Origin of the sequence: Vreelandella nanhaiensis (assembly GCF_003990185.1) — a bacterium.
In the GTDB taxonomy this organism is placed as follows: domain Bacteria; phylum Pseudomonadota; class Gammaproteobacteria; order Pseudomonadales; family Halomonadaceae; genus Vreelandella; species Vreelandella nanhaiensis.
The window spans coordinates 57,672-115,342 of sequence record NZ_RZHF01000009.1 but is presented as its reverse complement, the minus strand read 5'-3'; the positions used below and the strand labels follow the sequence as shown (position 1 = coordinate 115,342).

General features: G+C 53.8%; 55 protein-coding genes (2 of these 55 cut by a window edge). 36 read left to right on the top strand and 19 right to left on the bottom strand.

Translation table 11 applies throughout. The features are described 5' to 3' along the window. The 3 genes from ELY38_RS08325 to ELY38_RS08315 form a co-directional block, all read right to left on the bottom strand. Positions 1-1,292: the 5' portion of a bifunctional diguanylate cyclase/phosphodiesterase gene (locus tag ELY38_RS08325; protein ID WP_127061313.1), read on the bottom strand. The gene continues 607 nt to the left of window position 1, outside the view; only the first 1,292 of its 1,899 coding nucleotides appear in the window; its start codon is at positions 1,290-1,292; its stop codon lies beyond the left edge, outside the window. A gap of 14 nt (positions 1,293-1,306) precedes the next feature. Next, positions 1,307-2,011 (bottom strand): transglutaminase-like cysteine peptidase, encoded by a 705-nt coding sequence (locus tag ELY38_RS08320; RefSeq protein WP_127061311.1) that lies wholly within the window; start codon positions 2,009-2,011, stop codon positions 1,307-1,309. A gap of 80 nt (positions 2,012-2,091) precedes the next feature. Continuing rightward, positions 2,092-2,763, bottom strand: a complete 672-nt coding sequence (locus ELY38_RS08315) for an arylesterase (protein ID WP_127061310.1) — start codon at positions 2,761-2,763, stop codon at positions 2,092-2,094. Here ELY38_RS08315 and ELY38_RS08310 point away from each other — a divergent pair. The 3 genes from ELY38_RS08310 (at position 2,762) to glyA (ending at position 7,589) form a co-directional block, all read left to right on the top strand. Next, on the top strand, positions 2,762-3,586 hold the full coding sequence (locus ELY38_RS08310; protein ID WP_127061308.1) for an ABC transporter ATP-binding protein: 825 nt from the start codon (positions 2,762-2,764) through the stop codon (positions 3,584-3,586). The two genes, ELY38_RS08315 and ELY38_RS08310, sit on opposite strands and share 2 nt — an antisense overlap. Then, positions 3,583-6,150, top strand: a complete 2,568-nt coding sequence (locus ELY38_RS08305) for an ABC transporter permease (RefSeq protein WP_127061306.1) — start codon at positions 3,583-3,585, stop codon at positions 6,148-6,150. The genes ELY38_RS08310 and ELY38_RS08305 overlap by 4 nt, the downstream gene beginning before the upstream one ends. 173 nt (positions 6,151-6,323) lie before the next feature. Continuing rightward, on the top strand, positions 6,324-7,589 hold the full coding sequence (gene glyA, locus ELY38_RS08300; protein WP_127061305.1) for a serine hydroxymethyltransferase: 1,266 nt from the start codon (positions 6,324-6,326) through the stop codon (positions 7,587-7,589). Between the two features lie 139 nt (positions 7,590-7,728). Here the strand turns inward: glyA and ELY38_RS08295 are convergent, their stop codons facing one another. Genes ELY38_RS08295 through ELY38_RS08285 form a run of 3 tightly spaced genes read right to left on the bottom strand, consistent with a single transcriptional unit; the run spans position 7,729 to position 9,867 of the window. Beyond that, complete coding sequence (locus ELY38_RS08295; protein ID WP_127061303.1) at positions 7,729-8,547, bottom strand: glycosyltransferase family 32 protein; 819 nt, start codon at positions 8,545-8,547, stop codon at positions 7,729-7,731. A 56-nt stretch (positions 8,548-8,603) separates the two neighbouring features. Then, positions 8,604-9,194: a FlgO family outer membrane protein gene (locus ELY38_RS08290; RefSeq protein ID WP_127061301.1), complete on the bottom strand. Its 591-nt coding sequence runs from the start codon at positions 9,192-9,194 to the stop codon at positions 8,604-8,606. A gap of 4 nt (positions 9,195-9,198) precedes the next feature. Then, positions 9,199-9,867, bottom strand: coding sequence for a hypothetical protein (locus ELY38_RS08285; protein ID WP_246009097.1), 669 nt, complete (start codon positions 9,865-9,867; stop codon positions 9,199-9,201). Positions 9,868-10,043: 176 nt separating this feature from the next. On the opposite strand from ELY38_RS08285, the gene ELY38_RS08280 reads away from it, so the two are divergent. The 3 genes from ELY38_RS08280 (at position 10,044) to ELY38_RS08270 (ending at position 13,621) form a co-directional block, all read left to right on the top strand. Continuing rightward, a complete protein-coding gene (locus tag ELY38_RS08280) occupies positions 10,044-11,078 on the top strand; it encodes an OmpA family protein (protein ID WP_127061298.1) in 1,035 nt (344 codons plus the stop codon). 386 nt (positions 11,079-11,464) lie between these two features. Continuing rightward, on the top strand, positions 11,465-12,382 hold the full coding sequence (locus tag ELY38_RS08275) for an HAD-IIB family hydrolase (protein ID WP_127061296.1): 918 nt from the start codon (positions 11,465-11,467) through the stop codon (positions 12,380-12,382). Between the two features lie 18 nt (positions 12,383-12,400). Beyond that, positions 12,401-13,621, top strand: coding sequence for a glycosyltransferase family protein (locus ELY38_RS08270; protein WP_127061295.1), 1,221 nt, complete (start codon positions 12,401-12,403; stop codon positions 13,619-13,621). A 125-nt stretch (positions 13,622-13,746) separates the two neighbouring features. On the opposite strand, the gene ELY38_RS08265 is transcribed toward ELY38_RS08270, so the two are convergent. The 3 genes from ELY38_RS08265 to ELY38_RS08255 form a co-directional block, all read right to left on the bottom strand. After that, a complete protein-coding gene (locus tag ELY38_RS08265; RefSeq protein WP_127061293.1) occupies positions 13,747-15,348 on the bottom strand; it encodes a methyl-accepting chemotaxis protein in 1,602 nt (533 codons plus the stop codon). Between the two features lie 175 nt (positions 15,349-15,523). Beyond that, the gene (dsbG, locus tag ELY38_RS08260) at positions 15,524-16,303 is read right to left on the bottom strand and encodes a thiol:disulfide interchange protein DsbG (RefSeq protein ID WP_127061292.1); all 780 of its coding nucleotides are present in this window, start codon (positions 16,301-16,303) and stop codon (positions 15,524-15,526) included. Positions 16,304-16,429: 126 nt separating this feature from the next. After that, positions 16,430-18,193, bottom strand: coding sequence for a sugar phosphorylase (locus ELY38_RS08255; RefSeq protein ID WP_127061290.1), 1,764 nt, complete (start codon positions 18,191-18,193; stop codon positions 16,430-16,432). Between the two features lie 228 nt (positions 18,194-18,421). Here ELY38_RS08255 and nrdR point away from each other — a divergent pair, with 228 nt between their 5' ends. The 11 genes from nrdR to ELY38_RS08200 all read left to right on the top strand — a co-directional run bounded on the left by nrdR (position 18,422) and on the right by ELY38_RS08200 (position 31,003). Then, positions 18,422-18,922 carry a transcriptional regulator NrdR gene (gene nrdR, locus ELY38_RS08250; RefSeq protein ID WP_127061288.1) on the top strand — a complete coding sequence of 167 codons (501 nt, stop codon included), beginning with the start codon at positions 18,422-18,424 and terminating at the stop codon, positions 18,920-18,922. Next, positions 18,912-20,072 (top strand): bifunctional diaminohydroxyphosphoribosylaminopyrimidine deaminase/5-amino-6-(5-phosphoribosylamino)uracil reductase RibD, encoded by a 1,161-nt coding sequence (ribD, locus tag ELY38_RS08245; RefSeq protein ID WP_127061287.1) that lies wholly within the window; start codon positions 18,912-18,914, stop codon positions 20,070-20,072. The genes nrdR and ribD overlap by 11 nt, the downstream gene beginning before the upstream one ends. Before the next feature lie 181 nt (positions 20,073-20,253). Further along, positions 20,254-21,420, top strand: a complete 1,167-nt coding sequence (ribBA, locus tag ELY38_RS08240) for a bifunctional 3,4-dihydroxy-2-butanone-4-phosphate synthase/GTP cyclohydrolase II (RefSeq protein WP_127061285.1) — start codon at positions 20,254-20,256, stop codon at positions 21,418-21,420. Between the two features lie 4 nt (positions 21,421-21,424). Continuing rightward, positions 21,425-21,913 carry a 6,7-dimethyl-8-ribityllumazine synthase gene (gene ribH / locus ELY38_RS08235; RefSeq protein WP_127061284.1) on the top strand — a complete coding sequence of 163 codons (489 nt, stop codon included), beginning with the start codon at positions 21,425-21,427 and terminating at the stop codon, positions 21,911-21,913. Further along, complete coding sequence (nusB, locus tag ELY38_RS08230; protein WP_127061282.1) at positions 21,910-22,413, top strand: transcription antitermination factor NusB; 504 nt, start codon at positions 21,910-21,912, stop codon at positions 22,411-22,413. Before ribH ends, nusB begins: the two co-directional genes overlap by 4 nt. A gap of 36 nt (positions 22,414-22,449) precedes the next feature. Further along, positions 22,450-23,427: a thiamine-phosphate kinase gene (thiL, locus tag ELY38_RS08225; RefSeq protein WP_127061280.1), complete on the top strand. Its 978-nt coding sequence runs from the start codon at positions 22,450-22,452 to the stop codon at positions 23,425-23,427. Beyond that, positions 23,424-23,897 (top strand): phosphatidylglycerophosphatase A family protein, encoded by a 474-nt coding sequence (locus tag ELY38_RS08220; RefSeq protein ID WP_127061279.1) that lies wholly within the window; start codon positions 23,424-23,426, stop codon positions 23,895-23,897. Before thiL ends, ELY38_RS08220 begins: the two co-directional genes overlap by 4 nt. Positions 23,898-24,005: 108 nt before the next feature. After that, positions 24,006-25,262: a DUF945 family protein gene (locus ELY38_RS08215; RefSeq protein ID WP_127061277.1), complete on the top strand. Its 1,257-nt coding sequence runs from the start codon at positions 24,006-24,008 to the stop codon at positions 25,260-25,262. 93 nt (positions 25,263-25,355) lie between these two features. Beyond that, the gene (lon, locus tag ELY38_RS08210) at positions 25,356-27,818 is read left to right on the top strand and encodes an endopeptidase La (RefSeq protein WP_127061275.1); all 2,463 of its coding nucleotides are present in this window, start codon (positions 25,356-25,358) and stop codon (positions 27,816-27,818) included. Between the two features lie 266 nt (positions 27,819-28,084). Next, positions 28,085-29,929 (top strand): dihydroxy-acid dehydratase, encoded by a 1,845-nt coding sequence (gene ilvD / locus ELY38_RS08205; RefSeq protein WP_127061327.1) that lies wholly within the window; start codon positions 28,085-28,087, stop codon positions 29,927-29,929. 18 nt (positions 29,930-29,947) lie between these two features. Continuing rightward, positions 29,948-31,003 (top strand): oxidoreductase, encoded by a 1,056-nt coding sequence (locus ELY38_RS08200; RefSeq protein WP_127061274.1) that lies wholly within the window; start codon positions 29,948-29,950, stop codon positions 31,001-31,003. A gap of 2 nt (positions 31,004-31,005) precedes the next feature. Here ELY38_RS08200 and ELY38_RS19030 read toward each other — a convergent pair whose 3' ends face one another. Together ELY38_RS19030 and nudE are read right to left on the bottom strand one after the other, a co-directional pair. Further along, complete coding sequence (locus tag ELY38_RS19030; RefSeq protein WP_185858941.1) at positions 31,006-31,164, bottom strand: hypothetical protein; 159 nt, start codon at positions 31,162-31,164, stop codon at positions 31,006-31,008. After that, positions 31,161-31,760 (bottom strand): ADP compounds hydrolase NudE, encoded by a 600-nt coding sequence (gene nudE / locus ELY38_RS08195; RefSeq protein ID WP_127061273.1) that lies wholly within the window; start codon positions 31,758-31,760, stop codon positions 31,161-31,163. The genes ELY38_RS19030 and nudE overlap by 4 nt, the downstream gene beginning before the upstream one ends. Positions 31,761-31,832: 72 nt before the next feature. Here nudE and yrfG point away from each other — a divergent pair, with 72 nt between their 5' ends. From yrfG to ELY38_RS08100, 19 genes are all read left to right on the top strand, one after another. Then, positions 31,833-32,513, top strand: coding sequence for a GMP/IMP nucleotidase (gene yrfG, locus ELY38_RS08190; RefSeq protein ID WP_127061271.1), 681 nt, complete (start codon positions 31,833-31,835; stop codon positions 32,511-32,513). Then, a complete protein-coding gene (gene hslR, locus ELY38_RS08185) occupies positions 32,510-32,899 on the top strand; it encodes a ribosome-associated heat shock protein Hsp15 (protein WP_127061270.1) in 390 nt (129 codons plus the stop codon). Before yrfG ends, hslR begins: the two co-directional genes overlap by 4 nt. 111 nt (positions 32,900-33,010) lie before the next feature. Continuing rightward, on the top strand, positions 33,011-33,886 hold the full coding sequence (gene hslO, locus ELY38_RS08180; RefSeq protein WP_127061268.1) for an Hsp33 family molecular chaperone HslO: 876 nt from the start codon (positions 33,011-33,013) through the stop codon (positions 33,884-33,886). A gap of 309 nt (positions 33,887-34,195) precedes the next feature. Next, positions 34,196-35,752: a phosphoenolpyruvate carboxykinase gene (locus ELY38_RS08175; protein WP_127061266.1), complete on the top strand. Its 1,557-nt coding sequence runs from the start codon at positions 34,196-34,198 to the stop codon at positions 35,750-35,752. A gap of 207 nt (positions 35,753-35,959) precedes the next feature. Continuing rightward, a complete protein-coding gene (locus ELY38_RS08170; protein WP_127061264.1) occupies positions 35,960-37,156 on the top strand; it encodes a CaiB/BaiF CoA transferase family protein in 1,197 nt (398 codons plus the stop codon). A gap of 13 nt (positions 37,157-37,169) precedes the next feature. After that, the gene (locus tag ELY38_RS08165; protein ID WP_127061263.1) at positions 37,170-37,970 is read left to right on the top strand and encodes an enoyl-CoA hydratase; all 801 of its coding nucleotides are present in this window, start codon (positions 37,170-37,172) and stop codon (positions 37,968-37,970) included. Between the two features lie 80 nt (positions 37,971-38,050). Beyond that, the gene (locus ELY38_RS08160; protein ID WP_127061261.1) at positions 38,051-39,043 is read left to right on the top strand and encodes a tripartite tricarboxylate transporter substrate binding protein; all 993 of its coding nucleotides are present in this window, start codon (positions 38,051-38,053) and stop codon (positions 39,041-39,043) included. 75 nt (positions 39,044-39,118) lie between these two features. Then, positions 39,119-39,559 carry a tripartite tricarboxylate transporter TctB family protein gene (locus tag ELY38_RS08155; RefSeq protein ID WP_185858940.1) on the top strand — a complete coding sequence of 147 codons (441 nt, stop codon included), beginning with the start codon at positions 39,119-39,121 and terminating at the stop codon, positions 39,557-39,559. 25 nt (positions 39,560-39,584) lie between these two features. Further along, positions 39,585-41,105, top strand: a complete 1,521-nt coding sequence (locus ELY38_RS08150; protein WP_127061258.1) for a tripartite tricarboxylate transporter permease — start codon at positions 39,585-39,587, stop codon at positions 41,103-41,105. Continuing rightward, positions 41,102-41,533 carry a PaaI family thioesterase gene (locus ELY38_RS08145; RefSeq protein ID WP_127061256.1) on the top strand — a complete coding sequence of 144 codons (432 nt, stop codon included), beginning with the start codon at positions 41,102-41,104 and terminating at the stop codon, positions 41,531-41,533. The genes ELY38_RS08150 and ELY38_RS08145 overlap by 4 nt, the downstream gene beginning before the upstream one ends. 4 nt (positions 41,534-41,537) lie before the next feature. After that, positions 41,538-42,302, top strand: coding sequence for a sulfite exporter TauE/SafE family protein (locus ELY38_RS08140; RefSeq protein ID WP_127061254.1), 765 nt, complete (start codon positions 41,538-41,540; stop codon positions 42,300-42,302). Between the two features lie 35 nt (positions 42,303-42,337). After that, a complete protein-coding gene (locus ELY38_RS08135; protein WP_127061252.1) occupies positions 42,338-43,036 on the top strand; it encodes a GntR family transcriptional regulator in 699 nt (232 codons plus the stop codon). A 51-nt stretch (positions 43,037-43,087) separates the two neighbouring features. Then, on the top strand, positions 43,088-44,023 hold the full coding sequence (locus ELY38_RS08130) for a dihydrodipicolinate synthase family protein (protein WP_127061250.1): 936 nt from the start codon (positions 43,088-43,090) through the stop codon (positions 44,021-44,023). Beyond that, positions 44,020-45,258: an alpha-hydroxy acid oxidase gene (locus ELY38_RS08125; RefSeq protein ID WP_127061248.1), complete on the top strand. Its 1,239-nt coding sequence runs from the start codon at positions 44,020-44,022 to the stop codon at positions 45,256-45,258. The genes ELY38_RS08130 and ELY38_RS08125 overlap by 4 nt, the downstream gene beginning before the upstream one ends. Beyond that, a complete protein-coding gene (locus ELY38_RS08120; RefSeq protein ID WP_127061246.1) occupies positions 45,255-46,400 on the top strand; it encodes a mandelate racemase/muconate lactonizing enzyme family protein in 1,146 nt (381 codons plus the stop codon). The genes ELY38_RS08125 and ELY38_RS08120 overlap by 4 nt, the downstream gene beginning before the upstream one ends. Before the next feature lie 185 nt (positions 46,401-46,585). After that, positions 46,586-48,925 carry a Tex family protein gene (locus tag ELY38_RS08115; RefSeq protein WP_127061244.1) on the top strand — a complete coding sequence of 780 codons (2,340 nt, stop codon included), beginning with the start codon at positions 46,586-46,588 and terminating at the stop codon, positions 48,923-48,925. Between the two features lie 197 nt (positions 48,926-49,122). Then, complete coding sequence (gshA, locus tag ELY38_RS08110; RefSeq protein WP_127061242.1) at positions 49,123-50,763, top strand: glutamate--cysteine ligase; 1,641 nt, start codon at positions 49,123-49,125, stop codon at positions 50,761-50,763. Beyond that, positions 50,760-51,260 carry a disulfide bond formation protein B gene (locus ELY38_RS08105; protein WP_127061240.1) on the top strand — a complete coding sequence of 167 codons (501 nt, stop codon included), beginning with the start codon at positions 50,760-50,762 and terminating at the stop codon, positions 51,258-51,260. The genes gshA and ELY38_RS08105 overlap by 4 nt, the downstream gene beginning before the upstream one ends. A gap of 46 nt (positions 51,261-51,306) precedes the next feature. Then, complete coding sequence (locus ELY38_RS08100; protein WP_127061238.1) at positions 51,307-52,158, top strand: alpha/beta hydrolase; 852 nt, start codon at positions 51,307-51,309, stop codon at positions 52,156-52,158. A 39-nt stretch (positions 52,159-52,197) separates the two neighbouring features. On the opposite strand, the gene ELY38_RS08095 is transcribed toward ELY38_RS08100, so the two are convergent. The 8 genes in view from ELY38_RS08095 to ELY38_RS08060 are tightly spaced (at most 60 nt apart) and all read right to left on the bottom strand, a layout consistent with a single transcriptional unit that may run on beyond the window. Beyond that, a complete protein-coding gene (locus tag ELY38_RS08095; RefSeq protein ID WP_127061236.1) occupies positions 52,198-52,611 on the bottom strand; it encodes a RidA family protein in 414 nt (137 codons plus the stop codon). 11 nt (positions 52,612-52,622) lie between these two features. Further along, positions 52,623-53,030, bottom strand: a complete 408-nt coding sequence (locus ELY38_RS08090; RefSeq protein ID WP_127061234.1) for an acyl-CoA thioesterase — start codon at positions 53,028-53,030, stop codon at positions 52,623-52,625. A 9-nt stretch (positions 53,031-53,039) separates the two neighbouring features. Continuing rightward, positions 53,040-53,720: an ABC transporter ATP-binding protein gene (locus tag ELY38_RS08085; RefSeq protein WP_127061232.1), complete on the bottom strand. Its 681-nt coding sequence runs from the start codon at positions 53,718-53,720 to the stop codon at positions 53,040-53,042. Further along, positions 53,713-54,465, bottom strand: coding sequence for an ABC transporter ATP-binding protein (locus ELY38_RS08080; protein WP_127061230.1), 753 nt, complete (start codon positions 54,463-54,465; stop codon positions 53,713-53,715). Before ELY38_RS08080 ends, ELY38_RS08085 begins: the two co-directional genes overlap by 8 nt. Then, positions 54,458-55,501, bottom strand: coding sequence for a branched-chain amino acid ABC transporter permease (locus ELY38_RS08075; RefSeq protein WP_222845122.1), 1,044 nt, complete (start codon positions 55,499-55,501; stop codon positions 54,458-54,460). The genes ELY38_RS08080 and ELY38_RS08075 overlap by 8 nt, the downstream gene beginning before the upstream one ends. Beyond that, a complete protein-coding gene (locus ELY38_RS08070; RefSeq protein WP_127061228.1) occupies positions 55,494-56,414 on the bottom strand; it encodes a branched-chain amino acid ABC transporter permease in 921 nt (306 codons plus the stop codon). Before ELY38_RS08070 ends, ELY38_RS08075 begins: the two co-directional genes overlap by 8 nt. Positions 56,415-56,474: 60 nt before the next feature. Beyond that, entirely contained in the window at positions 56,475-57,617 is a 1,143-nt protein-coding gene (locus tag ELY38_RS08065) for an ABC transporter substrate-binding protein (protein ID WP_127061227.1), read from the bottom strand. Positions 57,618-57,650: 33 nt separating this feature from the next. Continuing rightward, positions 57,651-57,671, bottom strand: the 3' portion of a protein-coding gene (locus ELY38_RS08060) for a benzoate-CoA ligase family protein (RefSeq protein ID WP_127061225.1). 1,644 nt of this gene lie beyond the right edge of the window; 21 of the gene's 1,665 nt are visible here — the last part of the coding sequence; its start codon lies beyond the right edge, outside the window — the gene reads right to left on this strand; its stop codon occupies positions 57,651-57,653.

Sequence of the window (57,671 nt, the reverse complement as noted above, 5' to 3'; positions counted from 1 at the left end):
AGTATCTGGTTCTGAGCATCGACCACCGGAAAGTAAGCCAGCTGCGGCCCTTTGGCAATAGCCTTGTCCAGCGCACTGCGCCAGTCGACATGGGTGCTAAACAGGGAGCGTCGCTGGTGTTGGCGAATAACAATACGGTGATGCACGCTGTCACTTTCCGCTTCGGCCAGGGCATCATCCAGTGTGGCAAGCAGAGCACCCCGCTGGTCGCTAGCAGAGTAAGGGGCTATCGCGGCAGGCAGCTCAACATCATTTGCTTGAGCAGCGGTGTGTGCCAATGCGTGCTGCAAGCTTGTCTTCAAGGTATCAAGGTCATCTGCAAGGGGGAGAAGCAGGACAAAATCGCTGCCGTTCAGGCGCCCGATCAGCGGGGCTTCGCTATGTTCACCCAGCGCAGTCAGCTCGGTGACCAGCGTGTGCAGCAGAAGATCGGTGGTTTGATGCCCTGAGCGTTCATTGAGCTTGTCCAGATTACGCACGCGAACCATCACAATTAGTCCATTGGCGCGTGCATCATCTCCTTCCAGCAGAGCATTAAAGCGGGCCATGAATACGTCGCGATTGAGTGCGCCCGTTACCCGATCGTGTTGTAATCGGCGGCGTAGTTCATCAAGTTTCTGGCTTTCGTTGCTCAGCATCTGGCGCACGTTTGCAGAGAGCAGATTCATGGCGTTGGCGAGCTGGCGAAACTCTAGCGTGCGGGGCTCACTAATGGTGGTGAAACGTTGTGCACTGATGTCCTGAGCCTGAGCCACCACGCGCATCAGCGGGCGCTTAACGCCGCGTACGATCACCATGGCAAGCCCTAGGCTAATAACGCCTGCGAGTATAAACCAGCCTGCCAGCTCTAATGTGCTGCGCCATAGCGTGCCATAGGCAAAGCTGTGCTGGCTTTCAAGTTCAAGAGTACCAAACTGCCGCCAGCCGTCTTGAATGGTCGCCACGCCGCTGGGCACGTTAAATTTAATCAGTTGGCGAAACCACGACGGCACATCGCCTTGGTAGCCACTGGCTGAACGCCCGATCAGCACATTGCCTTGCGTATCGCGCAGGGTAATCTGGCGGTAGTAGCCGGTATCAAACTGGGCTGAAATCAGAAGTTCCAGAATGACCATATCCTTGTCGAGCTGGCTCATGGAGAGCGCAAGGGCAGTGGCGTTGTCTTCATTCTTGATGCGCACTTCCTGCTCAATATAATCACGACTGGACGTAATGCTAATCGCAAGGCTGCCTATAAACGACAGCAACAGCAGCGCGATGATGGCAAGCCAGAGCTGTTTGATCAGCGACATAATGCCTATTCCTTTTAGATAAAACCCTGCGTTTTCATTCGCTCAATAACGCTGCGCCAACGTGAGAGACGGGCTAGCGGGTCGGCGCGCGACTCCGCGGAATCGCCCGCCCAAAGGCCATCACTATTAAAACTGAATAACGGGTCAAGATCGGTACGCTGCGAAGCGGGCGTAATGGATGAAACGATATTATCGAGTACTAGCGGTTCGGCATCAGGCGTTGAGTAGTAACCCAGCACCATATGCGCTTGGGTGATCTGGCTGCGCCCAATCCGGGCACGAACATAAATCATGCGTAGTCGTTCACCGGGAATGTTGAGCTGTTTTAGAGAGATATACTTGGCAATGGAGTAATCTTCGCAATCTCCACGGCCGTTGCCCATCGCTTCAAGCGGTGTGGCCCAGTAGTCCTCCTGGCCCCACACCACCATGTCATCAACCCAACGAATACGGCGGTTAAAAAAGTCGTTAACGTCACGCAATTGCATTTGAATATCCTGGCCGCGCAAGCGCTCCAGCATGGCGAACCACTCTTCAAGTACCGCAAGGCCTGTTTGCCCATAAGCTTGTTGCATGCTTTGGCGCAAGCGCTGAGGGTCATACGCCGCCGCGGGTGTTGGACGAATGCCTAAACCTGCGCCCACAAGCAACGCGCCAGCAGTTGCGAGAAACTGCCGCCGGGAAAGCATAAAAAGGGAAGGGGGTAAAGGCGCGGGCATGAGTCGCCATCATTACAAGATAGTGTGCTAAGACTACAAGCTGCCGCGCGGAAGTTCTACATTTGCTTAATGATGAATGACTATTGGGATGATGCCTGATAGTCACTGCCCAGCAAAGGTTCAAGTTCAGGCCATACATTATCTAAAATAATCGCCTGCGCCTCGGCGGTGGGGTGAATTCCATCGCTTTGCATGAGCTGTTCGTTAAGCGCTATGCCTTCCAATAAAAAAGGAACAAGCGGTACGTCATACTCTTCTGCCAGCGAGTAATAAACGCCGGTAAAGGCATCCCGGTAGGCTTGGCCGTAGTTGGGCGGAATATCAATTCCCAAGAGTAATACCTGAGCATCGGCTTCTTGGCTTTGCTCGATCATATCGGCCAGGTTGGCGCGCATTTGATTGGGTGCCAGCCCGCGCAGGCCATCGTTACCGCCCAGCTCAAGGAGGACGATGTTGGGCTGCTGCTTGTCTAAAATATCGCTGAAGCGCTGTAAGCCGCCGGAGGTTGTTTCGCCACTAATGCTGGCATTCACTACGTTTACCTGATCGCCCAGGCGCTCTTCTAAGAGTGTTACCCAGCCCTGTTCACGCTCGATGCCGTAGGCGGCGCTTAGGCTATCGCCCATAATGAGCAGGGTGGAGCGCTCGTTTGCGTTGATAGTTGGCGCGCTTAAGGTGACTATCAGAATCACCAGATAGCCGGTTACCATGCGGTTAAGTTTTTGCCATGTCACAGGGATGCTTTGCTTCATGCCTTACTCCTCAGATAAAACTGCACAGTCTTCTACCGCTGGTACGCCGCCACAAACGGCCAGCCAGCCCAACACGGACCGTACAGCCAATGACAAGGTTCCTTCCATACCTTCCGGTCGACCTGTGCTACATGCCGAAAGGCTAAGTAAAAAAGTGACTAACGGTGAGCGAACGCTAACAATACTACACGAACTTTCATTAAGCGTAGCAGCAGGGGAAAGCGTCGCTATCTTAGGCAAAAGCGGGGCGGGGAAGTCGACCTTGCTGGGCCTTTTAGCCGGGTTGGATACGCCGAGCGACGGCGAGCTCAGGCTATTTGGGCAACCGCTTAGCCGACTGGATGAGGACGGCCGCGCAGCATTAAGGGCTGGGCGGGTAGGCTTTGTATTCCAGAACTTTCAGTTGCTGCCAACCTTAAGTGCGTTGGAGAACGTACTACTGCCGTTGGAGCTTGTACCGAGGGTGGGTGAAAATCAAATGGCAAAAAGCTGGCTGGCAAAAGTGGGGCTGGAAGAGCGTATCAACCATCTGCCCAAGCAGCTTTCCGGCGGTGAGCAGCAGCGGGTAGCCATTGCGCGAGCCTTTGTCACTGATCCTGAATTGGTGTTTGCTGATGAACCGACGGGCAATCTGGATGCTGATACCGGCGCCCAGATTATTGATCTGTTGTTTACCTTGAATCGCGAGGCCGGCACCACGCTGATTCTGGTAACCCATGACCATGCCTTGGCACGCCGTTGCGATCGCTGCTTACAGTTGGACCAAGGCAGACTAATGCCCTTTGCTTCCTCTGATTTCAACACGGTAGGAGGAGGGCAATGAGTGATATGCCCTGGCGGCTAGCGGCCAGAAGTCTGAAACGTGATTTACGCTCTGCCGATGTGCGTGCCCTTTTTGTGGCGTTGGTGCTGGCAGTTGCGGCTTCTACCATGATTGCCTTTTTTCTCGACCGCCTTGAGCGTGGCCTTGAACGCCAGGCAGGACAAATGCTGGGCGGAGATTTAGTACTGGAGCAGCGCAGCCCTTTTTCAGACGCGTTACGCACTACGCTGGAAGAGGCCGGATTTACGCTAAGCGACCAGGTCGGTCTGGTATCGATGATTAGCCTGGGCGATCGTTTCCAGCCCGCAAGCCTTAAGGCGGTTGATGATGTGTACCCTCATTACGGCGTGTCCCGCGTCAATCTAGGCAGGGGGACTGAACAGATAGCCTCTGGCCCGTCTGTGGGGGAAGCTTGGGCAGACCCGCGTCTGGCAGAACTGATTGAGATAGAGCTGGGTGATCGTGTACAGGTTGGACAAACCGAGCTCACCATTACCGGTATTGTCGAGCGGGAAGCGGATCAATCTGGCGGCTTTGGTAATTTTAATCCTCGTCTGATGCTCAATACGGCAGATCTGGAAGCGACGGGGCTTATTCAGGATGGCTCGCGGGTCGAGTTTGAGCTATTGGCCGCAGGCCCTCCGCAAGCGCTTGACCAGGTACAGGAACTGCTCGGCGAGCTGCGCCGGGAAGGGGTAGAGGTACGCGACGTGCGTGTTGATCGCCCACAGTTGGGCAACGCATTGCAGCGGGCGGACAGCTACCTGGGGCTTGCCGGGCTTGCTGCCGTGCTGTTGGCAGGCGTGGCGGTTGCCATGTCGGCACGCCGCTATGTAGAACGCCATCTGGATACCGCTGCACTGCTACGCTGCTTTGGGGCAAGTCAGCAACAGCTTGTAATGCTATTCAGTATTCAACTGATCGGGCTTGCACTAATAGCGTCTTTCTTTGGTGCATTACTGGGACTTGTTGGTCAGGCGGTTTTGCTACGTCTGTTGGCCAGCTTTTTCCCCATGACGCTACCGCCTCCCGGCGTGACGCCCCTATGGCTTGGCATACTGACGGCCCTGGCTGTGCTAGTAGGGTTTGCAGGCCCTACGCTTTTGCGCATCAAACAGGTGAGCGCACTTAAAGTGTTGCGCCGTGAACTAGATCCTATGCCGCCTGCTGCCTGGCTGGTGGTAGCGGTAGCGGCCATCGTATTTGGCGGGCTTCTATGGCTGTATTCGGGGAGTTTGTCTCTGGCCATTGCCCTGCTGCTGGGCGGGGCCGTTCTATTAAGTGCTCTGTGGGGCGTAAGTTCACTTCTTCTTAACGCCGTGTTGCATGGAATCAAAAAAATAACCGGCGCCGGCGAGTGGGCGCAGGCGCTTCGTTTGGGCGCGCGTCAGCTAGCACGTCGCCGTCAGGCGGGCGTCGGCCAGCTATTGGCTTTTTCGGTCACTTTTTTCGCCATGGCAATGATTGTGCTGGTGCGTGGCGATCTTCTGTCAACCTGGCAGGCCCAGTTGCCTGACGACACACCCAATTACTTTGCGATCAATATTCAACCTTCGGAGCGCGATGCTTTTGAACAGGCGGTAGCACCACGTGTGGATACGCAAAGCACGCTTTACCCCATGGTACGCGGACGGATTACGGCGATAAATGATCAGGCGCCAAGAGATGCGGTGCCTGAAGGCGCCCGGGGAGACGGCTCACTGCGCCGAGAGCTTAATCTGACCTGGCAGGCTGAGCTGCCAGAAGGCAACCAGATGGTTGCCGGTGAATGGTTCTCCAGCGAAACACCGGTAAATGAACCACAAGGCTGGTTAGGCGCGGTGGATGCAACGCCGCAGGCTGAGATCGTACCTATCTCCGTGGAAGAGGGCCTGGCTAATCGATTAGGGTTATCACTCAACGATACGATGACCTTTTCGGTAGGCGGCGACGAGCTAACAACGCGTATTACCAGCCTACGCAGCCTTAATTGGGACAGCTTCAAGCCTAACTTCTTTGTGATTTTTCCCCCTGGCGTGCTTGAGCAATTTGGCCATAGTTATATCACCGCGTTTCATTTGCCTGATGAAGAGCAGGGGCTAATACGCCGACTGGTCAGTGATTTCCCCGGCGTATCGTTGCTAAACGTGGATGCGATTCTAGGCCAGGTACGCGATGTGTTGGCACAAGTGACTCGGGCAATAGAGCTTGTATTGTTACTTGTATTGCTTGCCGGTATCAGCGTGTTGTATGCCGCCCTGACAGCTAGTCAGCCGGTGCGTGCTCATGAGAGCGGCTTGCTGCGTGTCTTTGGTGCGGGCAATCGAATGATTTCCCGAATCCAAGGGGTGGAGTATGCCCTGCTGGGGTTTGTCAGTGGTGTAATGGGTGCCGTACTTGCTGAAGTGGCAACCGCCGCGCTCTACATTTACTGGTTAGACTTAACGCCTCGGCTGCACATTATGCTCTGGCTGATATTACCTCTAGGAGGCGCACTACTGATCGGCATCATTGGTCATGCGCTTTCCCGCGGACTGCGCCGCCAGGCTCCAGCGGCTAGTTTGGGTTTATTGGGCGAAGCCTAAATAAATCGCTGGGCGAAGCTGACATCTTCGGCCCAGCGGTTCCCCGCCAGCCCCATCATGAGCGGCATTCATAGGATACCTGATACGGATGCGATGAAAGTCGCGTCAGGCTGCGTTATGATAGCGGCCTGATTTCTTCCATGAATGATCCTTATCTACGAGGTTCCCCGCCAATGTTCAGCCGTGATATGACAATTGCCGGATTTGATGATGCGCTGCTTGATGCCATGCAAAAAGAAGTGGCCCGTCAAGAAGCCCACATCGAACTTATTGCTTCCGAAAACTACGCAAGCCCACGCGTAATGGAAGCCCAAGGCAGCCAGCTGACCAATAAATACGCTGAAGGCTACCCAGGCAAGCGCTACTACGGCGGCTGCGAGTTTGTCGATATTGCTGAAAACCTCGCGATTGACTATGCCAAGGAACTGTTCGGCGCAACCTACGCAAACGTCCAGCCACACTCTGGCTCTCAGGCTAACAGTGCCGTCTTCCTGGCGCTGGTCAAACCGGGTGATACCATTCTGGGCATGAGTCTGGATGCCGGCGGTCACCTGACCCACGGCGCCAAACCCAATTTCTCGGGCAAGCAGTACAACGCGATTCAATATGGGCTGAATGATCAGGGACTGATCGATTATGACCAAGTGGCTGAACTTGCTCGTGAACATAAGCCCAAGATGATTATCGCTGGCTTCTCTGCCTATTCTCAGGTCATTGATTGGGCCAGATTCCGCGAAATCGCCGATGAAGTAGGCGCTTACCTGCTGGTTGATATGGCTCACGTAGCAGGTCTGGTCGCCGCAGGCGTTTACCCCAGCCCCTTGCCTCATGCTCACGTTGTTACTTCAACGACTCATAAAACGCTGCGCGGCCCGCGTAGTGGCGTGATCCTGTCGGCTGAAAACGATGCTGATATCGAAAAGAAATTGCAGTCAGCCGTATTCCCCGGTGGCCAGGGCGGCCCTTTAATGCACGTGATCGCCGCCAAAGCAATCTGCTTTAAAGAAGCCATGGCGCCTGAGTTCAAGGCCTATCAGCAGCAGGTCGTCAAAAACGCCAAGGTAATGGCGAGCGTGTTTATGGACCGCGGCTTTGATATCGTTTCCGGCGGCACCGAAGACCACCTGTTCCTGCTCTCGTTAATCAAGCAGGGCGTGACCGGTAAAGATGCCGATGCAGCACTTGGCCGTGCACATATCACCGTCAACAAGAATGCTGTGCCTAACGACCCGCAAAGCCCGTTTGTAACGTCAGGCCTGCGTATCGGTACCCCGGCGGTCACCACGCGCGGCTTTGGCGAAGAAGAGTGCCGTCAACTGGCTGGCTGGATCTGTGACATTCTGGATGTGTTGGCCAAGGGCGAAGACACCAGCACGATTGAAGCTCAGGTGTTGGATAAAGTGGCAGAGGTTTGTGGCCGCTTCCCGGTTTATAAATAAGCGCTATACTGAATAAACGGTTCTCCGGCTATGGATAGCCGCAACGCGCGGGAGGCCCCAAAAGGACCTCCCGCGTTTTTGTTGTAAACAAATTGTATGACTATCTATTTAAGAAAAGAAAATACTAATAAAAAAGGTTTCAATACTCGATAGTTGAAGACTTAGGACCCACTACTTCGACTTTTTCCTGCTCTCTGGTCCATTTACCTGCTGGCTTGTCAATATACTGGAAATGCTCATTGGTAAAGCTGCCTTGGTTACAGGCATGGCGATAAGAGACGCTGGGAGTAAGTGTTTTATCAAGTGTCTTGTTGAAAACGCCAGGCCCTGTGATATCAAATACATTGGTTGATTCATTCGTCTCAATGTTGTCACAAACGTTACGAATAAGCTTGTCGAGATTGGGGTTATTAGGTTTGCTGGCAATAAAATAATTGCTGAAATCGCCTTGGCGCGTAACAACGTAAAGTTCATCTCGGCCTCGGCCCACGGTACTGGCAAGCGGCCAGATAGCATGGGCATCAATATCCAGATAAACACCGCCATTTAGTTGCAACACGATCAATCGCCAGAGATCCGCTTGAGCTGCTCCAATTTGCAAACGGTCATAGCAAGCAAGCACTTCGTTATCACAGTGGGCTGCAATAAACTGGCGTCGTGCATCTGTCACCATGAACCGGTATTCAAAGCGGGGCGCCATCAGCCGGTTAAACAAATAATTCAGGTAGACCGGAAGCGTGACCTTGTTGGTGAAGTTGGTCTGCCAGATAATGCGCGGAATAGTAGCTTCCCCCTTGGGGGAAAGCCACGGTGCAGCCCGCTCCGGCAAGGTAAACCGCTTGTTGGGTAAAACGGTATGAAAAACATAGCTCAACAGCTTGGTGATATTGGCAAATAGCTTAATCAATCGGCTTGTGCCAACAATAAGCGCACTTTTAAAAACAGTTGAGACGGGCATGAACATTTTCCTGACAGGCAAACATGCCGCTAAACTAAGCGGCGAAAGCAGCTAGTTTACCAGCCTCCTTGACCTTCCAGTAGGCTACGCATGTTATTGTCCAGCTTTACGCGAAAATCGGCACTGCCCAGCACCATGGCATCGCCTGAGCGTACCACCCGAGTGCTTACGTACAAATAGTCCTGCCCTTGAGCGTAGGTACCCATCAGGATAGAGCGTGCGTTATGTTGCGAGCTTAAGCGCTGCACCTGCCGGGAGAGAATCAACTCGCCTACGCTTTCTTCAATAAACATGCTGTCACGCATTTTGACTTCGCGTACCTGCATACCCTGCTGGGCAAGGGCTGACGCCATGATTTCAGAGCTGATGCGCCCAAAGGTGGAAGACTGGCTGAGGTTATCGATACTGACAAAGGTGGCGGCAATCATGGGGCTATAGCGCGTAAGATCTGGATTGCTGGCAATCATCTGTTGCGCTGCCCTATGGGCCAGCTCGGAAAGGTCAGGCTCGGGTTTTGGCTGCTTATTGTTTGAATTGCCCATGGCGCTGCAGCCCACCATGGAGATGAGTAAAAGACCAACGATGAACAGTCTGCCAATGGCTAAGCGCTTGCGCAAATGCAGTACAAAAGTTGATGTAAAAGGCATGACGTTACCAGCTATCAGTAATGGAAATAGAGGGAGTTACCGGCGCGCGGGGAACACGGTGGGGCGCATATTGGCGACGGTCGCCTGCATTGATGTAATAAATATTCGATGAAGAGTAAAGAATGTGCTCACCGTCAATAATCTGTGTGGTGATAATAACTTCTTCGTTGCCTGTATGGGTCCAGTTACCGCTAACGGCGTCAGCGGCGATGGCCGCAGGAATTAACCCAAGCGCTGGTTCTGCCCATCGGTTGATGGGAATCGTGGCAACGGCAATACCCGCCGTGAGTGCAGTAAAGGCGCCTGTAGGCGGACGAATAAAACTGCGGTCGCGGTGTGCAACCACTTCTACACCGATATGTATATTAGCGGCGTTAGGTGTCGGTACAGTGGTCAGATTGGCACCACGTGAGACGAGTTCGCTCGTCAGTAGCGTGCGAAAGCCGCGTTCAAACTCGCCGCCACTATAGAAATGCAGGTCCTGATTAACGGAGTTGGTGATATGCAAATCGCGAAAGCGGACCCGCTCGCGTTGCAAAATATTATTGGCCTCATGGCGGGCCAGCACTTCCCAGTGATGGGCGGCCTGCATGCGCTGCTGTTCTGTATAAGGATAAGTGGTGGCGATGGGGGCCTGGGAAGTGTTGGCGTAGAAACACCCACTTAGCAGCAAGCCGGTAAATCCTATACTTGCTAAGCGAAATAATTGGGTAGTAAAAAAACGGCTTAAGCAGCTATGCACCAGAGGTTCCTTATCGCGTCATAGGGTCTTTGATAGACTAGTTCAGATTTGTCATGCCTAGTAACCATCGGCCATGAGGTTGAAAACTTGAATGAGCGATAACCCGAATGCTTGAAGATCACCGCGGCGGCTCGCGCCATGATTCGCTAATGTCAGCTTATCCCTCTGATGAGAGCGGTAGCGGGTGGATGATTAGCTATATCGATATTATGACACTGCTGGTGGCGCTTTTTGTCATTATCATCGCGGCGGCTGGCGCAACGAAAGCTGAAATTTTTCAAGCATCATCAGAGCAGGCATCGTCAGAAGAAATAGTGCAAGAAGCAGGCCCTGTGTTTGAAGTGCCGCTTCCAGAGGTGATGGAAAGTGCGATGCGGCAACCGGTTCTAGAGGCGTGGCGCCGCGGCCTGGAGCCTTCCGCAGTCAGTGTGGCGCTGGGAGTGGCCGGTCTGCCCAAACAAAATCCGCTACCTGACGTGCCGCCACCCTTGCTGGCACTTGCACGCTTTGGAAGCCCGCCGCCGGTAGAGGTTGATGAGCCTTTGGCGTGGCTGCCTCCGGTGGCATTGCCTACTCCGTTAATACCTGTGAGGAATAGCGCTTCAACTACCCCGTTAGCGAACTACATGGTGTTACTCACTGACCATCCTCCGGTCAACGTGCAGGAAATATCGATAGACGCCATTAATAGCGCTGAGGCCATACAAGAAGCGTTAGTCGAGCGTGTTGAAACCTCGCCCTACTTGCCAAACCTTGAGGGTGTAGAGGTAACCCGTGTAGCGGAAGGGATCAGTTTGCGGGTACAGGACCAGCTGTTATTCCCTTCAGCAGCGGCAGAGTTAACTAGCGGCGGTTCTTCTCTGGTAGGTAGCTTGTTAGAAACCATACAGCGCTATGAAGGTGAGGTATGGGTAGAAGGCCACTCTGATAGCCAAACCATTAGTACCAATGAATTCTCTTCTAACTGGGCACTCTCGAGCGCGCGGGCAATTGCGATTGTAGAGGCGTTGGAAGCCGAAGGAGTTGCTCCAGAACGCCTGCGGGCTGTTGGCTTGGCGGCGACCCAGCCACTGGAAGATAACAGCACGCCAGAAGGCCGGGCACGTAACCGGCGGGTAGAAGTGGTCATTCATATTGAATAAAGGGCATAAAAAAAGCCCGCCGGGGGTGACGGGCCTAAAGCTTGGCTTATTGCAACTCACCGGCATCAGGTGAGGGGGTATACAAAGGTGCCGGTGAGTACAATTTCAATTTAGCTCTAGTGTAGGTTTTTCCAAGTTTTAGTAAGCAATTTTAAGTCGACTAGAAGGTTTTGACGTGTTTTTTAATCTTTCTTAATGCACACCAGGCGCACAACAATAATGCTTTGAGCCAGCTATATTTTATAGGTCAGTGGCTCTATTACAGAGCGCTTTGTATTAACTTTTGGATAATAAAATGGTTTTTTATTTTTGGCCTAAAAGCTGCTTGTGTATGGTAGTAATTTAAGACAACACCCTGAGTATCTCCAGCCAACAAGAGGCCGTGTATGTCTGAGCATATCAGTACTACATTGCTAGCCGATATACCTGACGCAGAGCGTCGGTCACGTTTGGTGCTAACCGATTTAGATGGCTCACTGCTTGACCACCATAGCTATGACTTTTCGCCTGCCGCCCCTAGCCTTGCGCGCCTTAAAGAATTAGGGGTGCCGGTCATTCCGGTGACAAGCAAAACGCGAGCAGAGCTATTGCTCCTGCGTGAGGCGTTAGGGCTTACCGCCACTCCTTTTGTCGCCGAAAACGGTGCGATTATTGGCTTGCCACCCAGTTGGTGTCATGCGCGTCTAGACCGCCCCGGTAATGGGCGAGATGGTGTGGTTATAAAACACATGGGGGTTGATGTTAGCTTTATTCGGGCACGCTTACGGATATGGCGAAAGCGTCTGGGCATTAAGTTTACGAGCATGAATGAGTTGAGCGTTCAGGACGTGGCTAAACTGACCGGCCTGGATGAAAGGCGCGCCCAGAAGGCACAGCAACGCGAAGGTAGCGAACCGCTTATCTGGCAGGATGACACTGCATCGATTGATACCTTTCGCCTTGCCCTTGAAGGTGATGGTCTTGAACTTACCCAGGGAGGGCGCTTTTGGCATGTAATGGGGCGTTCAGCAGATAAGGGCTGCGCTGTCACATGGTTGATCAAACGGTTTGCTACGTTACGAGGGTGTACGCCGCTATCATTAGGTCTGGGTGATGGGCCAAACGATATGACGATGCTAGAGGTAGTCGACCAGGCAGTCGTCATTAAGGGCATTCATAAATCGTCTGTAACACCACAAACCTCAGCGCTATATCGCACGAAAGCCACTGGGCCGAGTGGCTGGGCGGAAGGAGTCGCTTACTGGTGGGGCCAGGATAGCCGCCGGTTAAGTGCGGCCAAGCAAAGCGCTGCTATTACTCAATAAAGCCAGGGAGGGAAGCATATGAGTGATTTTCACCAAAATGGAGTGATTACCGATTTTCATAACCTCACACGTCGCCCCGTTGAAGCGCTAGAAAAAGAGCTTATCCAGTTTGCCAGGCGGCGCCCCATGGGGCTGATCTTGCCGTCACTATTTTCTGAGCTGGAAGGGCCTGCGCTATCCAAAATAGTGGATGAACTGGCACAAGTCCCTTATCTAAATGAAATCGTCATTGGTCTGGACCGAGCAGACCGCGACCAGTTTTTATACGCCCGGGAGTTTTTTTCACGCCTGCCACAGCATACTCGTATTCTATGGAATGACGGCCCGCGTCTGCGCGAGCTGGACGCAGAGCTTGAAAGCCATGGGCTGGGTGCGTTGGAACCCGGTAAGGGACGTAACGTGTGGTACTGCGGGGGGTATGTCTTAGCTTCGCACCGCTCAACCGTAGTTGGGCTACATGACTGCGATATTCTTACCTACGACCGGGGACTTTTGGCACGCTTGATGTATCCGGTTGCGCATCCGCGCTTTCACTATAGTTTTTGTAAGGGGTATTACCCCCGTATTGCCGAAGGCAAACTCAATGGCCGGGTATCACGCTTGCTGGTAACCCCTTTGCTGCGCGCGCTTAAAGTTGTTTGCGGGCCATTGCCTTACCTGGATTATCTGGATAGTTTCCGCTACCCGCTGTCAGGTGAGTTCGCCATGCGTAGTGAGGTATTGGAAGGCATTCGCATACCCGCAGACTGGGGGCTTGAGATCGGCGTGCTGTCTGAGTTACAGCGTAACTACGCCCACCGCCAGCTCTGCCAAGTAGATATTGCTGATGCTTATGACCATAAACACCAGCCCATCAGCGAACAGGACCCTAGCGGCGGCTTGAACCGAATGAGTCTGGATATTTCCAAGGCGCTATACCGTAAGCTGGCTACCCAAGGCGTAAGTTTTAGTAGCGAAGATTTCCGGACGCTAAAGGCCACTTATTACCGGCTGGCGCTGGATCTGATAGAAGCCTATGACCATGACGCCACCATGAACGGCTTAAGTCTGGACCGCCACTGCGAAGAGCAGGCGGTAGAGCTGTTTGCCAGTAATCTGTTGGAGGCAGGCAACCTCTTTTTGGATAACCCTCGTGAGCGGCCTTTTATCCCCAGCTGGAACCGGGTGCAGGCGGCAGTGCCCGATCTATTAAGCCGGATGCATGAGGCTGTCGAGCTGGATAATCAGGGTAAGGTATAAAACATGAAGCAAGGCAGTTGCCTATAAGTTAACACGCCCCCTGAGCCAGAAGGCAAAGAGGGCGTTGTTTATTCTGAAAAGACGTTTGGTCGGGCAGGATCCAGCCTGCCGAGCGTGATTAAGGCCTAGAAGTTGCTCTCTTCAGTAACATAACGTGCCGACGAGGGCAGAGCGGCTGGCGCTGCACTTTGATTAATACGGAAATTAGCCACGCGCTGGCGAAGCTGCGTGCTCAACTGTGCAAGTGACTGCGTTGCGTGGTTGCTTTCCTGTACCAGGCCCGCATTTTGCTGAGTCATCTGATCCATCTGCGTGACCGCCAGGTTGACCTGTTCGATACCGCTGCTTTGCTCACTGGTGGCCGCAGAAATTTCCTGTACCAACGTGCTGAGCTGCTGTATGTCAGTCACGACGCTATTGATGATCTCGCCGGTGTTGCGGACTTGCTGGCTACCATCGGCAACCTTGGCGCCGGAGTTCTCAATCAGCTTTTTGATTTCTTGGGCGGCGGCGGCAGAGCGGCTGGCAAGCTGGCGTACCTCGTTGGCCACTACCGCAAACCCCCGCCCCTGATCGCCTGCCCGCGCGGCTTCCACGGACGCATTGAGCGCCAGAATGTTGGTCTGGAAGGCAATCGCATCAATGGTATTAACGATACTGCTCATTTGCGCCGAGCTTTCGTTGATGTTGGCCATGGTATCCACCACGGCGGTCATGGCGTCACTGCCGCGCCGCGCATTATCGGCGGTTGTGGTGGCCAGCTTGCGGGCGTGATCGGCATGTTCGGCATTCTGCTTCACCGTTGCCGTAAGCTCTTCCATGCTGGAAGCGGTTTCAGCCAGAGACGCAGCCTGCTGCTCGGTACGCGTCGAAAGCTCCTCATTAACGCCCACAATTTGTTCAACGCCATTGTTGACCTGATCTGCGCCGTAATGAATATCACCGATAGTGTCAGCTAACGATTCACGCATGCGGTTAATATCATACAGCAGGCTTTCTTGATCAGAGCGTGCAAGCGTGGTATTTCGGGTCAGGTCGCCATCGGCAATATGGCGTACTACTGTTGCAGCGTAGCGTGGGTCTCCGCCCAAGCGGCGCCCCACATCGCGAATAACCCAACCCATCAGTAGTGCAACAGGGATGCCAATGATCAAAAAGGCAATCAGCGAGCGAACAAGATTACTGACAAAGGCTGCATTAATGTCATCGACATAGATGCCTGCACCAAATGCCCAGCCCCATTCTGGTAAATAAGCAAAATAGCTGATTTTAGGAAACTGTTCGTCGCCTGATAGGCGGCGTGAGTAATAGTCAACATGCCCGCCACCTGAGCGCGCAGCATCAAGAAATGCGCTATACAGATCCATACCACTAGCATCTTTATAGTTACTCATGTCCTCGCCACGAGGGCGGTTTGGGTGCGACACGATACGCATGCGGTCATCGAAGGCGAAGATATATTCTCCTTCAGCAAAATTTGCATTCGCTATGCTATTAATAGCGCGCTGCTGGGCTTCTTCGACCGTAATCTCCCCACGACTTGCTTGCGCTTGAAGCGCCTGTAATTGTGAAGAAAGGCTTTCCACGACGTATTGGATACTGGTGCGGCGCTCTTCTTCAATGGTTTGGCGGGTTTCCCAGGTTAGCCAGCCTACCAGCGTTAACATGGCAAGGCAGATAATTCCCAATATGCCCCAGAGTCGTTGGTTCATGGTCAGTCGCGTCATGATTTTCTGTTACAGCCTTTCAAAAAGTGAATGAAGCTTATATATCGGCCGGGCTGGCTATGTGCTTAGGGATATGGCGACTTATTTTTTGCAAGAGGGATATATAAACAAAACGCCTGATCTACAGGCGTTTAAAAACAGATGGTTAGGTGTATTTTTTAGTAAAAATACTATTTTATTTTGTATCAGGTGCTGGGCCACCCATCATTTTGGTCAACTGCGCTTCGTCTGGCATTCCTTGCATACGCTCAATACGTATATCGCCGTTAGACGTTTCACGTAGAAAGGCACTGGTGGGGGTTGCATAGAGCCCCAAGCCTTCGAACAGCTGGTTATTGGCATACACCTGATCTTCAATATCGCGAGGCTGAGCGCTTATCGTAATGGCTTCGCTCTCTTTGTGACGTTTAAAAGCAGCACTCGGGTCATGAGCGCCCAGCAGCACGGCTGCCTTGGCGGGGCTGTCAGGAGCTAATATGCCTACCATAATATGACGCAACTGGACCTCGCCCGCCTCAACCCAGGGGCGAGTCTGTTCCCAAAACTGCTGGCAGTATGAGCAGTTGGGGTCGGTAAAGGTATAAACCAGCCGTGGGGCGTCAGGGTTGCCATCCTGAATCCAGTGGCTCTCTTCAAGCAGTTGCCAAGTTTCGGCTTCCAGGGCGGTGCGGACGTGTTGATCAAGCTGCGCCTCTGTCAGGTTATTGCCTTGGCTATCCATCAATGTGCCAACAATGGCGTGTTCACTGTCTGGCGTCAGGTAGATAGCAATTTCCTGACCTTGAGTGCTGGCGCCAAAGCCACGCAAGCCGCCGGGAGCGTCAAACTGTCCATGAATTTCCCATCCTTGGTCAGCCAGAGCTTGAATGGGGGCGGGCAACTCGCTTGCTTGGCTTGCCGTGCTAACGCTGGCTATTAAAAGCAGGCTGCTAATAACAGAAGGTCTAAAAGACATCACATCATCCTTGTCTGATACGCAAGTGCGCAAAGAGAACCATGAACTCGCCATAACCTATCAGACCAAGTAAACAGAGCATATAAAAACACCCTGGATGGGGGGCAGGTCGTTACCATTTTCAGACTACGCCAAAGTGATTAACCAACGTACTGCGTAGGGCGGCAGTGTATCCTCCAGTTCTGGACTATCACTTTCAATGGCTTGCCAATCATGCTGTTCAAGCGCCTGGGTAACGGCATCGCCAGCGTTTGGAAGTGGTAGAGGCTTATCTGTCACGTTATAAAGCGCCAGTAGCCTGCGCCCGTCGCGTAGTGGACCGCGTTCAATGGCAAGCAGCTCGGGCGGTGATACAAGAACACGCTGTGCAGCGCTAGGGTGAAAGCAAGGTTCCTGCCGGCGACATTCGAGAAACCGGCAAAGTGCATGAAAAATATAATGGGTCGGGTTTGCCGTATTATCGAGCAGCAGGTCAAGCTCACTTCGCTGCCAGCGGCGGCGGTTAATGGAGCGCAAACGACCACTCCGTTCAACCCCTTCAACATCGTTAAGCGTGCTGGTCAGCGTGTGGATATATAAAGCGGGAATGCCTTGCAGGCTCAGCATGATGGCCTGACTACATAAAAAGCGCGCAACCTGCCATGGATCAGGGCCGCGGCGTGTGCCGCGCATTGCCTCAAACCAGGTAATATTGATTTCGTAAGGTGTATCGCTGCCATCGGGGTTGCTGCGCATGCTGACAAAACCGCCAAAGCGATGCATCAGCTCCAAAAGCGCGTCACGTTCATGGTTAGGTAGCAAGCCTTCTAAAGGGCGTACGCCAATACCATCGTGGCTTGCTGTAAAATTGAGGTATGTACATTGGTTTGGCAGTACCGGTAGGCTCGACAACCAGGTTTGCAGAGTCTCTGATTCACCTCGCGTCAAGGTGTGAAGCAGTAGCGGTGGTAGCGCGAACTGATAAACCATATGCGCTTCGTCGGGTGCACCCTCGGGCAATCGTTCCAAACCGAAGTAGCTGATATTTTCCTCATGGGGCACGTTGGTTTCGGTAACCAGTAAAGTACCAGGGGCAACATGGTCAACAATCGCCCGTAACAGGCGTACAACAGTGTGGGTTTCAGGTAAATGGATGCAGGAAGTCCCCAGCCGTTTCCATAGAAACGCTACCGCATCCAGGCGAATGATTCGCGTACCTTGCTGCAGGTAAAACAGTAAAATGCCCACAAACTCAAGCAGTACATCTGGGTTTTCAAAGTTCAGGTCGAGCTGATCTTCAGAAAAGGTCGCCCACAGATGGCGTGTCCCGCGACGTGTCGCAACCGGCACCAAGAGTGGGCTGCTACGTGGGCGGGTAACCTGGGAAACATCCGTTTCAGGATCCACTTCAATAAAATAATCGCGGCCAGGTGAGCTGCCGCTCAGGTAATCGACAAACCACAGTGATTCTCTGGAAACATGGTTAAGCACAAGGTCAGCCATCAAATCATAATGGCGGGCTAGCGTCTGGATATGGGGCCAGTCGCCTAACTCAGGATTGACTTCACGGTAGTGAATCACCGAGAAGCCGTCATCGCTGCTCCAAGGAAAGAAGGGCAGAACATGGACGCCGCTAATACGATCACCTAAACGCGCCTGCAAGAAGTCATCCAGCACCGCCAGTGGCGGTAAATCCGCATCAATGATGGAATCGCCATAACAGATCAGCCACTGGTCCTTTTCGCTCCATGTTGGTGCTGATTGAGAATGAGGCGCACTGCTGCGTGCAGAGGGCGTTAGTAGGGGGAGAAAATGATCGATGTGCTGTAGTAAACGGCGCTGAACTTCCTCTGCGCGTGGGCCATAAAGATGCGTTAAATAGACGTGAAGCGTCTTTTTGAACTCAGGCATGCAGGCCTCCTTATAACAATCTTACTCCTGAATTAATCGATAAGATGTATTGAATCAATGCAGCTTGTGTGCCAAGTCGCTACAATACAAGGTTAATATTGCGTTTAAACCATCAGAGCCTCTAAACGTGTAGCTGATGGGTGACTGAATGCGTTTGTAAGTGATAACAGGTTATAACATGCTTATTCGTGCGGCTTACAGCACGGGCTGACAACAGGGTTTACCGCTATGCATTGCCCTTTTTGTGGTGCGAACGATACTCGAGTAACCGATTCGCGGCTGGTGGCAGATGGCGACCAGGTGCGTCGGCGTCGCCAGTGCGCCAGTTGCCATGAGCGCTTTACTACCTATGAGACGGCTGAGCTGCTGATGCCCCGCGTGGTCAAGGCAGACGGTTCCCGGGAAAGTTTTAACGAAGCAAAATTACGCGATGGCATGTTGCGGGCATTGGAAAAGCGCCCGGTGAGTGCTGAAGCAATTGAAGCCGCCGTCGAGCGGATTCGTCAAACGCTGCGTGCCCGAGGTGATCGTGAGATCAATGCGCGGGATATTGGCGAGTCGGTAATGCAGGCATTGAAAAATCTGGATCAGGTCGCCTATATCCGGTTTGCGTCGGTGTATCGCAAATTTCAGGACATAGACGAGTTTCGTGCCGAAATAGATCGTCTTTCACAAGAGCCTTCTCACTTGTCAGCGGATGTGAAAAGCGAGTCGCCCAATGAGCAGTAGGACGTTATTTAGCGAAGCTGACCATCGCTATATGGCGCGCGCGCTGCAATTGGCAAAGCGCGGGCTTTATACCACTGACCCAAACCCGCGGGTGGGCTGTGTCATTGTTCAGCAACTCCCTGGCCAATCTGGGCGTATCGTCGGCGAAGGGTTTCACTTACGGACAGGTGAACCCCATGCAGAAATTCATGCGCTTAATGCCGCCGGTGAGCATGCCAAAGGCGCTACGGCGTACGTTACGCTTGAGCCCTGCTCGCACACTGGGCGAACAGGCCCCTGTGCGGTCGCACTCGCCAACGCTCAAGTAGCGCGAGTAGTGGTGGCCATGGTGGACCCTAACCCTCAAGTAAGCGGGCGTGGGATCGAGCTGCTCAAAGCGGCTGGCATTGAGGTTGACGTTGGACTGTTGGAGGCGGATGCGCGAGCCCTGAATCCAGGTTTCATCGCTCGTATGCAGCATAAACGGCCCTTCGTGCGCCTTAAGATGGCTATGAGCCTGGATGGGCGTACCGCCATGGGGTCTGGCGAATCCCAATGGATAACCGGCCAGGAGGCGCGTTGCCACGTACAACGGTTGCGGGCGCGCTCTAGCGCCATTTTAAGCGGCGTCGAGTCGATTATCATGGATGACTCGCGCCTGACCCTGCGCGCTGAGCAGCTACAGTTGGAGAATGCCGAAAGCGTTGTCCTGCGCCAACCGCTACGGGTGATTTTGGACACCCGGTTGCGGCTGCCGCTAGCCGCCGCCTGTCTGAGCGAGCCTGGCCGCACGCTGGTGATGACAACGCCTGCTCACTCGCCTGAAAAGCGCGCCAAGTTAACGGCCGCTGGTGCCGAGGTGCACGTATTTGAGGCCGGGAGCGACGGGCGGCTGCCGCTGAATGAGTTGCTTGATTGGCTAGCGAAACACGAACAGGTTAATGAGCTGCTGGTTGAAACCGGAGCCACCTTGGCCGGGGCGCTGCTGGATGCGAAGCTGGTGGATGAGCTGCAACTTTTTGTTGCCCCCACTTTACTGGGCGGCGAAGCAAAGCCGCTTTTCGCGCTGCCAGGACTCTCGCGCATGGCTGACCAGCGGCGGTTAAAGATTCACGATATACGCGCAGTGGGCAGTGATTGGCGTATTATAGCCACCCCGCAGCCTGACTAGCGCATGCGGCGATAGCAAGGTACTCTGTCGTCCAAATACAGGCCGTCCAAATACAGGTCGTCCAAATGCAGGTCGTCAAAATATAGGGTCAGCCAAATGCGATATCGATCAAATTTGGTACTGTACAATAACGACGCTGCGCAAAATCGCATACCGTGTGAACACATATCTGGGAGATTTCATGGCGCACTCCTCCTCTGGGGGCTTAGCCTCTATTGCCGAGCTGGTGGATGATATCCGTCAGGGCAAAATGGTGATTCTCATGGACGATGAGGATCGCGAAAATGAAGGCGATATCATCATGGCAGCCGAAAAGGTTGAAGCCGAGCATATCAATTTCATGGCGCGTTTTGCCCGTGGCCTTATTTGCATGCCAATGACGCGAGAGCGCTGTGAGCAGCTGAATTTACCCCTGATGGTGCGTAATAACGGCTCGGGTTTTGGTACCAAGTTCACGCTTTCCATTGAAGCAACGCAAGGCGTAACCACTGGTATCTCAGCAGCTGACCGGGCACGCACCGTTCAGGCAGCCTGTGCGCCGCACGCCAAGCCAACCGATATTGTTCAACCCGGGCATATTTTTCCGCTGATGGCAGAGCCCGGCGGTGTATTGCGGCGTGCTGGCCATACGGAAGCCGCCTGTGACTTGGCAGCACTGGCAGGCTGTGACCCTAGCGGCGTGATCTGTGAGATCATGAATGATGATGGCAGCATGGCGCGCAGGCCAGAACTTGAAGCTTTTGCCAGGCAGCACGATATCAAGATCGGCACCATTGCCGACTTGATTCATTACCGTATCGTCAATGAGCAGACGGTTGATCATGTGGAAACCACCACAGTGGCTACCACTCAAGGTGAACTGGCGCTGCATGTTTTTCGTGATCGTATTCAGGGGGCGCACCACATCGCATTGGTGAAAGGTCAGCCAGCCCCGGAGCAGGCGACCACGGTCCGCGTTCATCTGGCTGATACGCTGCGCGACGTACTGGGATTAACCAAGGGTGAGCAGTGCCGCTGGAATGCCCAGCAGGCCTTGGAAGAAATTGCAGGCGCGTCTGCCGGTGTATTGGTGTTGATTGATGATGGACACCCACATCAGGATTTTAAAAATCAGCTGGACGTGTTTCTGGATCGCGTACATCAACCGCGCACCAGCGACTCAGACGGCACAGGTAACTATTTAACGATTGGTACTGGCTCGCAGATTCTACGCCATTTAGGCGTAGGCAAAATGCGGCTACTAAGCTCTCCGTGGAAGTTTTCAGCGCTTTCAGGCTTTGACCTCGAAGTCGTCGAGCTGGTAGGGCCTAATGACACGGCATATGAGCCAAATTCTCAGCAGGAATAAATTGATGCAATCCCTCTCTCAAGTTGAAGGTACGTTTGTCGACGTAGACGGTCGTTATGTGATCGTGGTTGGCCGTTTCAATCACCACGTAGTGGATAGCCTGGTAGAAGGCGCTATCGACAGTTTGACACGCCATGGTGTCGACGCTGAAAACATTCACATTGTCCACGTACCGGGTGCCTGGGAACTGCCGCTGGCCGTGAAGCGCGTGCTGAAGGTGATGAAGCCTGATGCCGTTATCGCCTTGGGCGCGGTTATCCGTGGCGGCACGCCGCACTTTGAGTACGTGGCGGGTGGTTGTAACACGGCCATTAACCATCTGCAGCTGGAGTTCGATACGCCGATAGCCAACGGCGTGCTTACCGTCGAATCCATCGAGCAGGCCATTGAGCGTGCCGGTACCAAGGCAGGAAATAAAGGTACTGAAGCCGCCATGGCGGCAATGGAAATGGTATCGCTGCTGCGCGCGTTACCCGTAGGAGAGTCACAATGAGCGAGCGCCGTGAGCGTAAGCCCTCTGCCGCACAGCAGAGCCGTCATGCCGCCCGTGAGCTGGCCGTCCAGGGGCTTTATCAGTGGCAAATGACCGGCAAATCGATTACCAGCGTTGAAGCTGAGTTTCGCAGCCAGGTAGCTGATGATGATCTTGAAGATCATGAAAACTGGGTCAAGGTGATGGAAATCGCCGATAAGGCGCTTTTTCATGAGCTTTTACACAATACGGTACGTTTTAAAGCCGAACTTGACCGTGAAATCTCCCCGCTACTGGACCGCCGCCTGGAAGATCTAGACGCGGTGGAACTGGCCATCCTGCGCCTGGGAGCTTACGAGCTTTCTCGCCGCCTGGAAGTGCCCTACCGGGTAGTGATTAATGAAGGCGTTGAGCTGGCCAAGTCATTTGGTGCAACCGACGGCCATAAATACGTAAACGGCATTCTCGACAAGCTGGCTAACCGGTTGAGAAGTGCCGAAGTCAGCGCCCGCCGCTTATAGCGGCGCGCCGTCTGATGCTGCGTTTAAGGGGCCTATGTGCTTGCTGAATTTGATCTGATTCGCCGTTATCTGATGCCATCGCAAAAGCGACTCGCAACAGATGGGGTCGCATTGGGTAGCGGCGATGACGCTGCCCTGTTAATACCTCAAGCGGGTCATCAGCTAGCGGTTAGCGTGGATACCTCTGTCGTCAATGTTCATTTTCCTCATGATGCCCCCTCCTTTGCGATAGGGCATCGGGCGCTTGCCGTTGCGTTAAGCGACCTGGCAGCCATGGGAGCTGATGCACGCTGGTGCTTTATGGCGCTAACGCTTGATCAGCGAACCTTTAACGATGACGCCGCCATCCATTTATGGATGGATGGCTTTGGCCAAGGGTTTCATGGGCTATGCCAGCGTCATGCAGCCACACTCGCCGGTGGCGATGTTACCGCCGGGGAGCTTGCTATCGGCGTTACTGTTATGGGGGAGCTCCCCGCTGGGCGTGCATTGACCCGGGGCGGGGCCAGGCCAGGTGACGTCATTGCGGTCACCGGCGAACTGGGTGGGGGGGCTGGCGGATTGGCGCTCTGGAAGCGCGGCGAACGTGATCTTGAGCACCCGCTGCTGCGTCGCTATTTGCTACCCGAACCACGTTTGGCCGCCGGCGTAGCGCTTCTAGGTCTTGCCAGCGCCGCCATGGATATTTCGGATGGTTTGTTGGCGGATCTTGGCCATCTGCGTGAGGCCTCCGGCGTAGGCGCGATACTTGATAAAGAAGCGTTACCGCTTGCTGAGGGGCTTGAGAGCGCTCTTGGGCGTGATGATGCCCAGCAAGCGGCGCTTTCAGGCGGTGATGACTACGAATTGCTGGTGACACTGGCACCAGGTGATGTGGCGCACGCTCAACAGCGGCTGAATGAGCAGGGCCTGGCCTTAACGGTGATTGGCCAATGCACTGAAGCGCTGGGTGTGCAAGGTATTGCACCGGATCATCATGCTGGTTGGCAGCATTTTAATGAGGGAACGCCATGAACCGTGCACCATCAAGTGTGTGGCGTCGCCCAACGCATTTCTTTGCGTTTGGTTTAGGCAGCGGTACCGTGCCCTGGGCGCCTGGTACCTTCGGAACACTTGCCGCCATTCCATTTTATTGGATGATGGCCGATTTACCATTAGGGTGGTATCTAGGCATTGTGCTCGCGGCGTTTATCGTGGGCGTCTGGCTATGCGATAAAACTTCCCATGATCTGGGTGTACACGATCACTCAGGTATTGTCTGGGATGAGTTCGTGGGCTACTGGATTACCATGGCTGCCGTGCCGTTCTCGTGGGAGGCCGCTCTGTGGGGCTTTATTGTGTTTCGTATTTTCGATGTGTTTAAACCCTGGCCCATCCGCTGGGCAGACCGGCGTGTCGCCGGCGGCTTTGGCATCATGATTGATGATGTCATGGCAGGGATCTACGCCTGGAGTACAATGCACTTGTGGTATTGGCTGCACTGATAGTTCAGTCTTAATGAATTGATTTAGCCCAAGTACTGCTGCACAGACGCAACAGGTAATGCCGCCGAAATATCACTCCCTATTGGTGCGGTTGCTCAAGGAGATGGCATGCGCAAGGAACGTTTAATCGTCCCTATTCTAGTGGCGATAGCCGTTATCTGGATGGTAGGCCAACTGCTGTCCAGTGTGCTATTTGAGCGCAGTCTCCGTCAGGCGCTTGAAGATCTGGAAGCGCGAGGAGAGTGGCGCGTAACGCGTCCCGAAAGTAGCCGGGGGTGGTTAAGTTCTCAGGGGCGCTTATTGCTTTCCCCCTTGCTGGGTCGCCCATGGCAATTGGAGCTTACCTATAGCGCGCGCCATGGCATTTTGAGCACCGATGTCGAAGGCTCTTTCCTGCCACGCCTGGATACCGCCTTGCAGCGCGCCGTTGGCGAGGTAACTGCGGCTTCCGCACCGCGCTGGAAGGGCCGCTATCACACGTTGAGTGGCCGCAGCGAACTTCAACTGGCGCTGGCGCCGTTTATTATCCAGCAAAGCGGGCGTGAACTTGAAGTACGTGGCGCAAGGCTGCGCCTTGAAGGCATGTTTGGTGACTGGCGCCTGCGCGTTCGGCTGGATCAGCTTTCATTGATAGACGGTGTGGCACAGTTGACTCTGGGTCCTGCTTCTCTTGAAAGTCGTTACACTTATATTGACGATGCCTACCATTTCGCCCAGCGCGACCATTTACAAATCGACGCATTGGCACTGCGCTACCCCTCTTATGAGATACAGCTGGCGCCGCTGAATCTGTACAGCCATATGGTGCTGGATGAAACGGAGCTGCGTCTTAAAGGCGAGCTGGTCATGGGTGATATGATGGTGCCCACGGAAGCGCCGGACACGCCGCTGCTCAGCGGTCGCATCGAAATGGAGCTTTCGCGATTAAATGCCGATGCCATACGCCAGACCATTACTCGGCTGCGTCAAGAGGCCTCCTGGGGAGATACCAGCCTGCCCATGGCGGAAGGCTTGTTGTCCCGCCTTGAGCCTGATCTGCTGCAGATATTGAGCGATTCACCCCGCCTGGATGTTTCCACCGTGGCGCTGGATAGCCCGCTACTGGGGATTCAGCTAGACGCTGATGGCGCGCTGTTCTTTGATGCCCGCAAGCTCGATCAACTCAACGTGACCACACTGGATAAACCTGAAGAGCGTGCCCGCTGGCTTGAGCGCCTGGATGGTGACTTTATCTGGCATGACGCACCGGCTGTTGCGGCGCTATGGCTGGGATTGCCGCTGGGTACCCGCGAGTTACAGTTCGATGTTGTCCGTGGCGATTGGCGTGTCAATGGCCGACCTATGCCGGATATATGGTCGCAATAGAATACCCTAAGGGTTGAAGTTTTAGCGCTGTGCCCGCATTCCTTAAGCAATCACAGGCGGTGTAGCCGCCAATATCTGTTTATGGGAGGACGCATGAGCGACCAGGATTACGACCGCGATCACGATAATCTCGACTGGCTGGCTGAAGATGAACACTCATCTTATGCGTCAAGCGATCCAGGTGAAGAGGAGCATCGTTCAGATGGCGAGCGGGTAAATTCGCTGGTGCCCGCCAGCGATATGCTGCCTGAACGCATCTATCTGCTGCCTATCCATAATCGTCCTTTTTTTCCCGCCCAGGTACAGCCGCTAGTCGTCAACCGTGAGCGCTGGGAAGAAACCATGCGTCGTGTAGGCAATACGCCGCATAAAACCTTGGGCGTTGCCTTTGTTGGCGAGGGCGGGGTCGAGTCGCTTGATCACGAAGATTTTCCGGCTATCGGTACCGCCGTCAAAGTGCATAAGCTAAAGGGCGAGGATCAGCAGATCCAGTTCATCGCCCAGGGCGTGCAGCGCTTCCAGATCCAGCGCTGGCTCTCCAAAGAGCCGCCTTACTTGGTGGAAGTCACCTACCCCAAAGAACCTGTTGATGCGGAAAATGAAGAAACCCGCGCTTACGCCATGGCGATTATCAACGGCATCAAGGAGCTGCTGCCGATCAATCCGCTGTATGGCGAAGAGTTAAAGCACTACCTGAACCGCTTCAGTCCTCACCAGCCCGGTCCCTTGACTGATTTTGCCGCCGCGATTACCTCTGCCAAAGGCCCCGTGCTTCAGGATGTCCTGGCTACGCTGCCGGTGGCTGAGCGTATGCACAAGGTGTTACCACTGCTGCGCAAGGAAATTGATGTTGCCCAGCTGCAAAGCGAAATCAGTGAGCAGGTCAACGCGCAAATGCAGGACCGCCAGCGCGAGTTCTTCCTGCGTGAGCAGTTAAAGGTTATTCAGCGCGAACTGGGCATTTCCAAGGATGACCGCGAGAATGATGTTGATACGTTTAGAAACCGGCTTGAATCGCTGGTGGTCCCTGAGCGTGTTCAAAGCCGGATTGATGACGAACTCAACAAGCTAAGCGTGCTGGAAACCGGCTCTCCCGAGTACGGCACTACGCGCAATTATCTGGATTGGCTGACTTCATTGCCCTGGGGCGTTACCAGCCAGGACAAGCTTGATTTGAGCCATGCTCGTGAGGTCTTGGACAGAGATCATGACGGCTTAAAGGACGTAAAAGAGAGGATTGTTGAATTCCTCGCTGAAGGCACGTTTAAAGGCGATGTGGGGGGCTCGATTGTTCTGCTGGTTGGCCCGCCAGGGGTAGGTAAGACCTCTATCGGTCGCTCTATTGCCGAAGCTCTGGGGCGTGAGTTCTATCGTTTTTCAGTTGGCGGGATGCGTGACGAGGCGGAAATAAAAGGGCACCGCCGTACCTATGTCGGCGCCATGCCTGGCAAACTGGTGCAGGCGTTTAAAGAAGTTGAAGTCGAAAACCCAGTCATCATGCTGGATGAGATCGACAAGCTCGGGCAGTCGTTCCAGGGCGATCCTGCCTCGGCGTTGCTTGAAGTGCTAGACCCAGAGCAGAACGTAGATTTTCTTGACCACTACCTTGATGTACGGATGGACCTTTCCAAGGTACTGTTCATCTGCACCGCCAACACACTGGATTCAATTCCTGGCCCGCTGCTGGACCGTATGGAGCAGATTCGGCTTTCGGGCTATATCGCTGAAGAAAAGCTTGCGATCGCTAAAAACCATTTGTGGCCGAAGCTGCTTGAACGCAATAAGCTGTCGAAAAAGCGCATCAACTTATCCGAGGCGGCGTTAAAACAGGTAATTGAAGGCTATGCTCGTGAGGCCGGGGTACGCCAGCTCGAAAAGCAGCTCCACCGTATAGTGCGCAAGGCGGCTGTGAAGCTTCTGGAAGAGCAGGTTGAAACCGTCAAAATCTCTGTTAAAAACCTTGAAGAGTTTTTAGGTGCACCTCTTTTCCGCAAGGAAAAAGTACTTAAGGGTGAAGGCGTGGTGACAGGACTTGCCTGGACCTCCATGGGCGGAGCGACATTACCCATTGAAGCAGGGAAGGTGCATGCACTGGATCGCGGGTTCAAGCTAACCGGCAAGCTTGGCGATGTAATGAAAGAGTCTGCCAATATTGCTTACAGTTATACCGTGGGCCATTTACAGGAGTACGGGGCCGATGTTGGTTTCTTTGATTCCGCTTTTGTTCACCTCCATGTGCCCGAAGGCGCGACACCCAAAGATGGCCCGTCCGCTGGGGTGACCATGACCACGGCGCTGCTTTCACTTGCCAAACATCAGGCGATTAATCGTCCGCTGGCAATGACTGGCGAGCTAACGCTGACCGGGCAGGTGCTCCCAGTAGGAGGTATTCGTGAGAAGGTCATTGCTGCCCGTCGCAGCGATATCTTTGAAGTGATCTTGCCCGAAGCGAACCGTCGCGATTACGAAGAGCTGCCGGATTACCTGAAAGAGGGTATGACGGTCCATTTTGCCAATCGCTATAAAGACGTAGCCAAGGTGGTGTTCAATGACTAATAGTTTGTCCCCACGATATGGCTTGGCTTGTCTAAACCTATAGGTTGCAAGTTTTAATTTGGCTTTATTAACCTGCTACACAACGCCGTACGAAAGTACGGCGTTTTTTTATGGTTATCCCACTCCAATTGCCTGTAAGGCATGAGGCTTATCCTCTTGCTCTATATCTGGTCTGATGAAGGCGCTCATGCCACAATCATGAACGCTGGATTCACTTACCCACCGCTGAGCAGGCGATGGACCAAAAAAAAGATGTAGAGGACACCATGCCCGAGTATCGCTCCCGTACGACCACTGCTGGCCGCAATATGGCTGGCGCCCGCGCTTTATGGCGTGCCACTGGCATGAAGGATGACGATTTTCACAAGCCGATTATCGCGGTCGCAAACTCGTTCACCCAGTTTGTGCCGGGTCATGTTCACCTGAAGGACATGGGACAGCTGGTGGCGCGTGAAATTGAAAAAGCCGGTGGTGTAGCAAAAGAGTTCAACACTATCGCAGTCGATGACGGTATCGCCATGGGCCACGATGGCATGCTCTATTCGCTGCCAAGCCGCGATATCATCGCCGACAGCGTCGAATACATGTGTAACGCCCACTGCGCCGATGCGTTGGTATGTATTTCCAACTGCGACAAGATCACCCCTGGCATGCTGATGGCCGCCATGCGGCTTAACATTCCGGTTATTTTTGTATCCGGTGGCCCCATGGAGGCTGGCAAGACCAAGCTTCTGGATCACGGCCTGGACCTAGTCGATGCTATGGTCATGGCCGCCGACGACAGCGTGGATGATGAGCTGCTGGCCGAAGTGGAACGCAGTGCCTGCCCAACGTGCGGCAGCTGCTCTGGTATGTTTACTGCCAACTCCATGAACTGTTTGACTGAAGCGTTAGGCTTGGCATTGCCGGGTAATGGTACGGTGTTGGCAACCCACTCTGACCGCCGCCGCCTGTTTGAAAATGCTGGCCACAAGATTGTCGAGCTGGCCAAGCGCTACTATGAAGGCGACGAAGCGCACCTACTACCTCGTGCGATTGGGTCTAAAGCCGCATTTAGAAACGCCATGACGCTGGATATCGCCATGGGCGGTTCCACCAATACCATTTTGCACCTGCTGGCTGCGGCGCAAGAAGCCGAAGTCGATTTCACCATGTCAGATATCGACCGCCTCTCACGTGAAGTGCCCCAGCTTTGCAAGGTGGCGCCCAATACGCAGAAGTACCATATCGAAGACGTGCACCGTGCCGGTGGCATCATGGCGATTCTGGGCGAGCTTGACCGTGCGGGCGTACTGGATACCTCGGTACCCACCGTGTATGGCGATACCCTCAAGGACGCGTTGGACGAGTGGGACATCATGCGCTCGCCCAGTGCTGAAGTAGTTGAATTCTTCAAAGCAGGTCCTGGCGGTGTGCCTACCCAAACGGCCTTTTCACAAAGTGCCCGCTGGCCAAGCCTGGATGGCGATCGTGCGACCGGTTGTATCCGCGATCTTGAGCACGCGTTCTCGACCGAAGGCGGCCTGGCCGTGCTTTACGGCAACATCGCACTGGATGGCTGCGTGGTAAAAACCGCAGGCGTTGATGACTCCATTCTGCTGTTTGAGGGCACGGCTCACGTGGTGGAGTCTCAGGATCAGGCAGTCGCCAATGTGCTGGATGGCAAGGTAAAAGAAGGCGATGTCGTGGTGATTCGCTACGAAGGCCCCAAAGGTGGCCCGGGCATGCAGGAAATGCTGTACCCGACTTCTTATTTGAAATCGAAAGGGCTGGGCAAGGCATGCGCGCTGCTCACCGACGGGCGTTTCTCTGGGGGTACCTCGGGGCTCTCCATTGGTCACGTTTCACCGGAAGCGGCAGCGGGTGGCGCGATCGGTCTGGTAGAGCAGGGCGATACCATCATTATCGATATCCCTAACCGCACGATTAACGTAAAACTTTCAGACGCTGAGCTGGCTGCCCGCCGCGAAGCGATGGACGCCAAGGGCAAAGACGCCTGGAAACCTGTTGAGCAGCGGCCGCGTAAGGTAACGCCTGCGCTTAAAGCCTATGCACTATTGGCTACTTCCGCTGATAAAGGGGCGGTGCGCGATCTTTCAAAACTCGATTAAACTTTCGCAAGGAGCATTATGAAAGCAACGATCAATGTGGGCCTGATAGGCTATGGGTTCGCGAGTAAAACGTTTCATGTACCGCTCATTCAGGCCACGGAAGGCCTGAATCTGGTGGCCGTATCTTCAAGTGATGCCGCCAAGGTGCGGGCTGACCTGCCTGATGTAGAGGTCGAGAGCCAGGCGCGGGTGTTATGTCAGCGTTACGATATTGACCTTATTGTGATTCCCACCCCCAACGATACTCACTTTCCTCTTGCCAAAATGGCACTTTCCGCGGGCAAGCACGTTGTGGTGGATAAGCCCTTTACCGTGACGCTATCAGAAGCCAAGCAGTTGAAATCTCTGGCCGTGGTGAAAGAGCGTTTGATCTCTGTGTTTCATAATCGCCGCTGGGATAGCGACTTTCTAACCGCCAAGGCGCTGCTTGACGCAGGCACGCTAGGGCGTGTGACCGGTTTCGAATCGCGTTTTGATAGATTTAAACCAGAGGTGCGCGACCGCTGGCGCGAGAAAGCCACTGCGGGTGGCGGCCTCTGGTTTGATCTGGGGCCGCATCTGCTTGACCAGGCATGCGAACTGTTTGGTATGCCCAACGCCATTTTGCTGGAGCTGAGTACACGCCGCGATGGTGCCCAAGCCGATGATGATTTTCTCGCTCTGCTCGCCTACGATGACCGTCGTGTTCAATTGAGTGCCAGTGCGCTAGTAGCTGAACCGACGCCGCGATTTCGAATCCACGGCACGCAGGGCAGCTATACAAAATACGGCCTGGACCCTCAGGAAGACCGCCTGAAAGCAGGAGAAATGCCTACCGTTAACTGGGGGGAAGATACGCCAGGTACATTGACGCTGCGTAACGGGCAGGGTGAAGAGGCATCGCTTACAAGCCATGAGCATCCTACTCAGCCGGGTAACTACTTGGCCTATTACCAAGGAATCGTTGATGCTATTCAAGGCCATGCCGCGCTGCCGGTAGATATTGATGCCGCGCTGCGCTCCATGACGCTTTTGGAGGCGGGGCTGGATAGCTGCCGCCAACGCCGTTGGATAGCGCTTAAACCTCACTTCTAATCCTACTGGCCACTTTGCGTTACGGGTTTTTGACGTAGCGCCATACCCGTAGCGCGTGGTAAGCCGCCAGGCGCACCCGCAGCGGCGGCCCGGCGCGAAAGCAGCGAGGCGAGCGCTGCCGGGGTTGGGTGAAACGGCGCAAAGGCTTGAGGATAGCTCACAGCAAATCCGCGCTGCTCTGCCGTTTCTCGTCACGCAGCCTATCGCGAGCGATATACAGGGCGGCAATGGCACGGGCTTCGTGAAAATCGTCGCGCAGCAGCAGGGTAGGCAGGTCTTCCAGCGGGTGGGTTTCCACAATCAGCGGCTCTGGCTCATCGCCGGGAAGGCGCTTGGGATACAGGTCAGTCGCTATCAACACCTGCATGCGATGGCGCATATAGTTCGGCGCCAGCGAAAGCTCCACCAGCGGCTCGATGCAATGGGCGCCAAAACCGCACTCTTCCATCAACTCGCGGTTAGCGGCAGTCACGATATCCTCCCCCGGATCCACCAGGCCTTTGGGCAGCGTTAACACGTAATCTTCAAAGCCTGCAGCGTACTCGCGAATCAGCAATACGTGATCGGGGTCAGGCATGGCCACAATCATTACCGCGCCGCGGTCGGCACCGGTCAGGCGCTCAAACTGGCGCTCCTCGCCATTGGAGAAGCGCAGATCCAGCGACTCCACATGAAACAGGCGGCTTTTTGCCACGCTTTCGCGGGCAAGAATCTGTGGCTTGCGCGGGTAGCTGGATGAAGTGTCTGCTGTTGACATAGAGCGCCTCCATGGCTGCTAAAAAGGGGTTAAGCTACAATAGCACGCTTACTCTTTCAGACTGGAGCGGCAATGATCGACTGGCGCGAAATTGATACCGTCCTGCTGGACATGGATGGCACGCTTTTGGACCTGCACTTTGATAGCCATTTCTGGTTGGAACATCTTCCTCGGCGCTATAGAGAGCTGCATCAGTTGGATGAAGCATCACAGAATGCATTGCGTGACCGCATCATGGGTGAGCAGGGTACGCTTAACTGGTACAGTTTGGCATATTGGAGTCGAGAGCTTGACGTGGATGTCGTGGCGCTAAAGCGTGAAGTTCAGCACCTGATTGGTTTGCGTTCCGATGCGCTGGATTTCCTGAAATGGCTCAAGCAGGCGCACCCGCGTGTGATATTGGCCACCAATGCTGATAGAGCCAGCCTATCGCTTAAATTACCGCTAACGGGGTTGGAAAAATACCTGGATGCCATCATCTCATCAGAAGATGTGGGGGCAGCAAAAGAGGAGCAGGCGTTCTGGTTTGCACTACAGAATATAGAGCCTTTTGACCCGGCCCGCACCCTGTTCATTGATGATAATGCCAGCGTGCTGGAAAGCGCCCGTGAGTTTGGTATTCGCCATCTGCTCGGCATTAAACAGCCCGATAGCCAGCGTCCTGAAAAAGAGCTGCAAGAATTTATCGCTTTGGATCGATTTGCCCAACTGCTGCCGGAAAACTTACCTGGGCAGCAAGGAGAGCGTAAATGAGCGACACCGTTCGCTTGGATAAGTGGCTGTGGGCCGCGCGGTTTTTCAAGACGCGTGCCATGGCCAAAAAAGCTATTGAAGGTGGCAAGGTGCACTATGATGGTGCCCGTGTCAAAACCAGTAAAAACGTGGAGCTGGGCGCGCTGATTCGTGTGCCGCAGGGGTGGGATGTCTATGAGGTAGAAGTCACCGCGCTTTCTGACCAGCGCCGTGGTGCGCCAGAAGCGTGCAAGCTTTACGCCGAAACCCCAGAAAGCACTGAGCGCCGTGCTCGTGAAGCCGAAGCGCGCAGATTGACCAACGAAGTCATGCAGCACCCGCTCAAACGGCCTGATAAAAAGCAGCGCCGCGATATACAGCGCTTTCAGCGCCAGCCCAGCGAGTAGCTTTATTCTCAGTTACACAGCGGCCAGGGCGCTAGTTATTCTATCGCCCGTCAGGCTGCTTTCCCGGTAGGCTGGCCCGCCAGATACACTCTTAATTTCAAGGCCCTTTTAATGTCTGATCAAATTCAGCGGTTCATGTTTGACCAAACCAATGTACGTGGCGAAATCGTAACGCTTGCCACCGCCTACCATGAAGTACTGACGCGCCATGCCTACCCACCTGCGGTGAATGAGCTTTTGGGTGAGCTATTGGCTGCTGTCGCGCTGTTGACCGATACCGTCAAGCTTGATGGCACGTTAAGTATCGAAGTACGCGGCCAAGGCGTGCTATCGCTGTTGATGGCGGAATCCAATCCTGGCGGCGAGCTGCGTGCCATCGCCCGGATTGCAGAAGATAGCCATTTGCCCAGCGAGAGGGCGAGTTTTCGCGAACTGGTGGGCGAGGGGCAAATTGTAATTACTCTGGACCCAAGGGAAGGCAACCGCTATCAGGGGATTGTCGCGCTGGATCACGAAACGCTTGGCGGCTGCCTGGAGGCCTACTTTGGTCAGTCCGAGCAGTTACCCACTCGTCTTTGGCTGGCGGCTAACGGTGAGCGCGCAGGTGGCTTGCTTTTACAGCGCCTACCTGAAGAGTCGCAAAACCAGGATGTTGATGCCTGGGAGCGCAGCGTACAGCTGGCCGATACCATCAAGGCGGATGAGCTTCTAGGACTTGAGCAACGCGAAGTGCTTTACCGTCTCTACCATGAGGAAACCGTTCGGGTCTTTGAGCCCAAGGCGCTGCGCTTTGGCTGTACCTGTTCGCGGGAGCGGATGGCGAGCGCATTGGTCACTCTCGGCGCCGATGAGCTGCGTGATATTTTGCGTGAACAGGGTGCCATTGATACCCAATGTCACTTTTGCCACACGAAATATCACTACACTGCGGCCGATATTGAAGCGTTATTGGAAGACCCCGACGCGCCATCGCCCGTTATCCACTAAATCTGTAGTCAGGGTTGCAAGCGCGGTGAAAAAAGCTGATGAAGCAAAGAGCCAGTAGTGACAACGCCTCTGGCGCAGTCATTAAACAATCGTTTGAAATTTTACTGCGCTGCAACACAAAATATTGTGTCTTTGTAGTAGTTTAACTACAAGATGTTTGATTAAAGCCCCCGTTTCCTGGGGGCTTTCTTTTTGCAATAATGCGCCTGACTTCAACACACCCAGGTGTTTTATGCGCCTGGGATGACCTTTTGACGGCGTCGATGACGCCAGGTAACGAGAGAATGGCCGAAAGGCCCAGGAATCGACATGACCACGACTCAAGCCGCTCCCCAAGCTCACGTTAATCTCAGCAGCGCCGAACTGATCGAGCGCGCCGTGGCCGGTGGTGAAGGCCGCTTGTCGGCTGATGGTGCTCTGGTAGTCAATACCGGTGTACGCACAGGGCGTTCACCGAAAGACCGTTTTATCGTCGATGAGCCTTCCACCAGCGAAAGCATCGACTGGGGTAGTGTCAACCGCCCCTTTGAAGCCGCCAAGTTCGATGCCCTGTGGGCGCGGGTAGAAGATTACCTGAGTAGCTGTGAGTATTTCGTGTCCGAGCTGCACGTGGGCAGCGATTCCACCCATTATCTACCGGTGCGCGTCAATACCGAAACTGCCTGGCAAAACCTCTTTGGCCGCACCATGTTTGTACGCCCGACGGCATACAACCCGGCGGCCAAGGATGAGTGGATCATCCTCAACGCGGCGAATTTTGAGTGCGACCCGAGCCGCGACGGCACCAACTCTGACGGTTGTGTCATCATCAACTTCGCCGAGAAGAAGGTGCTAATTGCTGGCATGCGCTATGCGGGCGAAATGAAAAAAGCCATGTTCTCCGTGCAGAACTTCCTGTTGCCAGCTTCTGATGTGCTGCCCATGCACTGCTCGGCCAACGTGGGAGAAGATGGCGAAACCTGTCTGTTCTTTGGTCTTTCCGGCACCGGTAAAACCACACTGTCCGCTGATCAATCCCGTTACTTGATTGGCGATGACGAACACGCCTGGGGCGACGGTATCGTCTTCAACATGGAAGGTGGCTGCTACGCCAAGTGTATCGATCTTTCCGAGAAGAACGAGCCGGTTATCTGGAACGCCATCAAGTTTGGCACCGTGCTTGAAAACGTGGTGTTGAACGACCGCCGCGAGCCCGATTACGCCGACGACAGCCTGACGCAAAACTCGCGTGCTGCGTACCCTCTTGAGCACGTTGAAAAGCGTGTGCCGGAAAACCTAGCCGGTGAACCGAACGCCATCGTTTTCCTGACCTGCGACATGTCAGGCGTACTGCCGCCGGTCTCCGTGCTTTCCAAAGAAGCCGCTGCGTATCACTTCCTGTCAGGCTACACCGCCAAGGTGGGTTCTACGGAAATGGGTTCGTCTGAAGGCCTGGCCGCTACGTTCTCTACTTGCTTTGGTGCGCCGTTCTTCCCGCGCCCGGCGCGTGAATACGCCGACCTTCTGATCAAGCGTGTTGACAAGAAAGATGCCCAGGTTTACCTGGTGAACACGGGCTGGACGGGTGGTGCTTACGGTGAAGGCGGTTCGCGCTTCTCTATCCCGACTACCCGCGCCATCATCAGCGCGATTCAGTCAGGTGTGCTGCGCGAAGTGGAAACCAAGCACATTGAAGGCCTGAACCTGGAAGTGCCGGTAGCCGTACCGGGCGTTGATTCAAGCCTACTCGACCCGCGCGATACCTGGGAAGACCGCGACGCCTATGATCGTCATCTGAAAGAGCTTGCCACCAAGTTCGTGGATAACTTCAAAAAATTTGAAGGCGTGAGTGAGGCCATCATCAAGGCAGGCCCGCAGCTGACTTAAGCATATTTAGCGTCATTAAAAATCCAAAAGCTCCGGCACTAATGCCGGAGCTTTTTTTATAGGTTAGGTTTTAGAGAAGGAGCACACAAACGTCAGCGGTAAGACTAAAGAATAGAGTAGTTTTTGTTGTTAAGTATTGACGGATGAGCTTTGTGTTTATAGTTTATAGTAAACTGTTAACAATAAACACAAGAAGGTAACGTTCCTATGAGTAAGATCCAAGCGTCCAGTGCGCTCAAGCGTTTTCGTGTACTCGATTTATCCAGAGTAAGGGCAGGGCCCACCTGTGTTCGTATGTTGGCAGACTTTGGTGCCGACGTAATACGTATCGAGCCACCGGTAGGTGTAGATCCGAACGCGAACATGTTCGCCGATGTACGCCTTGGGGGAGACTTTCAAAACCTTAACCGCAATAAACGCTCCCTGACCCTAAATTTGAAGAAACCCGAAGCCAGGGAAGTGCTGTATCAGTTGGTCCAGGATGCCGATGTGGTGGTGGAAAACTGGCGTCCCGATGTCAAAGCCCGCTTGGGTGTCGACTATGAATCCCTGAAGAAAATCAATCCACGTATCATTCTTGCCAGCATTTCTGGCTTTGGTCAGGACGGGCCATACGCCAAGCGCCCAGGGTTCGACCAGATTGTGCAGGGAATGGGGGGCATGATGTCGATTACCGGACTGCCAGGCCAGGGGCCTGTTCGGGCCGGTATTGCCGTGGCTGACTCCAGTGCGGGCCTCTATACTGCGCTGGGCATCTTAACGGCACTTCTGGAGCGTGAGGAGTCAGGCGAAGGGCAGTGGGTGCATACCTCCTTGCTGCATGCCCAAATCGCCATGCTGGACTTTCAGGCCGCGCGCTACCTCAATGAAGGCGATGAGCCTGTTCAGGCTGGCAATGACCATCCTACTAGCTGCCCGATGGGTCTGTTTTATGGCAGTGATGGGCCTTTCAATATTGGTGTCTCGGGAGATGGACAGTGGCGAAAGTTTTGCGAAGCGCTGGATAAGTCCGAGTGGATCACCGACTCACGCTTTGAAACCGTACAGAGCCGCCGGCAGCACAGATCAGAACTCAATAGCTTGATTCAAGATGTATTTTCTCAGCGGTCGGTAGAGTACTGGGTGGCGTTGCTCAACACAGCGGGCATTCCAACCGGTCCTGTCTATACGGTCCCACAAATGTTTGAAGACCCCCAAATTCAGCATCTTAAGGTATCTAAGGCAGTGGAAGATGAAGAAGTAGGCATCAAGCACTTTATTACCCAACCGGTGAACCTGTCTCGTACGACGGCTGATGTTGTCACGTTGGCCCCCAAGTGGGGTGAGCATACGAATGAAATTTTGACCGAACTTAATTATAGCAAAACCCAAATCGCTCATCTCAAAGAGATTGGCGCTGTTTAAGCGAGGAAACCCCATGCAGCAAGAGAATCAACCCGGCTACATCAAGAGTGAGCTGGACGGCAGCACTCTGCGTATCACTATTTGCAACAGCCGTCGTTATAACGCCATGTCATTGGCTATGTGGCAGGATTTGGGCAGGGTCGTAAATGAGGCACAAACCAATGATGATGTGCGTCTGATAGTGTTGAGCGGCGAAGGCAATAAGGCCTTTATGTCCGGTGCTGATATCACTGAATTCAAAGATAAGCGTAATGACCGAGAGCAGGCTCAGTTTTATGCCGATAGCGTGAACCTTGCTCAGTCCTCGCTTCGTAGTAGCCAGAAACCGACGGTTGCCGTCGTCAAAGGAATCTGCATGGGGGGCGGTATGGGCTTGGCGCTCTCATGTGATTTGCGTTATTGCACTGAGTCAGCAAGATTCCGGATGCCCGCCGGTAAGCTTGGGCTGGGATACGCACTCGATGGCATTAAGCGGTTTGTTGATGTGATGGGCGCAGCGAGAACCTATGAGCTGTTTTTGACCGCCCGAATCCTCAACGGTACAGAAGCGGCTCGTATTGGGTTGGTAAACCAATCATTCGCCGATGACTTGTTCGACCACGCGGTGGAAAGCCGCATTGCGGATATCGCCGGGCATGCTCCTCTGACCATGCAGTCAGTGAAAAATGGCGTACGTTGCCTTCTCCAGGAAGATAATGCACCCACACCTGAGCAGGTAGCCGAGATGGTCATTGCATGCTTTGAAAGCGAGGATTACAAGGAAGGGCGTCAGGCGTTTAAGGAAAAACGTCAGCCAGTGTTCACTGGTAGATAGAAGGTCGTTGCCAAGCCTCCATTAGCTCCACGCAGTTATCCGAATGCAACATAACTCCAATAATAGGCAGGAGAACGTTCATGACCACGCTTAAAACGACAATAACAACACGTCCACAGGTATTTGCTGTTGCCTGCATAGCCGCCAGCAGCCTGTTATTGGCTGCACCGTTCGCTGCGGCTGATGAGTACGACCCCAGTAAGCAGTTGAATGTCACTATTGCTTTCGGGCCTGGTGGTGGTAATGACGTGCTGGCCAGAACACTGATTGAGATTCTGGACAAATACGACCTCTATGAAGGCGATATCGTGGCTACCAACCGCCCTGGCGGAAGTGGTGCCGTAGGGTGGGGATATATTTATAGTCAACAAGGCAATCCCCATCATATTTCCACCACCAGCGGCAGCTTTATTGCAACGCCCCTGCAGGCGGATACTCCATGGGATACGCTCGATTTCACCCATGTAGCACTCATGGCCGCCGATGATCAGGTGCTGGTGGTCAATGCTGAGAGCTCGATTAATACTTTTGAAGAGTTTGTTGAGTATGCCCAGCAAGAACCGCTTTCAGTGGGAGGTATTGGCTCCGTCAATAACGACTTTATCGTTGCTCAGCTATTATCTGTTGAGGCGGGCTATGAGTATGACTACATTCCCTTCAATCAGCAGGGAGAACTAACCACGGCGCTGCTCTCTAACTCCATCGACGCCATGGTCGCAACCCCTGGCTCAATCATAGGTTTAATAGAAGCGGGAGATTTCCGCGCTCTGGCCTTCAGCGCTGAGCAGGTACCTGAAGCGCTCGAAGGGGTCCCCAGTTTCGAGGAACTAGGTGTGGCTGATGCCGCAGTTCCCATGCCGAGAGGATTGATTCTACCGCCTAATGTGTCTGATGAAGCACGGCAATGGTGGATAGATACCATTACAGAGGTGGTAGAAACACCGGAGTGGCAGGAGTATGTCAAAGCCAATTTTCTCACTGAGAACGTGCTGCTAGGGGACGATTTTACTGGCTTCCTCGAAACATCCATTAATAACTTCAGAACCATCCTGACTGAGACAGGGGCTATCTAACGCCGCAAGCTCACGTGATGAGACTGGCCGGTGGTTGTTCTCGCCGGCCGATTAACTTCTTTCAGGAGAATGTTCATGAGGTTATTTTTCTACGCGTTTATGCTGCTGGCGGCCATCGTTTATACCTACATGGCTTTCTTCGATTTGTCCTTTTTGACCAATCGCGGGCGTATGGGACCTGGCTTCTTTCCAAGATTTATTGGAGGCTTTTTGGTGCTGTGCTTGGTCGCCGCCATTATTAAGGAGGCCCGGCTTGGCAAACTGCTGGAAAAAGAACCCGATGGCCAGATGCGGGATGCGGCAGTGCTCATTGGGTTAGCTATGACGTTTGGTGTATTGCTGGTGGTCACGGGGTATCTCATCGCTACACCATTGTTTGTCGGTGCCGCCTTGCTCTACTTCAATTCCAAGCATTTGCTGATGAATGGCGCTATTACCCTGGCAGCCCCCCTGACCATTTATGTGCTGTTTGGGCAGGTTCTAAATGCCTCTCTACCTCACGGTCTTTGGTGGTAGCCACGACAACAAAAAGAGATCGATCATGGAAATCTTTGACAACCTATTGATGGGATTATCCATCGCCATCACACCGATAAATCTGATGTATCTGCTGATTGGAGCCTCCATCGGCATGATGATCGGCGCCATACCTGGCTTTGGTCCTTCTGCAGGCATTGCCATTCTGCTTCCCCTGACTTTCAGCATGAGCCCTATTTCTGCAGTAATGATGCTGGCAGCCATTTACTATGGTGCCATGTTCGGAGGCACGATTACAGCGATTCTGCTCAACACGCCAGGAGACTCTACCACGGTCGCCTCGACGTTTGACGGCTTCCCTCTAGCACAAAGGGGGCGGGCAGGGCCTGCACTAGTAATGCAAGCATGCGCATCCTTCGTGGGTGGCACCATCGGGGTCATCTTGATCACACTGCTGGCTCCGATATTCAGCATGGTTACCCGCAGCTTTGGCCCCCCCGAGTTCTTCCTGCTCTGTGTGATGGGCTTACTGACCTTGGTAGCGTTGATGTCCGGTAACTGGATTCTAGGGCTTATTTCCGCGCTGATTGGCTTTGCACTGGGAACAGTAGGTGTCGACCTGGAAACCGGGCACCAACGTTTCACCTTTGGAGCGGTTGAATTAATTGGTGGCATCCATTTCATACCGGTAGCCATCGGTTTGTTCGGCATTGGAGAACTGTTCTATGCATTTTATAACGGTGCTCACAAGAGTGGCAGTGGTGGGATTATTCAATACCAGAACGAGTCCCGCTTTTGGCCCACCAAGCAGGATCTCATCGACTGCAAATACACTATGCCTCGTAATTCCATTCTAGGGTTTGTGATCGGTATCATTCCCGGTGCAGGGGCAACCATTGCCTCGTTAATGGCTTACTCACTTGAACGTTCACTTTCAAAAAATCCCGAGAAATTTGGCATGGGGGAAATGCGTGGCCTCGTTGCCCCTGAGTCGGCCAACAATGCCGCCTCTTCAGGGGCTATGGTGCCCTTGTTAACGCTAGGTATTCCTGGTTCCGCTTCAACCGCGGTGCTTCTGGCGGCCTTTCTGATGTGGGGGTTACGTCCTGGACCACTGCTAATGGAGCAGAACCCAGAGTTTGCCTGGGGGCTGATCAGCAGTATGTACCTCGGCAACATGGCGTTACTGGTGTTAAGCGTTTTTGCTATTCCGCTTTTTGTATACATCATTAAGGCGCCTTATCGTATTTTGGCACCCCTGGTGCTTGTGGTTTGTACCTTGGGCACCTTCAGTGTTAACGCCAGTATTGTTGAGACCTTTATTATGTTGGCCGCGGGTATTGTTGGCTTTTATATGAAGCGTCTTGGTTTCTCGCCTGCCGCCGTAGTGCTTGCCCTGGTGTTGGGTCCGATGGCGGAAGAGTCTCTACGCCAGACCTTACTGATCAGCCGGGGTTCCTTCGATATTTTCTTCATTCGGCAAGCATCGGTTTACATTCTGGTTTTTTTCGCCGCAATTATTTTGGGTGGCGCCTTCCTCAACTCGCAGCGTCGCCGCGATAAGCTAAAGGAAAATACCGTATGATCGATGAAACCGTCACGCGTGGCATTATCGAACATGCACTCACCACTCAGCAGCCGGAGTTTGGTCAGTTTTTCCTGGCCAAGCTACTCCAGCTTGATATTCGCTATGAGAATGAGGTGTGTCATGTTGCTCTACCCGTAGTACCACACCTCTATAACCCCCAAGGCAGCCTGCATGGAGGAGTAATCGCAGTGGCGATGGATATTTCCATGGGGCACCTCATTCACCATGTTTCTGGCAGGGGAGGCAGCACTATCGAAATGAAAGTGCAGTTCTTGCGACCTATTCAGCAGGGAGTGTTACGTTTCGAGGGGCGTTTTGTGAAGCGTGGGCGACAGCTAGCCTTTATGCAGTCTCAGGCATTCAATGTGGATGACAAAGAGGTGGCCGTTGCCACGGCAACATGGATGATGCCCTCTAATGGCTAGCATTATGATGTGGTTTGAGATGTTGTCGCCGTTATCAGGGGCAGCCAACCTCAGCCTTATCTTGCTGAGTCTGGTCACCGCATGGATTAACAGCGCGATGGGCATTGGCGGGAGTGCGCTTTTGATTATGTCTATGGCACAGATTATGCCTCCAGCCGCGGTCATCCCTGTGCATGGTATGGTGCAGCTTGGAGCCAACAGCAGTCGTTTCCTATTTATCTGGCGCTATGTGGACTACAAACGATTGTTGGCTATTGTTCCCGGCATTCTGTTGGGAGCTCTATTGGCAGGCTGGCTGCTGGTGCAACTGCCCCCCGGTACACTTGAACTGTTAATCGCCAGCTTCATGCTGTTCATGTGCTGGGGCCCGACTTTACCAGCACGCTCAGTGGGTATGGGAGGCAGCATGGTAATGGGGGCGCTGACGACCTTTCTTTCCAGCTTTGTGGGAGCTGCGGGGTCAATTGTAGCCGCCTATCTTAAGCATATATCCTCGGAACGAATGGTGAGAGTAGCAACGCACTCTGCGGTGATGTCGCTGCAACATCTGACCAAGGCATTCATTTTTGGCTTTGCCGGTTTTGTATTCGTGGATTGGCTGGCACTGATGGGGCTCATGATCGCGGTTGGTTTTGTCGGCACGTGGGCCGGGCTCAAGGTGTTAAAAAAACTTACCAACAATAAGTTCGATTTTATTATGAAGGTCTTGCTGACCCTGTTAGCAGTGCGTTTGCTTTGGATAGCCTTTGAAAAACTGGTATTGCTATAATTTTAAAATTATTCAATGTAATCAGAGATATTGTTATGGATCCTGTAAGCCGTTCGGCCACTCTTATTTCTGAAAGGAAATTAACATCTCTGACGACTATTGTGGCGCAAGAGTTGGAGCGACTCATTATTACTGGGTATTTGAAACCTGGAGATCGCGTTAATGAATTACGCCTTGCCGAAGAACTGAATGTCAGTCGTGGCATTGTACGTGAGGCCCGAAGAGGGCTGGAGCGGGCAGGGCTGCTAACCAGCATCCCCAACCGGGGGGTATTCGTAAAGCAGGTTTCCAAGGAAGAGTATATCGAAAATAGCGATGTACGAGCCTATATCACTGGGTTTGTTTGTAAATGTGCTGCCGAGCGGGGAACCCTTGAGCAAAAAGAGAAACTACGTGAGCAAGTATCTGCTATGGCACTAGCTATCAGAGAAGAGCGTGCCCAAGATTATTATCAAATGAACTTGGAATTCCATGAATACATTCTCCAAGTTGCCCGCCATAAACGTGCCGCGGATGTTTATGACGATTTAGTGAAGGATTCACACTTGGTTCGTAAGTTTACTCTGAAAAACCAAACTGCTATGGCTCAGTCAAATGAAGAGCACGATAAAATTGTATCAGCTATGGAAAAAGGCGATGCAGAAGCCGCTTATGAAGCGGGTTTTGAGCATGTTAAAAAAGGATTAGTCCGGTGGCTTAGTAAAGAGTCATCGGAAGAAGATCATAAAATTTAATAAGACACTCATTTATTCAACTAACAACAATGAAATAGGCAGCTTGATAATATGAATAATACAGCTAATAAACGAAATGTATGGTCGCCGGTCATGACACCTTTTATGCCGGATCTTTCCATTGATGATCAGCGTTTTATCGAGCATTGTCAGTGGTTGTTGAGCAATCAGGTTGGGTTGGCAGTCTTTGGTACGAATTCCGAAGCCAACTCCTTGTCACTAGCTGACAAAAAGCGCCTGTTAGAGTTGCTTATTGACTCTGGCATCTCCGGAAATGATCTTATGCCAGGAACCGGCAGCTGTAACCTTGAAGATACCGTAGCATTGACGCGTACAGCTGTTGAAGCCGGGTGCAAAGGCGTTCTCATGCTGCCGCCGTTCTATTATAAAGGGGTGACGGACGACGGCCTCTTCAACTATTTTTCCCAGGTGGTAGAACGGGTGAGCGATGCCCGGTTGCGTATCTACCTTTACCATATCCCACCAGTGGCTCAGGTGCCACTTTCGATCGAGTTGGTTGAGCGTTTGCGCCAGCGTTACCCGGACGTATTCGTAGGCATCAAGGATAGTGGGGGGGACTGGGCGTTTACGCGCTCTTTAATTGAGCGTTTATCGCCACAAGGCTTTGAAATCTTTGCTGGTAGCGAACGTTTTTTATTGGATACTCTTCGAGCTGGGGGCGCGGGGTGTATCAGTGCCACCGCCAACGTTAACCCTAATGCGATCGCCAACTTGGGCGCCACTTGGCAGAACAGCGAGGCCGATGAACAACAAAGAGTGTTAAATCGTATTCGTGGTGTATTCGAAGGGTTCCCGATGATCCCTGCCATGAAAGCGGCGAAGGCCCAAGCTACGGGACATGATGGTTGGCGTCTTGTCCGCCCACCTCTTGTTGCTCTAGCTACGCCCGCTGCGGAAATCCTCCAGCAAGCATTGATCGATGAAGATTTTTCTATGGGGGATAAAACGAGGAGGGCTACAGTGTGAGTTTTCTGACCCAGTGGACGCTTTCCAGAATCCATAACCTTCATGATGTAGAGCGACTCGCTCGTCGCAAGCTACCCAGACCGATTTTCGGCTATATCGACCATGTAGCAGAAGATGGCCGAACCCGACGCGCCAACCTGTCCGCCTTCGACGAGTACTGTTTCCTGCCCAAGGCCTTTATCAACGTTTCCCATATTGATCTGAAAACCGAGCTATATGGCAAGCGTTACGCAATGCCTTTCGGTATTGCGCCTATGGGAATCAGTGCGTTATCCGCATATCAGGGGGATTTAGTGCTTGCTCGTGCCGCCGCTGCGCGCAATTTGCCGATGATTATGAGTGGCTCATCGCTGGTTCCGATGGAAGAAGTGGCCAAGGTAGAAGGTGCTGATTGGTTCCAGGCATATCTCCCTGGCACGCCGGAAGGTATTGAAGCACTCTTGGTGCGTATCGAAAGAGCAGGTTTTAAGAAGCTGGTTGTGACATTGGATTATCCAGTGCCGCCTAACCCAGATAATTTTCGTAAATCTGGATTTACTTCACCGCTTGAGCCCACTCTCCGACTGGCGCTGGATGGCTTGATGCGGCCTGGATGGTTGTTCAATACATTCTTACGCACGTTGGTCCGTCATGGCATGCCGCACTTTGAGAACAATCATGCCGAGCGTGGAGCGCCAGTGATATCACGTCGTGCTGAGCGCGACTTCTCTGGACGCCGCCACTTTGATTGGGGGTATCTAGATCTTGTGCGCCGTCTATGGCCTGGTGTGCTCGTACTGAAAGGGGTACTGAATCCTGATGATGCAGTACGTGCCCGAAGGGCAGGTGTTGATGGTCTCATCCTTTCCAACCATGGTGGGCGCCAACTTGACTGCACTATCTCGCCATTGCAGGTGTTACCGGAAGTGAAGCGCCGTATCCGTGATATCCCCATTATGATTGACAGTGGTTTCCGTCGTGGTACCGATGTTATCAAGGCGCTGGCGTTAGGAGCTGATTTTGTATTTGTTGGGCGCCCTTTCAATTATGCAGCTGCCTGCGCAGGGCAAGCCGGTGTGGAGCATGTTATTGACTTACTGGAGCGCGAAATCGAGCGGAATATGGCGCTGCTGGGACTCACTAGCCTCTCTCAACTGGATTACGCCTGCCTGTACCATCCGCCCAGAAACTGGGTGCCTCAACCCATTGTAGAGTCAGATACCCTGCCGCCGGTGGCCGAAGGAGCCACACCATGATCATTACCATGATTACGGCAACGGTTCACTTTCACGATGTGCAAGTAGCTGGAGTGAGCGAGTCCGTAGAACGGCGTATATTTGTTTATGTGGAAGTCACCACAGATGAAGGCCTGAGCGGGTTTGGGCTTACGGGTGCTATGTTGCCTTGGGCGGTCAAAAGCTGTATCGACCACCACTTAGCGCCAGCACTTATTGGTCGAAATGCTCTGCATCGTGAAGCTATTCATGGTTACGTGTGGCATCACCTCAATACACGGGGTTATACCGGGGGGATTTCCAATGCCTTATCGGCCATCGATATTGCACTGTGGGATCTGCTAGGCAAGCGCACCGGCCAGTCAGTTCACGAGTTGCTGGGCGGTTATCGCGATTGGGCTCCTACTTACGCCACCTTCGGTTACCCCTCTCTGGATGATGACCAACTGGTGGTTCAGGCAAACCGCTTTAAAGAAAATGGTCATCGTATTCTCAAGATGGTGGTGGGAGGCAATCCAAACCGCACTTGGCAGGATGATGCCCGTAGGGTTCAACGTGTCCGTGAAGCAATTGGTAATGATATTGGTTTGATCATTGATGCCAATTGCCGCTTCAATCCTGTAGAAGCGCGCTATTTGGCTATGGCCGTCGAATCCTGCAATCTGCTCTGGTTCGAAGAGCCTTTATATGTCAATGATGTGGAGTCGCTAAAAGAACTGCGTGCCAGTGTGCGAGTACCCATTGCGGTCGGACAGATGGAGGGGCACCGTTTCCGTTATCGGGACCTGATAGCAAGCCGTGCAGTGGATATCATTCAACCCAACGTGATTTATAACGGTGGCTTCACCGAGTCGCTGAAAGTGGCACATATGGCTCAGGCGTTCAATCTTCCTATGTCCAATGGGGGAGGCTGGCCGATCTTTAATATGCATTTGTTGTGTGGGGTGATGAATGGTGGTGCGGTCGAGTTTCACTATGGTATCTGGCAGGTAAGCAAGCACTTCTTTACTGGGACACCTGATCCAGTTGAGGGTGTTATGCGCTTGTCCGGCCTTCCTGGTCTGGGGTTCACTCCCAAACACGATGTTCTGGCGGCGGCCCATGTAGAGGAGCCTCGTCAGTTACTATCGGTAAGCCATGACGCGCATGGCTACCGAATATAGATGAGAGTGTGGTAGATCTGAGAAGGGAGAGTGAGGCGATTTTGACCGTCTTTTAATCTCTCCGCTTTGCTAGCTAACACAGCCTAACGTTTCTTTCTTTACTGAGCTGCTCATTCATGCCAGCTGCAGCGCGATTGTGATACCTTGTGGGCACTAAAAAATGCTGCATGAGCTAGTTGCAATTTATGGATGTCAATCAGCGAATTATTTCCCGCTTAGCCGATGAGCTGGGCGTGCGTAACGAACAGGTAGCGGCCACGGTAGAGCTTTTAGATGGCGGCGCTACTGTGCCTTTTATTGCCCGCTACCGTAAAGAGGTGACAGGTGCCCTGGATGATGCTCAGCTGCGCCAGTTGGATGAACGGCTGCGCTACTTGCGTGAGCTTGAGGAGCGCCGTGAAGCGGTACTGATCGCAATTGACGAGCAGGGCAAGCTGGATGCGCCGTTAAAAGCGGCTATTCAAGCGGCAGAAACCAAGCAGCGCCTTGAAGACCTTTATCTTCCCTTCAAGAAAAAACGGCGTACCAAAGCACAAATTGCTCGCGAGGCGGGTCTAGAACCCCTCGCTGATGCGCTGCTGGCCAATCCAGCGCTTGACCCGGAAGCCGAGGCCGCCGGTTATCTGCGCTCGGCGGAGGGCGATATTCCGGCGGTTGAAGATGCCAAAGCAGCATTGGATGGCGCCAAGCAGATTCTCATGGAGCGCTTTGCCGAAGACCCCGAACTGATCGGCCAACTGCGCGAGCGCCTGTGGCAGGAGGGCGAGCTGAGCGCCCGCGTGCTTGAAGGCAAGCAGCAGGAGGGCGCCAAGTTCTCCGACTATTTCGAGCACGATGAAAAGCTGGCCAAGGTGCCTTCGCACCGTGCCCTTGCCATGTTCCGAGGGCGTAACGAGGGCGTGTTGAGCCTTTCGATTCGTCTGCCCGGTGAGGATGACGCCCCCGTTCACCCGGCCCAAGTCGCCATCGCCCGTCAGGTGGGCATTAGCGATGAAGGTCGTGCCGCCGATAAGTGGTTAGGCGAGGTTGTCCGCTGGACCTGGCGGGTAAAACTGTATACGGCGCTTGAAACTGAACTGTTGGGTCGCCTGCGTGAACAGGCGGAGCTAACGGCTATTGAGGTTTTCGCCGCCAACCTGAAAGACCTTCTGCTGGCTGCACCTGCCGGGCAAAAGGTAACGCTCGCCCTCGACCCTGGGCTGCGTACCGGCTGCAAGGTGGCGGTTGTGGATGCTACCGGACAGTTTGTCGATCAGGCCACCATTTACCCCCACGCACCGCAAAACCGCTGGGATGAGTCGCTGACAGTGCTTGCCAAGCTTGTTAAGCAGTACGGGGTCGAGCTAATCGCGGTGGGCAACGGTACTGCGAGCCGGGAAACCGACAAGCTTGCAGGCGAGCTGCTTAAAGCGCTGGCGCCTGAGCATCGGTTAAGCAAGGTGATGGTATCTGAGGCGGGCGCTTCGGTGTACTCCGCCTCAGAGTATGCCTCTCGCGAGCTGCCGGATCTCGATGTCACGATCCGTGGTGCGGTATCCATCGCGCGCCGCCTGCAGGACCCGCTGGCCGAGCTGGTCAAAATTGAGCCCAAATCCATTGGCGTGGGCCAGTACCAGCACGATGTCTCTCAGGTCCAGCTTTCGCGCAGCCTGGAAGCGGTTATCGAGGATTGCGTAAACGCCGTGGGCGTTGACCTTAACACCGCCTCAAGCGCACTGCTTTCTCGCGTAGCGGGCCTGAGTACTGCTCTGGCAGACAACATTGTGGCCCAGCGCAACATTCACGGCGCGTTTAAAAGCCGCAAGGCCCTGCTGGAAGTCAGCCGTCTGGGGCCCAAGACCTTTGAACAGTGCGCGGGCTTCTTGCGTATCCACAATGCCGATAACCCCTTGGATGCCAGCGCCGTTCACCCCGAGGCTTATACCTTGGTTGAGCGCATCGCCAAGCAGAGCGGACGCGAAGTGAAAGGCCTGATTGGTGATAGCGCCGCACTGAAAGCCTTGAAGCCGGCTGATTTCGCCGACGAGCGCTTTGGGATCCCGACCGTCAGCGATATTCTCAGCGAGCTTGATAAGCCCGGTCGCGACCCGCGCCCCGAGTTCAAAGCGGCAGAGTTTCGTGAAGGCGTGGAAACCCTTAAGGATCTCAAGCTCGGTATGGTGCTGGAGGGCACGGTAACCAACGTGACCCACTTTGGCGCTTTTGTGGATATCGGGGTGCACCAGGATGGCCTGGTACATATCTCCGCGTTGTCTGACCGCTTTATTGATGACCCGCGCAGCGTGGTGAAGGCCGGTGATATCGTGTCGGTAAAAGTCATGAGTGTGGATATTGCCCGTAAGCGGGTAGGGCTTTCCATGCGTCTGGATGATGAGCCCCAGCGCGAAGAAAGTGCTTCCGCGCCGACAGGCCAAGGGGCACAAAAGCCGCCACGCAGTAAACGCGCTACCCAAAAGCCTGCTGAAACGGCGACGCCCATGGGAGCGCTCGGTGCGGCGTTGCTCAAGGCGCGCAAGAGTAAATAGCGGCTTAACGCTAAGGCTTATGCGCTCTGATAGCCCGGCTGTTCTCAACGCTTGGATATCCTGAAGACCTGGATGTCTTGAATATTTAATGGTTGCCGCCATATCCTGTCTTCTATTTTCGAGACAGCGACGATGGCGATGCCACCGGATTTCACCAAGGCCTGCATGGCGGGCCTTACTGACAAGGAGTGTTCACCTTGCCTGAACCACTCACTGTACCTGCCCAACTGACCGCCCAAATCGAGCGGCTACTGCCCAGTGCCCGCCTGGGGCGTCTGGGACGCTTGCGGCGAGGGCTGGAAAAAGAGGGGCTGCGGGTAGATGCAAAGGGGCATATCGCACAAACGCAGCATCCTGCTGCCTTAGGCTCCAAGCTCACGCACCCGCATATCACCACCGATTATTCAGAAGCGCTGATCGAGTATATTACCCCGGTCTATTCGCAGCCTCGCGAAGCGTTAGCGTTTTTGTCCGACCTGCATACGTTTACCTATCACCACCTTGACCAAGAGTGGATCTGGCCGGGCAGCATGCCATCACGGCTTTCGGGTAACGATAGCGTGCCTATCGCCGACTACGGCACGTCCAACGTGGGTACCATGAAGCATGTCTACCGCAAAGGGTTGGATGTGCGCTACGGGCGTATCATGCAGGCGATTGCTGGCGTGCATTACAACGTCTCGCTACCTGACGATATGTGGCATGCCCTGCGCGAGCTGGAAGGGGCGGGCAATATTCCGTTCAATGACTATCGCTCCACCCGTTATTTCGGCCTTATCCGTAATTTCCGCCGTCATAGTTGGCTGCTGCTGTACCTGTTTGGCGCGTCACCCGCGATAGATAAAAGCTTTCTGCCCGAAGGTAACGTGCCTGAAAAGTTGAAGCCGCTTAACGACGACACCTTTTACGCACCGTTCGCCACAACGCTTCGCATGTCGGATCTGGGCTATCAGAATAAGGTTCAGTCGCAGCTCAAGATCTGTTTCAATTCGCTGTCGAACTACGTCAACACGTTGCGCCATGCCATCTCAACGCCCTGGCCAGACTACGAAAAGCTCGGCGTTAATGTAGAGGGTAACTGGCAGCAACTAAATGCCAATATCCTGCAGATCGAAAACGAGTACTACAGCGATATACGCCCCAAGCGAGTGGCCAAACACAACGAAACGCCCAGCCAGGCGCTTGAAGCGCGTGGCGTTGAATACATCGAAGTGCGCTGCTTGGACCTGAACCCGTTTGACCCGCTAGGTGTTACCGAAACCCAGATGCGCTTTGTGGATACCTTTTTGATGTGGTGTCTGCTCAGCGAAAGCCCGTGGATCTCAGATGATGAGTGTGACCGCCTGGACGACAACCGTCGCTGGGTCGTCGAGCGGGGACGTGACCCCGAGCTTAAGCTGATTCGCAATGGGCAGACCACCTCGGTGCAGGAATGGGGCGAACAGATCTTTGCTGAGATGAAAGAGGTAGCCCGCCTTCTAGATGCCGTGGAAGACAATGCGCCTTACGCTGCTGCATTGGAGGAGCTGGCGCCGCGGCTGAAAGATCCGTCACTCACCCCCTCTGCAGAGCTACTGGCGCGTATCGAGGAAGGCAACGGCTCGCTTAGCGATACGCTTCTGGCGCTTGCCAAAGAGCAGGGTGAAAAGCTTAAACAAACCCCCATGCTACGCTCGCGCGAAGCGCTGCTTGCCCAGTTGATCGAAACATCACACCAGCAGCAGCGGGATATCGAAGCGGGAGATCAGGAAAGCTTCGCTGCCTTTCTGGAAGCTTACTTTACCAAGGCGCGTGAATCCCGTGCTCTGTCGGCGTTACCTCCTGAGGAGAGTCCATGAACCAGGCAGCACTTCGCCCAGTAGCTCTCGCGGGCTTGGCATTTTGTGTATTTATGATGGCGGTAGCGCTCGGGCTTGAGCATATTGGTGGATTTGAACCCTGCCCATTATGTATTTTTCAGCGCGTAGCGGTTATCACCGCTGGGCTAATCTTTGCCGTTGCGGCCATTCATAACCCAGGTGGCAAGGTAGGCGCAGGTATTTACGGTGTGCTAGGACTCGCGGCGGTGGGAACAGGCGCCTTTATTGCCGGGCGCCATGTCTGGCTGCAAAGCCTGCCCGCCGATCAGGTGCCTTCCTGCGGCCCTGGCTTGGATTACATGATGGATGTGCTGCCCATGAGGGATGTCATTTCCATGGTGCTGAACAGCTCAGGCGAGTGTGCCGAGATTGATTTCACGCTTCTTGGCTTCTCACTGCCCGCCTGGACACTACTTGGTTTCGTGATACTGGCGCTCGTGCCGCTGCGTATGCTGTGGTTAGCTATCAAACGCTAGTACTTTAAACTGTCGATCATTATCCAAAAATAATAAGGAGCACGACGTGCTTTATCGACACTTCACCACACAGGAAGAGATTGACCGGGCCTACGATCCAATGCTCGGTCGAGACGCTAGTGTGTTAGTAAAGGATTGGCAACAGCGTAGTGAAGCGTCACGCGCTCGGCACCGCGTGACGCTAGATATTGCCTATGGTCCTTCCACTGCCGAGCGCATGGATATCTTCCATGCGCAAAGCCCGAATGCTCCTGTGCATGTTTTCTATCATGGCGGCTATTGGCGCTCATTAAGCCATCGTGAGTTCAGCTTTATCGTCGATGGTCTCGTCAAGGCAGGCATAACGGTGGCAGTGGTCAATTACGCTTTATGTCCCCAGGTGCGCTTTAGCGAGCTGGTTCGGCAAAGTCAGGCAGCCGTTGCCTATGTCTATCAGCATGCAAAAGCGTTAGGTGTCGACCCAGCACAGCTGAGCATTTCGGGGCATTCGGCGGGCGGGCATTTATCGGCTATGCTCGTTTCGACCGATTGGGAAGGTACCTTTGGCTTACCCAATCAGTTGATTCGCGGCGCTCTGTGTGTCAGTGGCTTATACGATCTGCGGCCTTTCCCATGGTCGTGGTTGCAGCCCAAGCTGCAGTTGAGCGGGCGAGATGTTCAGGAATTCAGTCCATTATGGCTACCGTGCCGGGTGTCGGCGCCCATGCAGTTAGTGGTGGGTGGGCAGGAGCCTGAAGAGTTTGAACGACAGATGACGACTTATGGTGAGCAATTGCTGCAGAACGGTCAGCAGGTGGCGCAACATTTATTCAGTGAAGCCGACCATTTTTCAATTCTTGAGCATTACCTTGAAGGGGGTTGTTTTGTCGAGTGGGTCAAGGCGTTTCACAAGGTTTAGCAGCGCCCGTCCGGGGCGCTGCCATTTTTCAGATAGGATCTAGACTTCGGGAATCACCGCTGTCGCTTCAATCTCCACCTTGGCCTGGTCTTCGACAAGGCCTGCCACCTGCACCATGGTCATCGCCGGGAAGTGTTTACCCAGCACTTCGCGATAGGCGGCACCTACCTCTTTAAGTCGCGCCAAATACTCCCGTTTGTCCGTCACATACCAGGTCAAACGCACCAGATGCTCAGGGCCTGCGTTAGCCTCTTTTAAGACGGCCACAATATTTTGCAGCGCCTGGTTTACTTGAACGACAAAATCATCGCTTTCAAATAGCTGATCGGCATTCCAGCCAATCTGCCCGCCTACAAAAACAGTCTGGCCGGAAGCCAGTATGCCATTGGCGTAGCCTGCTGCGGCTTTCCAGTGAGCAGGGTGAAGAAGCTGATGAAAGGTGGCGTCACTCATGAGGGCTATCCTTATAGGTTATCGACGATAAAATGTTGGCGCATTGTATCGGTCCATGGCATTGACTTACCGCTATGCAAATCCATAAATACCAAAGTTAAACAACTTGTTAAGCGTTTCTGATTAGCGCAATACGCATTTATCTGCAGTGTTAAGCTGCTGCGCCCAACGGCTTGAACAGCAAGCTCGAAAGTTAATATTTCCCCTAGCCGGCTTGGCGCAAAAAACTGGGTGTCTATTGAAACCGTGGGCACCCCCGTCCCGCTTTCAACATGCAGATGGTTGAAATCCTGCTGCACAATTTCTTCAAACCAGTCTTCAACTACTGAATTGATCATCTCGAAATAGCGAGGGTAGAAAACAATGCCTGCCGGGTCACAGTGCTGAAAACGCACCTTTCGCTGTGTCGTAAACGCCATGGTGTTCTCCTAAACGCCCAGATACCGATCACGAATAGTGTTATCCAGCGCGGCCGGTTTGCCATTCCATACGGTACAACCCTTTTCCAGAATGGTGCAGCGATCAGCAATGGGAAGAATCTCGCTTAATGATTTATCCACCAGCAGAGTGGCCTGTCCTTGTTGTTTGAGTAGCCGGATAGCCTGCCATATCTCCTGGCGAATAACCGGCGCTAAACCTTCGGTGGCTTCGTCGAGCACCAGCAGCCTCGGGTTTGTCATCAAGGCGCGGCCAATGGCCAGCATCTGCTGCTCCCCGCCAGAAAGCGTTTTGGCCATTTGCGAGCGTCGTTCTTCCAAGCGCGGAAATAGGGCTTCCACTTTGCTCAAGGTCCATTCACCCGCTCGCGCCGTTACCATGAGGTTTTCATGAACGGTTAGGTTAGGAAAGCAGCGGCGCCCCTCCGGCACCAGGCCCAGCCCGGTTTTGGCGATACGGTATGAGGGAAGGCGAATGAGACTCTGGGAGTCAAATTCAATGGCACCACGCCGGGGCGGTGTAAGCCCGAATATGGAGCGGATGGTGGTGGTTTTACCCATGCCGTTGCGCCCCATCAATGCAACCATTTCACCGGCGTTGACTTCCAGGTTGACGCCAAAGAGCGCCTGGGAAGGCCCATAGAACGTTTCAATATCCGCAACTTTAAGCATCATCATTCCCCAGGTAAGCTTCCCGAACGCGCGGATCCTGCCTGATCGCGTGGCTATCTCCCTGTGCTATAACACTGCCTGACACCAACACTGAAATACGGTCAGCCAACCGGAAGACAGCTTCCATGTCGTGCTCAATCAGCAAGATAGGAACTTCAACTTTCAGCGCTTCAAGCAGCTCGGTAAGCTTGGCTGAACCTTCCGGCCCCAGGCCCGCCATGGGTTCATCTAGCAGTAAGGCGCGCGGTTTAAGTGCCAAGGCACAGGCAACTTCCACTTGGCGCCGTTCACCATGAGAAAGCTCCGATACAGGCGTCCAGGCGCGGTGGCTAAGCTGCATGCGCTCTAATGCCTCATAGGCTGGTTCAAGCAGCTGCTTATCGCGGGCAACGGGTTTCCAGAAGCGAAAACTATGGCTTTGCAATGCCTGCACACCCATCATCACATTGCGCATTACCGATAACGGTTCAGCCAGGGACGAGACCTGGAAGCTGCGCCCGAGGCCTAGCCGGGCGCGCTGAGCAATACTCATGCGGGTGATCTCCGAGCCGCCCAGGAAAACACTGCCTTCATCGGGGCGTAAATTGCCGGCAATCTGCCCGATAAGGGTAGATTTACCTGCACCGTTAGGGCCGATTAAGGCGTGAATTTCGCCTTGGTGCAGTTCCAGCGATACGTCATTGGTTGCCTGTAAGGCACCAAAACGCTTGTGCAGTTGGTGCAGCGAAAGGACGACATCACTCATTAAGCTCTCTCCCGGCAAGCCAGCCCATGACGCCGTGCTTGGCAAACAGAACTACTCCCAGCAGTACTAACCCAAGGAAGAGCTGCCAGTATTGGGTAATACCCCCCAGCAGGGTTTCCATCATGACAAACAGAATGGCACCTGCAAGCGGGCCGTAAAGGCGTCCAACGCCCCCCAAAATGACAATCACCATCAGCTCGCCGGAAAAGTGCCAGCTAAGCATCGTAGGGCTGACAAAGCCGTTCAAATCAGCATACAACGCACCTGCAAGCCCAGTAATAACCGCAGAGATAACGAACGCAATCAGGCGAATGGGATAGGGGCTGATGCCTGCTGTTGCAAGCCGCACGTCATTGAGGCGTGCCATCGTCAGTGCAGCACCGAAGCGCGATTTCATAAGACGTGACGTAATCGCCATGGCCAGCACAAGGCCCGCGAAACAAATCAGAAAATAGCTGAGTGCGTTAGTGGTATCGACAAACGGAAGGCCGTTGCGCAGGTAGATAGGCAGGCCATCCTCACCGCCGTACGTGGGCCAGGAGTTGGCGAAGTAGTAAATCATCTGGGCAAAGGCGAGGGTAATCATAATGAAATACACCCCGGTGGTGCGCAGCGAAATAGCCCCGATGGCCAGCGCCAGAAGCCCGCATAGTATGGCCGCGGCCAACCATACGACCAGCAGGTTATCGCTGCCTGGCACACTGAAGGGCCAGGTCATGAACGGTGTGAAATCAAAAGCGTGATAGGCGCTAATGCCCGCTACATAACCACCTAGGCCAAAATAAGCCGCGTGGCCAAAACTCACCATGCCGCCGTAACCAATTGCCAGGTTCAAGCCGACAGCGGCCATGGCGATAATCGTGATACGTGATGCCAGGTTCACATAATAAATGTGACCCAGAAAGTAAGCCGTTACAGGCAATAGGAGCAGTAGGCCGAGCAGGGTGATCTGTACGATGCCCTTACGGCTAAAATGGCTGTCAGCGTTAGGCGTCAGGGAAATTTTAGCAACCCCTGATGAAGTATTATTAATCATGAGCGGCAAACAGTCCCTTAGGCTTGAAGGCGAGGATAACGGCCATGAGGATATAGATGAGCATCGCGGCTAATGCGGCGCCGACGCCCGTTGCCTCAGAGGGTGGCATGAAGGCGCGAAAGAAAATCGGCAGGTAAACACGACCAAGCGTGTCCACAATACCCACCAGCAGAGCCCCAAAGAGCGCGCCCTTGATAGAGCCAATACCGCCGATCACGATCACGACAAAGGCGAGTATCAAGACCGGCTCACCCATGCCTACTTGTACTGACTGCAGCGCACCCACGAGAGCACCGGCAAGACCCGCCAAACCTGCACCTAACGCAAATACCAGGGTATAGAGCTTTGAGATATTCACCCCTAGCGCGCCAATCATTTCCCGGTCACTTTCCCCCGCTCGAATACGCATGCCTAACCGCGTTCGAGAAATAAGCAGGTAAAGCCCAATGGAAATGGCGATACCTACGCCAATCAGTACCAAGCGATAAATGGGGTAGCGGGTATCGCCTGGCAGCGTGACAAACCCTGTTAACCAGGAGGGTGGGCTTAACCGTAAGGGAGACGAGCCGAAGATAAAGCGCGTGCCTTCCGAGAAAATCAATATGAGCGCAAAGGTTGCCAGCACCTGATCAAGGTGAGGGCGATGATACAGGCGGCGAATAACGATCAGTTCAACCAGGGCGCCGGCCAGAGCGGCCGCTGCGATACCTGCGCCCAGCCCGATTAAAAAGGAGCCTGTCGAGGCGGTTACCGCCGCCGTCGCGTAGGCACCCACCATATAAAAGGAGCCGTGGGCGAGATTGATAAGTCCCATCACCCCAAATATTAGTGTAAGGCCGCTGGCCATCAGAAACAGCATGGTGCCAAGCTGTACGCCGTTGAGTAATTGCTCAATGAGTAGAGTAACGGACACGTTGGGTATCCCTTAAAGAAATGGAGATAGGCTGGGTGGTAGCACCCAGCCACGCTGATCTCACATCTGGCACTGTTCGTAGTAGATGTCTTGAATATCTTCGATAGCGATACCCAGCAGGCGGTTGGTGGGTTGACCATCATCGCCTTCTACCACTTCACGGACGTAGATATCCTGAATGGGGTGGTGGTTAGGGCCGAAACGGAACTCGCCACGTACGCTATCGAAATCGGCAGCACGTAGTGCTTCACGGAAGGCGTCTTGATCGTCAGGGTGGGCCACTTCAAGGGCGCTTAATATCAGGTTCGCGGTATCGAAGCCTTGTGCTGCATAAAGGGTCGGTGTCCGGCCGTACGCTTCCCGGAAGGTCTCTACAAAGCGGTGATTGGTTTCATTATCCAGATCATAAGCCCAGAGCGATGTATTGCGGGCGCCAATGGCTGCGCTGCCCACTGCCTTGATAAGAATCTCATCAAACGAAAACGCCGCGCCGAAAATGGGAATATCCACGCCCGAACTTTCCCATTGCTTCATAAACGAAATACCCATGCCGCCAGGCAGGAAAAAGAACAGGCTATCGGCATCGCTGGCGCGAATCTGGGCAATTTCAGCCGCGTAGTCGGTTTGGCCCATCTGGGTGTAAAGCTCGTCAACCACGTCACCTTCATAAAGGTGCTTGAAGCCTGCTAGCGCATCAGTACCCGCTGGGTAGTTCGGAGCCAGGATAATGGGCTTTTCATAGCCCTCCTCACGCATGTAGGCGCCCATGGCACCGTGCAGGTTGTCATTTTGGTATGCCACATTGAAGTAATTCTCGTGGCACATGCGTCCGGCCAGGTCAGAAGGACCTGCATTCGGAGACAGGTAAAAGGTCCCCTGACGAACCACAGCCGGTACGACCGCCATGGCAAGGTTGGACCAGATAAGACCGGTAAGAATATCAACTTGGTCACGCTGCATAAACTCATTGGCCAGGCTGCGGGCCAGATCAGGTCGGTTGGCATCATCTTGGATGAGTACTTCAATATCATCCTGTCCCGACTGCTCCATCGCCAGCATAAAGCCGTCGCGCACATCGACACCCAGGTGAGAACCACCGCCTGAAAGCGTCGTGATCATGCCGATTTTCACGTCGTCAGCATGGGCTATCGCGACGCTTGAAGAGAGCAGAAGGCCAAGGCCTAAGCGGGTCATGTTTTTCATGGTCATTCCCTCATTGTATTTGTGGCGTTGTTATTACTTAGAGGCAGGTATGTT

Coding starts and splice junctions, on each gene's coding strand:
- ELY38_RS08320 (WP_127061311.1), bottom strand. CDS start 2,011: ATGCCCGCGCCTTTACCCCCTTCCCTTTTTATGCTTTCCCGGCGGCAG.
- ELY38_RS08310 (WP_127061308.1), top strand. CDS start 2,762: ATGCCTTACTCCTCAGATAAAACTGCACAGTCTTCTACCGCTGGTACG.
- ELY38_RS08315 (WP_127061310.1), bottom strand. CDS start 2,763: ATGAAGCAAAGCATCCCTGTGACATGGCAAAAACTTAACCGCATGGTA.
- ELY38_RS08305 (WP_127061306.1), top strand. CDS start 3,583: ATGAGTGATATGCCCTGGCGGCTAGCGGCCAGAAGTCTGAAACGTGAT.
- glyA (WP_127061305.1), top strand. CDS start 6,324: ATGTTCAGCCGTGATATGACAATTGCCGGATTTGATGATGCGCTGCTT.
- ELY38_RS08295 (WP_127061303.1), bottom strand. CDS start 8,547: ATGCCCGTCTCAACTGTTTTTAAAAGTGCGCTTATTGTTGGCACAAGC.
- ELY38_RS08290 (WP_127061301.1), bottom strand. CDS start 9,194: ATGCCTTTTACATCAACTTTTGTACTGCATTTGCGCAAGCGCTTAGCC.
- ELY38_RS08280 (WP_127061298.1), top strand. CDS start 10,044: ATGCTTGAAGATCACCGCGGCGGCTCGCGCCATGATTCGCTAATGTCA.
- ELY38_RS08275 (WP_127061296.1), top strand. CDS start 11,465: ATGTCTGAGCATATCAGTACTACATTGCTAGCCGATATACCTGACGCA.
- ELY38_RS08270 (WP_127061295.1), top strand. CDS start 12,401: ATGAGTGATTTTCACCAAAATGGAGTGATTACCGATTTTCATAACCTC.
- ELY38_RS08265 (WP_127061293.1), bottom strand. CDS start 15,348: ATGACGCGACTGACCATGAACCAACGACTCTGGGGCATATTGGGAATT.
- dsbG (WP_127061292.1), bottom strand. CDS start 16,303: ATGTCTTTTAGACCTTCTGTTATTAGCAGCCTGCTTTTAATAGCCAGC.
- ELY38_RS08255 (WP_127061290.1), bottom strand. CDS start 18,193: ATGCCTGAGTTCAAAAAGACGCTTCACGTCTATTTAACGCATCTTTAT.
- nrdR (WP_127061288.1), top strand. CDS start 18,422: ATGCATTGCCCTTTTTGTGGTGCGAACGATACTCGAGTAACCGATTCG.
- ribD (WP_127061287.1), top strand. CDS start 18,912: ATGAGCAGTAGGACGTTATTTAGCGAAGCTGACCATCGCTATATGGCG.
- ribBA (WP_127061285.1), top strand. CDS start 20,254: ATGGCGCACTCCTCCTCTGGGGGCTTAGCCTCTATTGCCGAGCTGGTG.
- ribH (WP_127061284.1), top strand. CDS start 21,425: ATGCAATCCCTCTCTCAAGTTGAAGGTACGTTTGTCGACGTAGACGGT.
- nusB (WP_127061282.1), top strand. CDS start 21,910: ATGAGCGAGCGCCGTGAGCGTAAGCCCTCTGCCGCACAGCAGAGCCGT.
- ELY38_RS08220 (WP_127061279.1), top strand. CDS start 23,424: ATGAACCGTGCACCATCAAGTGTGTGGCGTCGCCCAACGCATTTCTTT.
- ELY38_RS08215 (WP_127061277.1), top strand. CDS start 24,006: ATGCGCAAGGAACGTTTAATCGTCCCTATTCTAGTGGCGATAGCCGTT.
- lon (WP_127061275.1), top strand. CDS start 25,356: ATGAGCGACCAGGATTACGACCGCGATCACGATAATCTCGACTGGCTG.
- ilvD (WP_127061327.1), top strand. CDS start 28,085: ATGCCCGAGTATCGCTCCCGTACGACCACTGCTGGCCGCAATATGGCT.
- ELY38_RS08200 (WP_127061274.1), top strand. CDS start 29,948: ATGAAAGCAACGATCAATGTGGGCCTGATAGGCTATGGGTTCGCGAGT.
- nudE (WP_127061273.1), bottom strand. CDS start 31,760: ATGTCAACAGCAGACACTTCATCCAGCTACCCGCGCAAGCCACAGATT.
- yrfG (WP_127061271.1), top strand. CDS start 31,833: ATGATCGACTGGCGCGAAATTGATACCGTCCTGCTGGACATGGATGGC.
- hslR (WP_127061270.1), top strand. CDS start 32,510: ATGAGCGACACCGTTCGCTTGGATAAGTGGCTGTGGGCCGCGCGGTTT.
- hslO (WP_127061268.1), top strand. CDS start 33,011: ATGTCTGATCAAATTCAGCGGTTCATGTTTGACCAAACCAATGTACGT.
- ELY38_RS08175 (WP_127061266.1), top strand. CDS start 34,196: ATGACCACGACTCAAGCCGCTCCCCAAGCTCACGTTAATCTCAGCAGC.
- ELY38_RS08170 (WP_127061264.1), top strand. CDS start 35,960: ATGAGTAAGATCCAAGCGTCCAGTGCGCTCAAGCGTTTTCGTGTACTC.
- ELY38_RS08165 (WP_127061263.1), top strand. CDS start 37,170: ATGCAGCAAGAGAATCAACCCGGCTACATCAAGAGTGAGCTGGACGGC.
- ELY38_RS08160 (WP_127061261.1), top strand. CDS start 38,051: ATGACCACGCTTAAAACGACAATAACAACACGTCCACAGGTATTTGCT.
- ELY38_RS08155 (WP_185858940.1), top strand. CDS start 39,119: ATGAGGTTATTTTTCTACGCGTTTATGCTGCTGGCGGCCATCGTTTAT.
- ELY38_RS08150 (WP_127061258.1), top strand. CDS start 39,585: ATGGAAATCTTTGACAACCTATTGATGGGATTATCCATCGCCATCACA.
- ELY38_RS08145 (WP_127061256.1), top strand. CDS start 41,102: ATGATCGATGAAACCGTCACGCGTGGCATTATCGAACATGCACTCACC.
- ELY38_RS08140 (WP_127061254.1), top strand. CDS start 41,538: ATGATGTGGTTTGAGATGTTGTCGCCGTTATCAGGGGCAGCCAACCTC.
- ELY38_RS08135 (WP_127061252.1), top strand. CDS start 42,338: ATGGATCCTGTAAGCCGTTCGGCCACTCTTATTTCTGAAAGGAAATTA.
- ELY38_RS08130 (WP_127061250.1), top strand. CDS start 43,088: ATGAATAATACAGCTAATAAACGAAATGTATGGTCGCCGGTCATGACA.
- ELY38_RS08120 (WP_127061246.1), top strand. CDS start 45,255: ATGATCATTACCATGATTACGGCAACGGTTCACTTTCACGATGTGCAA.
- ELY38_RS08115 (WP_127061244.1), top strand. CDS start 46,586: ATGGATGTCAATCAGCGAATTATTTCCCGCTTAGCCGATGAGCTGGGC.
- ELY38_RS08105 (WP_127061240.1), top strand. CDS start 50,760: ATGAACCAGGCAGCACTTCGCCCAGTAGCTCTCGCGGGCTTGGCATTT.
- ELY38_RS08095 (WP_127061236.1), bottom strand. CDS start 52,611: ATGAGTGACGCCACCTTTCATCAGCTTCTTCACCCTGCTCACTGGAAA.
- ELY38_RS08090 (WP_127061234.1), bottom strand. CDS start 53,030: ATGGCGTTTACGACACAGCGAAAGGTGCGTTTTCAGCACTGTGACCCG.
- ELY38_RS08085 (WP_127061232.1), bottom strand. CDS start 53,720: ATGCTTAAAGTTGCGGATATTGAAACGTTCTATGGGCCTTCCCAGGCG.
- ELY38_RS08080 (WP_127061230.1), bottom strand. CDS start 54,465: ATGAGTGATGTCGTCCTTTCGCTGCACCAACTGCACAAGCGTTTTGGT.
- ELY38_RS08075 (WP_222845122.1), bottom strand. CDS start 55,501: ATGATTAATAATACTTCATCAGGGGTTGCTAAAATTTCCCTGACGCCT.
- ELY38_RS08065 (WP_127061227.1), bottom strand. CDS start 57,617: ATGAAAAACATGACCCGCTTAGGCCTTGGCCTTCTGCTCTCTTCAAGC.